The organism is Ruegeria sp. ABV3_008 (assembly GCF_056161185.1).
Genome location: NZ_JBSWYP010000003.1, coordinates 340,104 through 384,732, shown reverse-complemented (window position 1 = coordinate 384,732; position 44,629 = coordinate 340,104). Strand labels below are relative to the sequence as shown.

42 protein-coding genes and 1 tRNA gene (1 of these 43 running past the window's edge) are annotated in these 44,629 nt (G+C 55.4%); 24 read left to right on the top strand and 19 right to left on the bottom strand.

Annotation, left to right across the window (positions count from 1 at the left end; translation table 11 throughout):
• Positions 1 to 292: 292 nt before the first annotated feature.
• Positions 293 to 907 (bottom strand): protein-methionine-sulfoxide reductase heme-binding subunit MsrQ, encoded by a 615-nt coding sequence (gene msrQ / locus ACXAH8_RS08470; RefSeq protein ID WP_475217552.1) that lies wholly within the window; start codon positions 905 to 907, stop codon positions 293 to 295.
• Between the two features lie 3 nt (positions 908 to 910).
• Positions 911 to 1,813 (bottom strand): protein-methionine-sulfoxide reductase catalytic subunit MsrP, encoded by a 903-nt coding sequence (gene msrP, locus ACXAH8_RS08465; RefSeq protein ID WP_475217550.1) that lies wholly within the window; start codon positions 1,811 to 1,813, stop codon positions 911 to 913.
• A 198-nt stretch (positions 1,814 to 2,011) separates the two neighbouring features.
• Here msrP and ACXAH8_RS08460 point away from each other — a divergent pair, with 198 nt between their 5' ends.
• The 3 genes from ACXAH8_RS08460 (at position 2,012) to ACXAH8_RS08450 (ending at position 4,495) form a co-directional block, all read left to right on the top strand.
• A complete protein-coding gene (locus ACXAH8_RS08460; RefSeq protein WP_475217548.1) occupies positions 2,012 to 2,971 on the top strand; it encodes a hypothetical protein in 960 nt (319 codons plus the stop codon).
• Positions 2,972 to 3,099: 128 nt separating this feature from the next.
• Entirely contained in the window at positions 3,100 to 3,915 is an 816-nt protein-coding gene (locus tag ACXAH8_RS08455) for a cyclase family protein (RefSeq protein ID WP_475217546.1), read from the top strand.
• A 160-nt stretch (positions 3,916 to 4,075) separates the two neighbouring features.
• Positions 4,076 to 4,495 (top strand): hypothetical protein, encoded by a 420-nt coding sequence (locus ACXAH8_RS08450; protein ID WP_475217544.1) that lies wholly within the window; start codon positions 4,076 to 4,078, stop codon positions 4,493 to 4,495.
• Between the two features lie 114 nt (positions 4,496 to 4,609).
• On the opposite strand, the gene clpB is transcribed toward ACXAH8_RS08450, so the two are convergent.
• Entirely contained in the window at positions 4,610 to 7,228 is a 2,619-nt protein-coding gene (gene clpB, locus ACXAH8_RS08445; protein WP_475217542.1) for an ATP-dependent chaperone ClpB, read from the bottom strand.
• A 192-nt stretch (positions 7,229 to 7,420) separates the two neighbouring features.
• Between clpB and ACXAH8_RS08440 the strand changes: the two genes are divergently transcribed.
• Entirely contained in the window at positions 7,421 to 8,005 is a 585-nt protein-coding gene (locus ACXAH8_RS08440; RefSeq protein ID WP_475217540.1) for an isopropylmalate isomerase, read from the top strand.
• Here ACXAH8_RS08440 and ACXAH8_RS08435 read toward each other — a convergent pair.
• Positions 7,975 to 8,292 (bottom strand): hypothetical protein, encoded by a 318-nt coding sequence (locus ACXAH8_RS08435; RefSeq protein WP_170380118.1) that lies wholly within the window; start codon positions 8,290 to 8,292, stop codon positions 7,975 to 7,977. The genes ACXAH8_RS08440 and ACXAH8_RS08435 overlap by 31 nt on opposite strands.
• Before the next feature lie 139 nt (positions 8,293 to 8,431).
• On the opposite strand from ACXAH8_RS08435, the gene pyrF reads away from it, so the two are divergent.
• Together pyrF and ACXAH8_RS08425 are read left to right on the top strand one after the other, a co-directional pair.
• Entirely contained in the window at positions 8,432 to 9,136 is a 705-nt protein-coding gene (gene pyrF, locus ACXAH8_RS08430) for an orotidine-5'-phosphate decarboxylase (RefSeq protein WP_475217538.1), read from the top strand.
• Positions 9,137 to 9,524: 388 nt separating this feature from the next.
• On the top strand, positions 9,525 to 10,778 hold the full coding sequence (locus tag ACXAH8_RS08425; RefSeq protein WP_475217536.1) for a DNA polymerase IV: 1,254 nt from the start codon (positions 9,525 to 9,527) through the stop codon (positions 10,776 to 10,778).
• A 3-nt stretch (positions 10,779 to 10,781) separates the two neighbouring features.
• Here the strand turns inward: ACXAH8_RS08425 and ACXAH8_RS08420 are convergent, their stop codons facing one another.
• Positions 10,782 to 11,642, bottom strand: a complete 861-nt coding sequence (locus tag ACXAH8_RS08420) for an N-formylglutamate amidohydrolase (protein ID WP_475217534.1) — start codon at positions 11,640 to 11,642, stop codon at positions 10,782 to 10,784.
• 147 nt (positions 11,643 to 11,789) lie between these two features.
• Between ACXAH8_RS08420 and ACXAH8_RS08415 the strand changes: the two genes are divergently transcribed.
• From ACXAH8_RS08415 to ACXAH8_RS08395, 5 genes are all read left to right on the top strand, one after another.
• Positions 11,790 to 11,864, top strand: a tRNA-Val gene (locus ACXAH8_RS08415).
• A 91-nt stretch (positions 11,865 to 11,955) separates the two neighbouring features.
• Positions 11,956 to 12,081: a type B 50S ribosomal protein L36 gene (ykgO, locus tag ACXAH8_RS08410; protein ID WP_008755722.1), complete on the top strand. Its 126-nt coding sequence runs from the start codon at positions 11,956 to 11,958 to the stop codon at positions 12,079 to 12,081.
• Positions 12,082 to 12,283: 202 nt separating this feature from the next.
• Positions 12,284 to 13,300, top strand: coding sequence for a Fe(3+) ABC transporter substrate-binding protein (locus ACXAH8_RS08405; protein WP_475217532.1), 1,017 nt, complete (start codon positions 12,284 to 12,286; stop codon positions 13,298 to 13,300).
• A gap of 119 nt (positions 13,301 to 13,419) precedes the next feature.
• Positions 13,420 to 13,974 carry a helix-turn-helix domain-containing protein gene (locus tag ACXAH8_RS08400; RefSeq protein WP_475217530.1) on the top strand — a complete coding sequence of 185 codons (555 nt, stop codon included), beginning with the start codon at positions 13,420 to 13,422 and terminating at the stop codon, positions 13,972 to 13,974.
• Positions 13,971 to 14,504: an N-acetyltransferase family protein gene (locus ACXAH8_RS08395; protein ID WP_475217528.1), complete on the top strand. Its 534-nt coding sequence runs from the start codon at positions 13,971 to 13,973 to the stop codon at positions 14,502 to 14,504. The genes ACXAH8_RS08400 and ACXAH8_RS08395 overlap by 4 nt, the downstream gene beginning before the upstream one ends.
• A 164-nt stretch (positions 14,505 to 14,668) precedes the next feature.
• On the opposite strand, the gene ACXAH8_RS08390 is transcribed toward ACXAH8_RS08395, so the two are convergent.
• The 3 genes from ACXAH8_RS08390 to ACXAH8_RS08380 form a co-directional block, all read right to left on the bottom strand.
• Positions 14,669 to 15,325 (bottom strand): lipid-binding SYLF domain-containing protein, encoded by a 657-nt coding sequence (locus ACXAH8_RS08390; RefSeq protein WP_475217526.1) that lies wholly within the window; start codon positions 15,323 to 15,325, stop codon positions 14,669 to 14,671.
• 164 nt (positions 15,326 to 15,489) lie between these two features.
• Positions 15,490 to 16,350: a tyrosine-protein phosphatase gene (locus ACXAH8_RS08385; protein WP_475217524.1), complete on the bottom strand. Its 861-nt coding sequence runs from the start codon at positions 16,348 to 16,350 to the stop codon at positions 15,490 to 15,492.
• Positions 16,351 to 16,417: 67 nt separating this feature from the next.
• Positions 16,418 to 18,076, bottom strand: a complete 1,659-nt coding sequence (locus tag ACXAH8_RS08380) for a sulfatase-like hydrolase/transferase (protein WP_475217522.1) — start codon at positions 18,074 to 18,076, stop codon at positions 16,418 to 16,420.
• A gap of 297 nt (positions 18,077 to 18,373) precedes the next feature.
• On the opposite strand from ACXAH8_RS08380, the gene ACXAH8_RS08375 reads away from it, so the two are divergent.
• Complete coding sequence (locus ACXAH8_RS08375) at positions 18,374 to 19,312, top strand: helix-turn-helix domain-containing protein (protein ID WP_475217520.1); 939 nt, start codon at positions 18,374 to 18,376, stop codon at positions 19,310 to 19,312.
• Positions 19,313 to 19,333: 21 nt separating this feature from the next.
• Here ACXAH8_RS08375 and ACXAH8_RS08370 read toward each other — a convergent pair whose 3' ends face one another.
• On the bottom strand, positions 19,334 to 20,104 hold the full coding sequence (locus ACXAH8_RS08370) for a hypothetical protein (RefSeq protein WP_475217519.1): 771 nt from the start codon (positions 20,102 to 20,104) through the stop codon (positions 19,334 to 19,336).
• 74 nt (positions 20,105 to 20,178) lie between these two features.
• Entirely contained in the window at positions 20,179 to 20,694 is a 516-nt protein-coding gene (locus tag ACXAH8_RS08365; RefSeq protein ID WP_475217517.1) for a DUF805 domain-containing protein, read from the bottom strand.
• Positions 20,695 to 21,086: 392 nt separating this feature from the next.
• Between ACXAH8_RS08365 and ACXAH8_RS08360 the strand changes: the two genes are divergently transcribed.
• Complete coding sequence (locus tag ACXAH8_RS08360) at positions 21,087 to 21,386, top strand: hypothetical protein (RefSeq protein ID WP_475217515.1); 300 nt, start codon at positions 21,087 to 21,089, stop codon at positions 21,384 to 21,386.
• A gap of 124 nt (positions 21,387 to 21,510) precedes the next feature.
• On the top strand, positions 21,511 to 23,055 hold the full coding sequence (locus ACXAH8_RS08355; RefSeq protein ID WP_475217513.1) for a ShlB/FhaC/HecB family hemolysin secretion/activation protein: 1,545 nt from the start codon (positions 21,511 to 21,513) through the stop codon (positions 23,053 to 23,055).
• A gap of 179 nt (positions 23,056 to 23,234) precedes the next feature.
• Here ACXAH8_RS08355 and ACXAH8_RS08350 read toward each other — a convergent pair whose 3' ends face one another.
• Positions 23,235 to 23,492 carry a hypothetical protein gene (locus ACXAH8_RS08350; RefSeq protein WP_475217511.1) on the bottom strand — a complete coding sequence of 86 codons (258 nt, stop codon included), beginning with the start codon at positions 23,490 to 23,492 and terminating at the stop codon, positions 23,235 to 23,237.
• A gap of 1,133 nt (positions 23,493 to 24,625) precedes the next feature.
• Here ACXAH8_RS08350 and ACXAH8_RS08345 point away from each other — a divergent pair.
• Positions 24,626 to 24,862, top strand: a complete 237-nt coding sequence (locus ACXAH8_RS08345) for a hypothetical protein (protein WP_475217509.1) — start codon at positions 24,626 to 24,628, stop codon at positions 24,860 to 24,862.
• A 177-nt stretch (positions 24,863 to 25,039) separates the two neighbouring features.
• Here the strand turns inward: ACXAH8_RS08345 and ACXAH8_RS08340 are convergent, their stop codons facing one another.
• Positions 25,040 to 25,744 (bottom strand): helix-turn-helix transcriptional regulator, encoded by a 705-nt coding sequence (locus ACXAH8_RS08340; RefSeq protein WP_475217507.1) that lies wholly within the window; start codon positions 25,742 to 25,744, stop codon positions 25,040 to 25,042.
• Positions 25,745 to 25,850: 106 nt separating this feature from the next.
• Between ACXAH8_RS08340 and ACXAH8_RS08335 the strand changes: the two genes are divergently transcribed.
• The gene (locus ACXAH8_RS08335) at positions 25,851 to 26,288 is read left to right on the top strand and encodes a VOC family protein (RefSeq protein ID WP_475217505.1); all 438 of its coding nucleotides are present in this window, start codon (positions 25,851 to 25,853) and stop codon (positions 26,286 to 26,288) included.
• Between the two features lie 37 nt (positions 26,289 to 26,325).
• On the top strand, positions 26,326 to 26,685 hold the full coding sequence (locus ACXAH8_RS08330) for a VOC family protein (protein WP_475217503.1): 360 nt from the start codon (positions 26,326 to 26,328) through the stop codon (positions 26,683 to 26,685).
• 877 nt (positions 26,686 to 27,562) lie between these two features.
• On the opposite strand, the gene ACXAH8_RS08325 is transcribed toward ACXAH8_RS08330, so the two are convergent.
• The 3 genes from ACXAH8_RS08325 to ACXAH8_RS08315 are packed head-to-tail and all read right to left on the bottom strand — an operon-like array spanning position 27,563 to position 28,747.
• Positions 27,563 to 27,727: a hypothetical protein gene (locus tag ACXAH8_RS08325; RefSeq protein ID WP_475217501.1), complete on the bottom strand. Its 165-nt coding sequence runs from the start codon at positions 27,725 to 27,727 to the stop codon at positions 27,563 to 27,565.
• A 47-nt stretch (positions 27,728 to 27,774) separates the two neighbouring features.
• Positions 27,775 to 28,125, bottom strand: coding sequence for a hypothetical protein (locus tag ACXAH8_RS08320; RefSeq protein ID WP_475217500.1), 351 nt, complete (start codon positions 28,123 to 28,125; stop codon positions 27,775 to 27,777).
• Between the two features lies 1 nt (position 28,126).
• Positions 28,127 to 28,747, bottom strand: coding sequence for a hypothetical protein (locus tag ACXAH8_RS08315; protein ID WP_170550058.1), 621 nt, complete (start codon positions 28,745 to 28,747; stop codon positions 28,127 to 28,129).
• A gap of 606 nt (positions 28,748 to 29,353) precedes the next feature.
• On the opposite strand from ACXAH8_RS08315, the gene ACXAH8_RS08310 reads away from it, so the two are divergent.
• The 5 genes from ACXAH8_RS08310 to ACXAH8_RS08290 all read left to right on the top strand — a co-directional run bounded on the left by ACXAH8_RS08310 (position 29,354) and on the right by ACXAH8_RS08290 (position 38,816).
• Positions 29,354 to 32,953 (top strand): adenylate/guanylate cyclase domain-containing protein, encoded by a 3,600-nt coding sequence (locus tag ACXAH8_RS08310; protein WP_475217497.1) that lies wholly within the window; start codon positions 29,354 to 29,356, stop codon positions 32,951 to 32,953.
• A 27-nt stretch (positions 32,954 to 32,980) separates the two neighbouring features.
• Positions 32,981 to 33,238, top strand: a complete 258-nt coding sequence (locus ACXAH8_RS08305; RefSeq protein ID WP_170376838.1) for a DUF4242 domain-containing protein — start codon at positions 32,981 to 32,983, stop codon at positions 33,236 to 33,238.
• A gap of 116 nt (positions 33,239 to 33,354) precedes the next feature.
• The gene (locus ACXAH8_RS08300) at positions 33,355 to 34,770 is read left to right on the top strand and encodes an FAD-binding oxidoreductase (protein WP_475217494.1); all 1,416 of its coding nucleotides are present in this window, start codon (positions 33,355 to 33,357) and stop codon (positions 34,768 to 34,770) included.
• Between the two features lie 479 nt (positions 34,771 to 35,249).
• On the top strand, positions 35,250 to 35,963 hold the full coding sequence (locus ACXAH8_RS08295; protein WP_475217492.1) for a DUF3299 domain-containing protein: 714 nt from the start codon (positions 35,250 to 35,252) through the stop codon (positions 35,961 to 35,963).
• 108 nt (positions 35,964 to 36,071) lie between these two features.
• On the top strand, positions 36,072 to 38,816 hold the full coding sequence (locus ACXAH8_RS08290; RefSeq protein ID WP_475217491.1) for an AsmA family protein: 2,745 nt from the start codon (positions 36,072 to 36,074) through the stop codon (positions 38,814 to 38,816).
• 11 nt (positions 38,817 to 38,827) lie between these two features.
• Here the strand turns inward: ACXAH8_RS08290 and ACXAH8_RS08285 are convergent, their stop codons facing one another.
• Positions 38,828 to 39,328: a hypothetical protein gene (locus ACXAH8_RS08285; protein ID WP_170764739.1), complete on the bottom strand. Its 501-nt coding sequence runs from the start codon at positions 39,326 to 39,328 to the stop codon at positions 38,828 to 38,830.
• A 232-nt stretch (positions 39,329 to 39,560) separates the two neighbouring features.
• Between ACXAH8_RS08285 and ACXAH8_RS08280 the strand changes: the two genes are divergently transcribed.
• Positions 39,561 to 39,767, top strand: a complete 207-nt coding sequence (locus ACXAH8_RS08280; RefSeq protein WP_475217490.1) for a hypothetical protein — start codon at positions 39,561 to 39,563, stop codon at positions 39,765 to 39,767.
• Between the two features lie 142 nt (positions 39,768 to 39,909).
• Here ACXAH8_RS08280 and ACXAH8_RS08275 read toward each other — a convergent pair whose 3' ends face one another.
• Positions 39,910 to 41,034 (bottom strand): adenylate/guanylate cyclase domain-containing protein, encoded by a 1,125-nt coding sequence (locus ACXAH8_RS08275; RefSeq protein ID WP_475217488.1) that lies wholly within the window; start codon positions 41,032 to 41,034, stop codon positions 39,910 to 39,912.
• Between the two features lie 248 nt (positions 41,035 to 41,282).
• Between ACXAH8_RS08275 and ACXAH8_RS08270 the strand changes: the two genes are divergently transcribed.
• Entirely contained in the window at positions 41,283 to 42,815 is a 1,533-nt protein-coding gene (locus ACXAH8_RS08270; RefSeq protein ID WP_475217487.1) for a phospholipase D family protein, read from the top strand.
• Between the two features lie 488 nt (positions 42,816 to 43,303).
• On the opposite strand, the gene otnC is transcribed toward ACXAH8_RS08270, so the two are convergent.
• Both otnC and otnK read right to left on the bottom strand, forming a co-directional pair.
• Positions 43,304 to 43,945, bottom strand: coding sequence for a 3-oxo-tetronate 4-phosphate decarboxylase (gene otnC, locus ACXAH8_RS08265; protein ID WP_475217486.1), 642 nt, complete (start codon positions 43,943 to 43,945; stop codon positions 43,304 to 43,306).
• A protein-coding gene (otnK, locus tag ACXAH8_RS08260) for a 3-oxo-tetronate kinase (protein ID WP_475217483.1) crosses the window boundary here: on the bottom strand, positions 43,942 to 44,629 show its 3' portion. 590 nt of this gene lie beyond the right edge of the window; only the last 688 of its 1,278 coding nucleotides appear in the window; its start codon lies off the right edge, out of view; the stop codon is at positions 43,942 to 43,944. Before otnK ends, otnC begins: the two co-directional genes overlap by 4 nt.

Below are 44,629 nucleotides of genomic sequence, written 5' to 3'. Positions count from 1 at the left end.
CTAAAACTCAACCTCAGATGCCCCCAGTCTATCCTGAGCGTCCCCGCCGCCTCAGCAGCGCCCCAGCGCCTCAGCAGCGCCGGTGAAGGGGGTTCTAAGGTTTACCCCACAAAGCCGCAAGTGGAAAAAGCAAAAAAGCGAAGAAAAATTCGGATACCCCATTTTGTTACACAAAAACATAAACTTAATGAAGGCGGATACCGCGCAGACAACCCCAATCGCCGCCCCGACTATTCGGAATCGCTGCCACCAGATCATTGTCCACACAGTTACCCACAGACTCGGTCAGAACTTACGCGGAATCGGCCTGCCTCAGCCGAGTCAGCAGGCCTGGTATCGGCAGACGCGCTAGCAGCAGCCCTATGATCGCGGCGAGATAGAGAAGCGGTTCTAGCTGGAAACCCTTCGCCAACATCACATAGTGGATCCCGCCAAGCAGAACGGCCGGATAGACCAGTTTGTGCAGCTTGCGCCAGCGCGGGCCAAGTTTTCGCACCGACCAATTGTTCGATGTCACCGCCAAAGGCAGCAAGAGAATGAACCCTGCCATGCCGACAGTGATATAGGGCCGCTTGAGGATATCAGCCCAAATCTGGCCAAGAAGCTGAACGTCCAGCACCAGCCAGACCAGAAGGTGCAGCGCAACATAGGCAAAAGCCAGCACGCCGATCGCTCGACGGAACTTCATGAGGTTCAAGCCAAGATGCTGGCGCAGAGGGGTCACCGCCAGGCCAAGAATGAGCAACTGAAGGGCCAACTCCCCCAGCTTGTGTTCGAGCGCTGTGATCGGCTCGACCCCAAGCCCCCCTGTGAGCGCAAGATACAGGAACCAAGGGGCCGGAAGGGCCCCAGCCAGATAGACAGCCCAAATGGGGATCTTGCGTATGGCCTGGTTCACCGCCTGCATGGCTCAATAGTATTCCTTGAGGTTCATACCTTCATACAGGCTGGCGACCTCTTGTTCATAGCCGTTGAACATTAGCGTCGGGATACGCTTGGCGAACAGACCGCCGCCGATCTGACGCTCGGACGCCTGAGACCAGCGCGGATGGTCCACATTCGGGTTCACATTACTATAGAAGCCATACTCACGGGGCGCAGACATGTTCCAACTGGTGGGCGGCTCATCCTCGGTCAGAGTGATCTTCACGATCGACTTGATCGACTTGAACCCGTATTTCCACGGCACCACCAAACGCAGCGGAGCACCATTCTGGTTCGGGATCGGGCGGTCATAGATGCGTGTCGCCATTATGGTGAGCGGGTGCATCGCCTCATCCAGTCGCAGACCCTCGCGGTAGGGCCATTCCAGAATCGGGAAGCGCGTGCCGGGCATCTCATCGGGACGGTAGGCGGTTTCAAAGGCTACGTATTTAGCGCCCTCCTGCACACCCGCCATATTCAACAGGTCGGCCAGTTCGAACCCGTTCCACGGAATCACCATCGACCAGGCCTCGACACAGCGGAAGCGGTAGATGCGTTCTTCAGCTGTCATCTCGGACATGATGTCCTTGAAGTCATAAGTGCCGGGGCGATCCACCAGACCGTCGATCTCAATGCTCCAGGGTTCGGTCACAAGTGTATGGGCATATTTGGCCGGGTCGTCCTTGCCGGTGCCGAACTCGTAGAAGTTATTGTAGCTGGTGATCTCTTCCCAGGTGTTCGGCTCCAGCGCTTCTTGCGCTGTAGCGGGGCGGGCCATCGCGGTCAGCCCGACACCTGCCAGCCCGGCCATAACCTGCCGCCGGTTCAGAAACGCCGCCCTTGGGGTGACGTCGGCATGTGTCAAAGTGTTGGTCCAGCGATGCGCCATTTGGGTCTCCGTAATGAATCCGCCTCAGAGTGAGGTAGTCCGCTGATAACACAGAGCCAAGGAAACAGGCGTCACGATTGAGCGAACAGACTGTAACGCAACTGCGTCAGCCCGCGACTAATGCGTTTTGGGCGGCTGGTTCTAACAGTCTCAATTAGGTATGCGGGAATCATCCAATAGTTGATCAGAGTTGATCCCGTGCTCGTATTTCAGGCCTTTCCTTTTTCGCTGTCCGTTTTGTGGCGCTATATCATTGTCTTTCCCGTCCTGCTGGTCGCGCTTATCGTCTACGGGTTGATAGGCGGAATACTGAGCGCGCTAATCGGGTTGCTCATTCCGGGACTGTCGGTTTTGATTTCGTTTTTTGTAGGCGCATCCTCAGGCGTCATCCCGATGCTGGTCGGCAGCCGTTTGGGCCTGCAAGCCTGCGAGGTTTCTCCGAGTAACAGTTACCGCAAGTTTGTCTTTCCAGCGGTTATCTACGGCGCCGTCGAAGCCATTGGGATCAGTGTGGCCGCCGCGCTGATCGCCGCGCTCTCCATCGGTGCCGTCAGCGTAGGGGGCGGCGTTCCCGAGGACCCAGCCGCGTTCTTTGCGACCCTGACACCCGTGCACATCATGATGTTCTCGGGTGTTGTGATCCTGCTTTTTGCGGCGATCTGCGCGCTAAGGGCCGGGTTTCTGGTGCCGATTGCGGCGGCCTCGATCGGGCGGGACCCAAATGGCCGCCCTTATACCCCATTTAACCATTTCGGTGCTTTCTTCCTGCAGCTGTTTGCCGTGGTAGCGATCAGCTTTGTCGGTGCTATCTTTTTCTTTGCGCTGTTTATTGTCGGACTTACTGCAATTTACGGTCCGAGCACCCTGGTCGACGATGTTCAATTAATCGGCGAGATGACGACTGGAGCGGCTCCGTTTTCCGTCACTGCGCCGATGATTGCAACGGTCGTGGCCTATACCCTTCTGGCCAGCTGGGCCTTCAGCTATCAATGCGCCGGCGGGGTTCTGGCCTACCTGCGCCTCAGCGGTGGTGCCGTGCGCAAGGCCCAAAGCACTGAGACATTGATTCAACCCGCACCGCAGCCCACGACCAGCTCAGGCCCCAAAATGAGTTCGGAAGAGCTGCGTGCCCTGCGCAAAAGCCGAGAGTTCCGCTAGGACGCCCAGCGCGCCACAACAGACAGCACCCTTTACACAGAAGGGGTCAGCGCGGCACTCTGCCTGATAGGTGGTACGGTCCGCGACACCGGTCGCCCGACCCTGCCACCCATCAGGGAGGATACCGAATGTGTGATATCTGCGTAGTGAATGCCGTCAAAGACAAGATGCTGTCGCGGCGGAGCTTCTTCAAAGCCGCCGCAGCCACTGGCGTGGCAGCCGCTGCAACGGGCGCGCGTGCTCCGGCGGCATTGGCTGCAGGACATGGCGGGGTCGAAGACATGACCCACACCCTCAGCCCCGAGTTTCCGACATGGGGAGGTGAGCCGGGCGTCTCCGCCGAACAGGCGTTCAACTTTGCGGATCACGGGTTCAACCTGTTCAACCTGTCGATCAACGAACATACCGGCACCCATATCGACGCGCCCCTGCATTTCTCGGCCGACGGAACCTCGGTCGATGAGATCCCGGTGACGGACCTGGTTGCGCCGCTTTGTGTTGTGGATATCGCGGCCCGTGCCGCCGAAGACGCCGATACCCGCGTGACGCCTGATGACCTCAAGGCGTGGATCGCGGCGAACGGAGACATCCCCGACGGCGCCTGCGTCGCCATGCATTCCGGCTGGGGTGGAAAAACGGCGACCGACGCGTTTCGCAATTTCGACGGAGAAGCACAGCACTATCCCGGCTTCCACATAGAGGCCGCCCAGATGCTGATGGAGGAAACCGGAGCGCGATCCATGGCGGTCGACACGCTGTCGCTGGATCACGGCATGTCTGCCGATTTCGCAACGCACTACGCCTGGCTGCCCACCGGCCGGTTCGGGATCGAATGTCTGGCCAATCTCGACCGCGTCCCAGCCGCCGGGGCCACTCTGGTGATAGGAGCGCCCAAACACAAAGGCGGCACCGGAGGCCCGGCGCGGATATTTGCATTGGTGTGATCGAGCAATTCCCTGACCATTGCCTGACCCGGATTTTGGGCAGGCAATGGCAGTACTGCCTTGTCTGATCAATCTCTCGACAGGCAACAGTCTCCTGACCTGACAGTAGTATCAACTGACCATGGAGCCATTGAATTTAATTTGTTGAATAGGTGACAGTATGGCCCGTTTGCCGCGTAAAACAAACTACACGAAACTTGTCTATCAAGCCAACAAGACGAAATCCAAGGTAAAGACAAATCAGATTGAAGCCTATGCCAAATGGCAAAAGAAGCTGGGCAAAAAATCGGTCAAACTAGATGCTCTAGACGACAAGCTACGCAAGTTGCTGAAAAACATCGAGAAGCAAAACAGTGACGATGAAAAAGCGTTGCGCAGCCTTTTGAGGCTTGTCGAAGGCGCGCATAAAGAACTTCAAACCTACAAGCAGGTACCGGTTCCGGGCAAAGTGCCGCCTCCGCCCAAGAACATCACAGCATTGAGTTCGCTGGCCTTAGTGGTGATCGCATACATCACCTATGTGGCCGCTGTAAAATCCTATATGGCCATGAGCGAAGCCTTGTCAAAAAAGGATACTTGATGCGGATGCTAGCGGCCGATTCGAGCTTTCATGCCAGACCCGGTCTATGAGGCGCAGAAACAAGTTCCTGGCAAAAGACCCGCCAGTCCGGCGGGCCTTTCGTTTCTATCATGATCAATGCACTACGGCATCATCCGGGCGAGGCCGGTCGGAGGTGCCCAGCCTGTCGCCGATGATCAGGCCCTCAGCGCCAGCACTAACGGGGACGGTCTCGCCATCCTTGATCTCACCAGCCAGCAGAGCCTCGGCCAACGGGTTCTGCAAGGCGCGCTGGATCACGCGCTTGAGCGGGCGCGCACCGAAGACCGGGTCATAGCCTTCATCGGCAAGCCACTGTTTTGCGCCCTCGTCCAGAACCAGCTCGATCTTGCGAGTGGCCAGACGTTTTTGCAGACGCGTCATCTGGATATCGACGATGCCATCCATATCGGCCCGCTTGAGCCTGTCAAAGATGATCGTCTCGTCCAGTCGGTTTAGGAATTCGGGCCGGAAATGTGCCCGGACCGCATCCATCACATCGCGCCGCGCCTGCGCGCTGTCGGCCCCTTCGGGCAATTGGCTCAGCGCCTGAGAGCCGAGGTTCGACGTCAGGATGATCAGCGTCTGCTTGAAGTCCACGGTGCGACCCTGACCATCGGTCAGCACGCCATCATCCAGAACCTGCAACAGCACGTTGAACACATCCGGGTGCGCTTTTTCGACCTCATCAAACAGCACAACCTGGTAAGGCCTGCGCCGCACGGCTTCGGTCAGCACTCCGCCTTCGTCATAACCGACATAGCCCGGAGGGGCACCGATCAGACGGGCAACCGCGTGTTTCTCCATGAACTCGGACATATCGATGCGAACCATCGCGTTGTCGTCGTCGAAAAGGAAATTCGCTACGGCTTTGGTCAGTTCGGTCTTACCCACGCCAGTCGGGCCAAGGAACAGGAACGAGCCCAGCGGGCGGTTCTCGTCATTCAGACCCGCACGCGCACGGCGCACGGCGTTGGACACGGCGGTCACAGCGGCATCCTGACCAATCACGCGGGAGTGCAGATCGTCTTCCATCCGCAGCAGTTTCTCGCGTTCCCCTTCCAGCATCTTGGCAGTCGGGATACCAGTCCAGCGTTCGACCACGGACGCGATCTGTTCCGGGCGCACCGTTTCCTCGGCCATCATGGCGTTGCTTTCGGCGTTTTCAGCCTCGGTCAGCTTTTTCTCAAGCTCGGGGATGATGCCGTAAGACAACTCACCCGCCTTCGCCAGATTGCCTTCGCGTTTGGCGATCTCCAGGTCAGCCCGTGCCTTGTCGAGCTGTTCCTTCAGGTCACGCGCGCCCGCGAGTTTATCCCGTTCGGCCTGCCACTGAGCCGTCATCTCAGCCGATTGCTCCTGCAGATCGGCCAGATCCTTTTGCAGTGTTTCCAGGCGATCCTTCGAGGCCGCGTCGTCTTCCAGTTTCAGCGCCTCTTCCTCGATCTGCATTTGCAAGATCTGACGATCCAACTGATCGAGTTCTTCCGGCTTGGAGTCCACCTCCATCCGCAACCGCGACGCCGCCTCATCAACAAGGTCGATGGCTTTGTCGGGCAAGAAACGGTCGGTGATATAGCGATGCGAGAGCGTCGCCGCCGACACCAGCGCCGAGTCCGAGATGCGCACGCCGTGGTGCAGCTCGTATTTTTCCTTGATGCCACGCAGGATGCTGATCGTGTCCTCGACGGTCGGTTCGGTGACCATCACGGGCTGGAACCGGCGCGCAAGGGCCGCGTCTTTTTCCACGTACTTGCGATATTCATCCAACGTGGTCGCGCCGATACAATGCAGCTCACCCCGAGCAAGCGCAGGCTTGATCAGGTTGGCGGCATCCATCGCGCCATCGGATTTACCGGCGCCAACCAGTGTGTGCATCTCATCGATGAACAGGATGATCTCACCAGCAGCCTCGGTGACCTCGGTTAGCACCGCCTTGAGGCGTTCTTCGAATTCACCACGATATTTCGCACCAGCAATCAGCGCACCCATATCCAGCGCGAGCAGCTTCTTATCTTTCAGCGATTCCGGCACGTCACCGTTGATGATGCGCAGGGCCATGCCCTCGGCAATCGCGGTTTTACCAACGCCGGGTTCCCCGATCAGAACAGGGTTGTTCTTAGTACGGCGCGACAGAACCTGCATCGAGCGTCGGATTTCCTCATCCCGCCCGATGATCGGATCGATTTTACCCTCTGCCGCAGCCTCGGTCAGATCGCGCGCATATTTCTTGAGCGCGTCATAGCCCTCTTCCGCCGACGCGGTGTCCGCGGTGCGACCCTTACGGATATCATTGATGGCTTCGTTCAGTTTCTGAGCAGAAACGGCCCCGGCCTCCAAAGCGTCCTTGGCTTTGGATTTGACCATGCAGAGCGCCATCAGCACCCGTTCCACGGGCACAAAGCTATCGCCCGCCTTGGTGGCAATCTTCTCGGCCTCGTCGAAAACCTTGGCGGTCTGGCCATCCATGTAAATCTGGCTCGCGTCACCGCTGACCTTCGGGATTTTCCCCATCGCGGCATCCAACGCCTCAACCACGCGGTTCGGCGCTCCGCCCGCACGGGTGATCAGGTTGCTCGCCAGCCCCTGATCATCGTCCATCAACGCCTTAAGTATATGTGTAGGCTCCAGCCTCTGGTGCCCCTCGCGCAGCGCAATAGTCTGCGCTGCCTGCACGAATCCCCGTGCCCGCTCGGTGAACTTGTTCAAGTCCATAGCATTCTCCTTTTCTCAAGCGCCCCGTTTTGATGCGCCCGCTTGGCGGCACGCGTCGATTGAGGCCTCACATTCAATTTGGGTAATGTCAGCGTGTATTCAAGATTGTCTTGGTAGAATAACATGATGCATGCTGGGAACCTGAATGATCTCGGTCAATTGCGAAAAAAACCGTCTTAGGAGCGCGCCTCTATGATCTCAGCCACCGCGCTACGCAGCTGCATTGCAGAACAATGGTCGCCCACCATTGGCGACCCAAGCGTGATCGGTTGGCTCACGGTTACTGCATACGGTTTCGCCGCACTGCTATGCCTGCGCGCAAGGCGCAATTCCCACGTCCGGTGGTTCTGGTTGATCCTCGCGCTGCTGTTGTTTGCTTTGATGATCAACAAACAACTGGATGTGCAATCCGCGCTTACGGCCAGCGCCCGCTGTCTGTCGCAGATGCAAGGCTGGTACGAGGATCGCAAGTCTGTCCAGATCGGCTTTATCATTGTTGTCGTGTTCAGCGGCTTCTGGATCTCGCTTGTCAGCCTCTGGTTCCTTCGTAAACACTTGCGAGAGGTCGGCATCGCCCTGATCGGCTTTGTCACTCTGATCTGCTTTGTGATGATCCGCGCTGCCGGGTTTCACAACTTCGATGCGTTTTTGGGTGCCGAGATCATGTCGATCCGAATGAACTGGCTTTTGGAACTGTCCGGAATCGCCCTGATTGCGGCGAATGCAGCATGGGTGGGCAGACGCCGTCAGCCGCGCGGAATGGAGTATACCGAATAGCCGCCGGTTTGCGCCACCGGCTCTAACGTATATGTCTCGACCAAGGATTGTTCGGCGCTGCTGCCGGTCGGGCATGAGACAAGATCGGCGGTGTGATCCAGAAATTCGACGGTAAAGGCGCTCTCACCTGTAAGCTGGCACCAATCATCCTCGGATCGGTAGCCCCGGACCAGAGGCAGGTTTTCATTGGTCGGCGCTGGCGCCGCCCCTTTGTCGGACGTGCCTGAGGCGGGCTCATCGCAGGCACCCATCATCAGCGCCACTCCCAGCAAGGCAAGCTTTCTCATCTTCTGTCCCTTCATGTGAGCTATTGATCGATTTGAACCACTGTAGCACAGATCACCCTCTTTCGTTCGGGCGGACTTGCATGGACAGTTGCGCTCGAACCCGCTAGGAGGCAGACGTTTGCCAGCAAGGAGACCCAACATGTCCGATGACCGCCTGATCGTAGCCCTTGACGTCCCGAACGCTTTGCAAGGTTTGGCGATGGCCGAACGGTTGGGTGATGCGGTGTCGTTCTACAAGATCGGGCTGGGGATGCTGACGGGCGGCGGTCTGGCTTTGGCCAATGAGCTGAAACAGGACCATGGCAAGCGCATCTTTCTGGACATGAAACTGTTCGACATCGGCAACACGGTGGAAAACGCGGTGCGTGGTCTGGCGCAGTTCGATCTGGATTTCCTGACCGTCCATGGCGACCCGCATGTGGTGCGCGCGGCGAAAGAGGGTGCATCCGGCAAAGACCTTAAAATCCTCGCGGTGACGATCCTGACCTCGCTCAACCGCGATGATTTGGATGCCAGCCTGTTGAAGGCAGGCGATGTGCAGGATCTGGTCGTTGAGCGCGCGGCCAAAGCGCTGGAGGCCGGGGCCGATGGCGTGATCGCCAGCCCGCAAGAGGCCGCGCTGATCCGCGCCCTGCCCCAGGCCGAGGGCCGGTTGATCGTGACACCGGGCGTGCGCCCTGCCGGGGCTGCTTTGGGGGACCAGAAACGCGTCGCAACGCCTGCCAGTGCGATCGCAGATGGGGCGGATCATATTGTTGTCGGGCGTCCGATCTATCAGGCGGAGGACCCGAAAGCCGCAGCCGAGGCCGTTCTGGCCGAGTTAAAATCATTGACACGGCACTGATCGTGGTCGGGCATTCAACGCCTCGGACCCTCGAAACGGCAGTGATTTCTTTACCTTAGGTCAATAGGGGGAACGTTCCCCAGATTTCCCCCTGTGCCCGAAAACACACAAACCCGGCACAAGTTTTAGGGAACAACGCGGCCACCTATCTAAATATAGCGTTTTGAGCGATTCTGGTGCGGAGTTACTCCCCAACGAACTACCTCTTCCTGTGGTTCGTTACCTTCCCCCCGCCCCAAGCGGGGGGTTTTCTTGACAGTCCAACTCTCTGCTCAAACCGCCAGATTCCTGAAGACTGTCGCAGCCTCTGTTGCGTTCACATGAAAGCCGATAGACACTACAGCTTCGAACCCCCGGAGCCACCCTTTTCGGGTCGGGAAAAGTAGCCATGCCCACGATCTGCCGCGAATGCCTGACCAGTTTCCCGGACGCGCCGCGCTGCCCGTCCTGCGGTAGCCCGCGGCTGAAATCGCACCCCGAGCTGTTTGATCTTTCGATTGCGCATATGGATTGCGACGCGTTCTATGCCTCGGTTGAAAAGCGCGACAATCCTGAATTGGCGGACAAGGCAGTGATTGTGGGCGGCGGGCGACGTGGGGTCGTTTCAACCGCTTGCTACGTGGCGCGTATCCGGGGCGTGCGCTCGGCCATGCCGATATTCAAGGCGCTACAACTGTGTCCGGACGCTGTGGTGATCAAACCGCGCATGTCGGTCTACGCCGAGGTATCCCGTCAGATCCGTGCGATGATGGATGAACTGACGCCCAAGGTCGAACCCCTGTCGCTGGATGAGGCTTTCCTCGATCTGTCCGGCACCGAACGTCTGCATGGCGCGCCGCCTGCGGTGATGCTGGCACGCTTGGTCAAGCGCATGAAGGATGAACTGGGGCTGACCGGCTCCATCGGGTTAAGCCACAACAAGTTTCTGGCCAAGGTCGCCTCGGACCTGGACAAGCCGCGGGGGTTTTCCGTGATCGGGACGGCGGAGACGGCTGACTTCCTGCACAACAAACCCGTCAGACTGATCTGGGGTATCGGCCCGGCAGCACAGGAATCGCTGGAGCGCGCGGGGATCCGTACCTTCTCGGACCTGCTGCGCTGGGATCAGGAAGCGCTGACCGCGCGGTTCGGATCGATGGGGTATCGCCTGTGGCATCTGGCACGCGGTCAGGACAAGCGCCGGGTATCGGCCCATGAACCGATGAAGTCGATCAGCAACGAAACCACGTTTTTCGAAGACACCTCCAACCTCGAAATTCTGGACGGACATCTGTGGCGCATGGCGCTGAAGGTCTCGGACCGGGCCAAGGCCAAGGATCTGGCGGGCCGCGTGGTGACGCTTAAGCTGAAAAAGGCCAATCACAAGATCATCACCCGCCGCGTTTCGCTGCGCGATGCGACTCAGATCGCGGATCGCATCTACAGAACCGCGCGCGGGCTGTTTGATCAGGTGGGAGATCAGGGTCCCTATCGTCTGTTGGGATGCGGGCTGTCCGATCTGTGCCCGGCGGATCAGGCAGATATCTCTGGCGACTTGCTGGACCCTAACGCGACACGCAGGTCTCAGGCCGAGCGCGCCACAGATGAGATTCGCAAACGGTTCGGAAGTGATGCAATCGTGAAAGGCCGCGCGCTGCGGTGACGCCTATTCCGCCGCCAGCCGCTGCGGTTCGGAACCGATCTCGGCAATCTCGGCGATCACTTGCCGCAGTATCTTGGAGAACGCCATGAAATTAGTATTGGGCGAGATCGTATCTTCGTTCATGTAGATCGAGCGGTCGATCTCAACCTGAATCGCGTGTTGCTGACGACCGGGGCGGCCGTAGGTTTGGGTCACATAGGCCCCGGCAAAGGGTGCATTCCGCGCGACGACCAATCCGGCCGAGGTAAAGGCAGCCTCAATTCGGTCCACGATCTCGGTGGATGCCGATGCACCGAAACGATCGCCCAGCACGATCTCGGGGCGTGTGTTGCGCGCGGTGCTGGCCATGGCCACCGCCTCATGTGGCATCGAATGGCAATCGACCAGAATCGCCTGCCCGAATTTCGCATGTGACTCCGCCAGCAAGGCCTTGAGGCGGCTGTGATAGGGGCGCCAATAGGTGTCGATGCGCAGGCGCGCCTCATCCATGGTCAGTTTGCCACGATAAATCGCCCGCCCATTTGCCACCACGCGGGGAATCACCCCCAGCCCCGAGGCCACGCGCGGATTGTGCCCTTGCCGTTTGGCCCCCTGAATTAAGGCCGGGTCCAGCTCATCCGCGCTGCGGTTAAGGTCCAGATAAGCCCGTGGCATCGCCGCCTTGATCAACGGCGCCCCAAAATCCGAGGCCGAGGCAAAGAGCTGATCCACAAAGGCATCTTCCGAGGATCGAATCACATCAGACCCCAAAACCGAGCGCTTCAGAAACGCCTCTGGATAGTCACGGCCACTATGCGGCGATGAAAAAACAACGCATGAACTGCGGTTTTCGGGCATATCCAGAAAATAGGAAGGGTTCTTCATGGTCTCTCCGTGTTCAGGATTAACATAGACTGGAAAATAGTTCTTCCAAACCCCTTGAACCCCTTTGCGACTCCTTTTATAGACCCCGCTACCGGCGCGGGTATCCGCGCCCCATTTCGTTATGGGGCAGGACACGCAAAGGGACGTGGGCGGTTAGCTCAGCGGTAGAGCACTTCGTTGACATCGAAGGGGTCACAAGTTCGATCCTTGTACCGCCCACCATCTATTCACTGCTTCGGCTTGCCGGGGCACCCGACAAACCCAGGCGCTGGCCACGTCTTTGATGAAGGCGCCGCAGATTGGAGACAGACCCATGAAGGTCAAGAACTCGCTCCGCTCGCTCAAGAACCGGCACCGTGATTGCCGTATTGTGCGTCGCAAAGGCCGCGTCTACGTGATCAACAAGACGCAGCGCAAGTTCAAAGCTCGCCAGGGCTAAGAACTGCACATATCTCTTCGAAAGAACCGCGCCTTTGGGTGCGGTTTTTTTGTGCCTGCTGGCTTTGATCGGCGTCGTTACCCAAAGCGCCCGGGATTTCGCACAATTTTTGTCGGGTTTTACTTGCAAACCAAATCCAATCCGTTAATTGAGTGTTTAACTCGGGTTTACCCCGGTGGACTACTTAATGTTGGGAGCAATCATGTTTAAATCCACGACCTGTATCGCGGCTGGCCTTGCAGCCATGGTCGCCACGTCCGCAGCAGCAGAAGGCGAGCTGAACATCTATTCGTCGCGCCACTATGACACCGACGAACGCCTCTATTCGGATTTCGAGGATGCAACCGGCATCACCATCAACCGAATCGAAGGCAAGGCAGACGAGCTGATCGCGCGCATGGAAGCCGAGGGCGTGAACTCCCCTGCTGATATTCTGCTGACCGTCGACACCTCGCGGCTTGCGCGCGCGAAGAACGCGGGCGTACTGCAGACAATTGACAGCGCCGTATTGGAAGAGCGTATTCCGTCGAACCTTCAGGACAGCGACAACCAGTGGTTCGGTTTCTCGCAGCGGGCGCGCATCATTTTCTACAACAAGAACGCAGTCTCCGAGCCGCCGCGGACCTATGCTGATCTGGCAGACCCCAAATACAAGGGCCAGCTGTGCATCCGCTCGAGCACCAATGTCTACAACCAGACCCTGCTGGCCTCGATCATCGAAAACGCCGGATCCGAAGCCGCCAAAACCTGGGCCGAAGGCGTAGTGGCCAACATGGCGCGTGACCCGCAAGGCGGTGACACCGACCAGCTGCGCGGTGTCGTCTCGGGTGAGTGTGATCTTGCCGTGTCCAACACCTACTACTTTTCCCGCGCGATCCGGAAAGACGTCGATGGCGTCTCGGCCGAGCGTGACGTGATCGGCTGGGTTTTCCCGGATCAGGACGGCAATGGCGCGCATGTGAACCTGTCGGGTGGGGGTGTAGCCGCAAATGCGCCCCACAAGGACAATGCCATCAAGTTCCTGGAATACCTGGCAAGCGATCAGGCGCAGCAGTACTTCTCGGCCGGCAACGACGAATACCCAACGGTTAAGGGCGTCGCCGTTTCCGAGTCCGTGGCCGAACTGGGCGATTTCAAAGCAGACGATGTTGATCTGTCTGCCGTCGCCAAGAATCTGCCCGAAGCGCAGAAAACCTTTAACGAGGTTGGCTGGAAGTAAGACACCTACACACTTAGGAAGTATAAAGGGCGCGGTAAATTCCGCGCTCTTTTTCTTTTGCAATATTATATTTCAACGCTAATATTCTCACATACGGAAACTATTCTCATAATTGATCAATGCTGGATTCTCTCGCAAACCGCCTTGCCATCCGCCTGAAGGAGCTGCGCCAAAGCCGTGGCTGGTCATTGGATCAGCTGGCGGACAACAGCGGCGTCAGCCGGGCAACCCTGTCGCGTATGGAAAAGGCTGGGGTCAGCCCGACGGCAGAAACACTCGGCCGACTTTGCGCCGCGTATGGTCTGCCCATGTCGCGTTTGCTGATGATGGTCGAGGACAGTTTCGACCCCAAGGTCCCGTTTGAACGGCAACCCGAATGGAGCGATCCGGAAACAGGCTTCACGCGCCGATCCGTCTCGCCCCCTTCAACCGGATTGAGCGGTGAGGTGCTGGAATGCCACCTGCCGCCGGATACGGTGGTTCGGTACGAAACGCCTCCGAAACCGGGGCAGGAACACCACCTTATCGTTCTGGATGGAAGCCTGACGCTCACCGTGGACGGCGCGGCACACGCGCTCGGTGGTGGAGACTGCCTGCGATACCATCTGTCCGGCCCGACACAATTTGAAACCGGCGCCACCCGAGGCGCGCGCTACATGCTGGTGCTGATATGATCACACGACTGACCGATGCCACCTTCGACGCGGCGCTAAAGGACTTGACCGACATCCTGCATAGTTGCGTGCATGCGGGCGCGAGTATCGGGTTCATCTTGCCGTTCCACCACGCAGACGCCCAGCGCTATTGGGAGACTCGCGTTCGCCCTGAATTGCGTGCAGGGGCGTTGGGCCTGTTTGTTGCAGAAAGCGAAGGGCGTATCCGTGGGACGGTGCAATTGATTCCGGCCTCCATGCCCAATCAACCGCACCGCGCCGATGTCGCCAAGCTTTTGGTCCATCCCGATGCGCGACGCCAGGGTCTGGGGCGCAGCTTGATGAACGCGCTCTTCGCTCGCTCATCTGAGCTGGGTAGAACAATGCTGGTGCTCGATACACGCAGCACCGACCCATCGCGGATTCTCTACCAAGATCTTGGCTTTCAAACAGCAGGAGAGATTCCGAACTACTGCCGCAACCCGTTCGAACCCACACTGGAGGCGACAACCTTCATGTTCAAAGACCTCAACCAAGCGCCAAAGCCATAGACCGGAGACGCACTTTGAGTTGATCTGTCCAGGTCGTCAGGTTTTCGGACGGAAAGCAGGCGACTCTCGCGACGGATCAAACGGGACTATTTGAACAGAGGCCATGGGTGCCTCGTATCAAGAAATGAGCGAACCGTGCTTGTGTGACGCAGTCACCCAGCAGTTCACTTTTCGATCTTGGTGATCTTAGTACCCTGAAGGCCTGCGCCTGCCATAAGCCCTTCTTGCCCAAAGATGATTGGCACGATGTCGCCCTGCAGATCGTTTGTTCCCATCGATGCCGACCAGCCTTCATCACCGCCAACGAGCGTGGGGCCACTGCCGACCTCCCACCCATCGTTGTTCTTCATATAGGCAAGGGCGTCGGAGTTGAGGAAAAACAGCGCGTAGGAGAAATGCTGAATACCAGCCTGAAAACCATAGGACGCACCGGCAATATTGTAGTACCCGGTCGTGACGCCGTTTTCACGCATCGCACCTTCTCCAAACTGACCTCCAACCATCAGGCCGCCTTTGGTGATCCTGGGGAAAACCAAGACAGCGACTGCTTTGTTGGACAGATCTGCCGCCTCAGGGGAAGTCGCGAGAAGTTGCGCCAGTGCTGCATCTACACTGGCGTCGATCTCAGACGCAGTCGCCCCGTCCGTCGCATGCAGTACGGTCTCGCCTGCCGATTCAGCGACATCCCCAACCTTTTTGGCCGCATCAGAAACCCCTTCTGTCACTTTGTCCAAAAAGTTCTGTGCGTTGGCAGTTGAACTGTTTGAAAGGTGGAAAAAACCCACCATCGCGATGCAAGCCAAAGGCATAAAGCGCAGCATTTCTTCCTCCTCTGGGTTTTGTTTTGCAGAACCGTACCTGAGACCCTTTGTGGTGGAAACCCATTGGCTGGCATCTGGTACGAACGCTTGCTTCGCACGGTTTTGGTGTCCGAAACCGCCAGCGTTCGACCGATTGTTTTCACAAGTGAATTTTTGCGGCTGGCTCAGTTCAGATACCGGTTGCGTAGGGTGTCAAAATCCGCGTCCGTCAGCCCGAGGCCCTCACGCAGGTAGTCATCGACCGAGCCATAGCTTGCCTCAACGCTCTTGTAGAACTCATCAAGATAGGCCTCTCGCACCCCCAACGATGGCCAGACTGCTTCCGGCGTCATATTTGTCCCTTCGGCCGCATTGACCTCGGCTGCGATCTGCTGGGCCTTGTTGTCCGCGTCCTTGAGCGTATTGCTCATCATGAAATCCGATTGGATCTCGTCTTTGGAAACACCAAGCGCTGTCAGTACGAGCGCGGTCGCGACACCGGTACGATCCTTGCCGCCCGAACAATGATACAGAACCGCCTTACCCTCGGGCTGGTCCAGCAACACGTCGAACAGATCTCGATACTCTTCGGTGTAGTTAGTTGCGATATAGCCAAAGGCCCCTAAGAACAAACCATCTGTTTCTGCTTCGGTTGCCGTGCCCGCCCTGATGCTGGCACGCATATCATCAATCATCTGGCTTTCATTCTCCATCACTGGGAAGTGATGGCGCGCGGGACCCTCTCCTTCGGGCCATTGCGCGGGATGCGCCGTTGCCTCGGACGTTGTTCGCAAATCAACGATTGCGCTGACACCCATATCGTCCAGGCGCTGCATGCTGGTTGCGCTGATCTGGTCGATCTCACCGGATCTGATGAGCTGCCCTGCGCGTACGGTGCGACCGTCCTGTGTTTCCAGGCCACCCAGGTCGCGTGTATTCAAGACACCCTCTAGCGGGATGGCACGATCCTCGGTCGCGAGAACTGGATGAAAGTTACCGGCGACAAACAGCAGGGTCGCAGCACCGATAGATCTGAATAGTCTCATGTCTCTCTCCATTGCCGTGTCGAGCGGGACTGTGGTCGACGCGCCCCGAAAGGCGCGCCATTGAAGGCTATTCTTGCCAGCTCATGAACACCTCGCGGGCCTCTTGGCTTTCAGGCCGCAGGTTTTCGATGCCGCCATAGGGGATATCTTTGCCGATCTCAGAGTTTGGATACTTGGCGATCATTTTCTGATGGCGCTTGATCATATCCTGGAACGAGGCACCGGCCCAAAGAGAGTATCCAACCAGCGGGTGTTCTTCGCGGGGGTCGCGATAGACGTTATAGGTCGGCGCTGCGGCCCCGGGGGCGCCGGGCGCGGGTAGATGCATCTTGAATTCCTGCTTGACAACCGAACGCAGAACCGGCCCCTCGTACACGTACACGTAGTCGCGGCGGCCATTGCCCTCACCCACAAGAAGCAGGGCGGTCTGGTCGATACCGTCAATCACCCGGTCGCGCGGGATGAAATCCGTTGCACCTGCGATGCGGGCCATCGTCGTGTAGATATCCGAGACGTGAAAGATGTCACCGGCAGCACTGTCAGCTTCAATCACTCCGGGCCAGCGAATGAAGGCATCTGTGCGGACGCCGCCCTCAAGATGCTGGGTCTTGCCGCCGCGATAGATCAACTGGTTCAGGCCCGACGTCCCCTCGTAATGATACATCAACCCGTTATCCGCCATGATCATGACGATGGTGTTGTCGGCCTCGCCGGTCTCATCCAGTTTGGCCAGCACCTCTCCGATCCAGCCGTCGAGCAGTTGCAGCTTGTCGGCATGGAAGCCGCCGTTCCGCGACAGCGCCTGATCCGGGTAGGCGAAGTTCAGCGGGTAAAGCGGCCAGTATTGCAGAAAGAACGGCTCATCCTGCGCGGCGACTTGTTCAAGCTGCTCCAGTGCCTGCGCCTGATAGCGTTCGTTCATCTGTTCGTACTTGGCCTGCGTCCATTCTTCGCCCGCTTCCATATCAACTTCGCGCGCGGTGCCGCCTGCCTGTGCCTCGACACCGGTGACCAGACCGTAGGGCTTGAACCGTTCATCCAGCAGAAACTGGTTGTTCTGCCCCGAGGAGTGATATCCCAGCATGTTGTTGGCCTCCATGGCCTCGCGGGTCATCAGGCTGAGTTGAACCTGCTGGTGCAGCGGAAAAACCGCGTAGTCAAAGCCCTGATTGTGCGGATAGGCTTCTTCGATATCGCCCTGATGCCACTTCCCTACATGCGACGTGTTGTAACCGGCCTGTTTCAGGATCTCCGGCAGGGTAACCTCGCTCGCGGGCAGTCCCTCGCCGACCAAGGCAACCTTAACCTCTTCCACTCCGGCCCGGATCGGGTGCCGACCGGTCAGCATCGCCGTGCGTGTTGGCGTGCAGGAGGGCTCCGTATACATGCGCATCAGCGACATGCCTTCACTGGCGAAGTCGTTGATATTGGGGGTCTCGATGCCCATCACATAGTTCATCTTGCGCTCGCCCATCTGGCCGAAGCTGATGTCGTCAATAAGAATATACAGAAAGTTCGGAGGCTTGCCGTCATTGGCCTCGCGGATCTCGGCCAACCTGGCCTCAATCTCAGCATCCTGCGCGTCCCATTGATCCCCGAACTGGGCCCGCAGGAATTCGAACTCACCATCATGAACGATCGCCTCTTGCTGCGCGCTTGCAGGCATGACGCCCAGCATGGCAAACAAACAAGCTGCGACACTGGTCTTACCTAAGGCTTTAGTCACTCTCGGACCTCCTTTTGACACTCGTAGATTCCAACGCCTGAACGATCAGTTCGTGGCATTTTGCGGAAAGGGATTGATTTGATCGTTTTGCCAGCTCTGAAAGCTGGCAATGTTCCGAAGGCGTCAGGAACGTCACCACACGTTCGGATCGGGCATCCGCCTTCGGTAACCGAGGGCGGCCCATTACCGTATCGCTTGAAGACTCCGGCTTCACTTGACATTCCACCCATCGAATTCGTTACATTACCGGTAAACTGTCAGGATCTGGGGGTGGACCACATCAAGAATTCGCCAAATATGCCAAACGCTGCGCCGTCCGGTTGGGGCGGAGCGTCGCCGGCGATGGCCCTGTCTCTTGATCATCCAAACAGAATCGGAGAGCTCACGCCTTGGGAGATCGACTTTCGGCAGCTCGATCCCGGTCGGTTGTCCACAGCGATAACCGTGCGTTCAGGACAGGCTGTCTCCGCCCTCAACATCGCGATGAACCAGCGCGTCCACCAGCGTGGTGTTTCGCCGGACGGATGGAAGACATTTGGCATCCCCACGCGCGGCTCAATCGAAAAATGGCAGGCCGAAGACGTCACGGACAGCGCCTTTCTGGTCTTCGGTGATCGGGATGGTTTTGATGGCATCACGACCGCAGGATTTTCAGGAAGCGTTGTTTCGTTTGAAACCGAAAAGCTGGAAAAGCTGGCCGAAACCTGCGGGTTTCATCTAGAGCGCAACGAACCGGAAGCCCGTAAATTGGGCACCAAAGCGGGGTCGGCCAGCATGGCGCGACTGCAGGGAGCCGTCGTCCGATTGCTGAACGACGCGACTGCCAACTGGTCTCAGGACACTGAAGAGGCGCTGATGCTTGAGGCCCTCAAGATCCTGACCGATACGGGCGCGCATTTTGACAAAAGCCAAGCCGAAACCAGACGGCGCGCCCTGAGCCGCGCAATTGATCTGATGCTCGCTAATCTGGAGGACCCGATCTCGATTGAGGAAATCTGCCGGGAATGCGCAGCCTCATGGCGCACATTGGACCGCGGCTTCAAGGAACAGTTCGGCCTTGGTCCAAAGGCGTACTATATGCGGCTCCGGCTAAACCGGGTTCGCGAGGACCTGCTGAACAGATCCTTCGATGGCTCAATAGCGGATGCAGCCAACCGCCGCGGGTTTTGGCATATGGGTCAGTTTGCGAAAGACTACCGACTGTTCTTCGGCGAGCTGCCTTCGGACACAAAATAAGGGGTTGGCTGGAGGGTGGCATCAATTGTATTGATCATACCTGTAGTCCCCGTATTCCAGCCAGTTTGCCGAGCCTTCGCTAAAAATCAGAAACTCGGATCTGTCTTCCCCAAGCAGGGCAACGACAAATCCGGCGGGCGGCTCATAGTTTCCGAAGTAACTGTAGGCCGTCATGGCTCTGATCGACTCGCCGTCGACCGTTACTCGCGCGTCCCATTCTCCCTCCGGGTTGTCCAAAATTACGGGTTCGATGACTTGCTCTACCGCTCCGCCACCACAATAGACGATGCCTTCTGGGGGTTCGTAGGAGGCCCCCTGGCTAGCACCTGAATCGCAGACTGAACGAAGGGACTGAATTGCCGCGCTGGAACCTTTCAAGTCAAAGATTCCGTAGCTGACATCTTGATCAATCATAGACAGATTAACGGATGCATTGGCCGCAAGCTGGTCCAGTACGAAACCATAATCCTGCTGGCTATTGAAACTAACCTCGACAGGATAATTGTCGACGATCTGCACAGCAGCGTTTTCTGCGCCAACCTGAAATGCCCCGACTTCGGTGGTGCCGTTCTTCAAAAATCGAATGGAGAGCCCCTGCTTGTCCACAATGTCCTGGCTGTCCTCAAATCCAGCCGGAGCAAAGCGGATACGATTACACTGAAGTTCCAGCGTCATGTTACCGGTCTGAACAAAAGCATTGGGGTTGGGCCCGGAATTGAACGACCACTCCGCTGATGCTGTGGTCGCCATAGCCACCAGTAGCATTCCAATGGAAATCGTTTTGAAACTCATTTTCTCTCTCCATGGTGTTGTGGTTCGTATTGTCATTCAGCCAGAGTTTCCGGCCCGCTACCCAGGCAACAAGGTTAGGAAACAGGTGGGCCGTATTCGTTTGCGCCTTCTTGGGAAGGTCGCGTCAGCCACCAGATCATCAGGATGGACAGAACCAATTGAAGAATTGAGACAACAACAATACCGGTCACACCCAGAACGGCCGCAGGTCCTCGCAATGAATCGGGGTTTTCGGTCCCTTGCTCCAATACCGAAAAGAACGCCACCCCACCCAGCATAACAAAAAGAGTTGTAATGCTGAGCGCCATCGGCAGCAGCAAGTACCAGCCAGGTCGCCCTGTATCATGTAGCCTCCGCCAACCGGCGGCCAGCATAGGTATGAGAACCGCCAGTTGGAAAACAGAGGACAGAACCCGTGATCCCTGCCCTGTTTCGGGGTTGGTCCCGAAAAAGATGGTGTCCAGCACAGCTAAAGCCGCACTCACGAGAACCACAAACAAGAAGAACCACCAGTATTCTGAGCGTATAGCCCGACCGGAGAACTGGAAGTATTTCGAGAAACACGTTTTAACGGCTTCACTAAATCCCATTTTCAATCCTTTCTTAGTTTCTGTACGGCCTCAGAACGCCTCGCGGACCCAAAAGCACGCCTTCGCCCTTCTGGGTTTTCCCGCCTTCCTTTTTTGTTTGAACGCCAAAAACCTATCTTTCAAAAAGGTAGCGAAATTTACGCGCGGAAAAAATGTTGATTTATGAAAAATAGGATTCAAACATGCGAATTCGACTAAGCTTTATTTGACTCCCGTTGTTGTCGGCCCCGGCAATCAACTCAATATCGATCTCCCGACCAATCCGTTGGCGACTAATCTTCGGGAAAGGTGGGCACCGGATCGAGCTGTGCTCAATTGGCTGAATAGAAGCGGGCGCTTCAAAAAGGAGCGTCCAGTTTCATCAATTTCGAAGGACCCAGATGGAGAAGAAAATGACCAAAAAGACAGCGATGATTGCAGGCACAACTTTGTTCGCATTGCTTGCGGCATGTGACGAAACGAGTACGTCGAACACGTCCGCCGAACCCACACCCGCTCAGCAGGCATGTTTGCGAGATGTGGCCAAAACAACGAACAATTCGCAAGTCGTTGTACTCTCATCCGCGTTTAGCGAAGCTGGAACACAAGTCACCGTCGGCGTTGGTGAGGATCGTGCTCCTTGGAATTGTATTGCTTACACGGATGGTGCGACAGCTGGTATCGAGTTCCTGGGCGACGAAGGCGCATTGTAATCTGTTCGCTGTGTATCTCGAAAGCACCAGTCTCGATCAAATTTGAACACCGGTAAGCTCAGACATTCAAACCTCGTAATAGGATTGGGTTTTATCATGCTCAATCATGCTAAGGTTGTGGAAAATGCCCGTATCAAACTCGGTTGTATTTGCGATCATCTGCACTTTTGTGGCTATTGTATCGGTCCCAAAATACAGTATGGCCCAAACTTGGGACATCGCATCACAGCACTCTGTCAGTGGAGTAACGGTGTATGATACGGATGAGCTGTTAACGTTTGCAGGTCAGTTGGCCTTTGATCGGTCGGGGCGCATCACAGCAGCGGATGTCGCATCAACGATCACGCAGATCTACCGAGAAGACGGTTACTTCTTGGCTGAGGCCTGGCCCGGTCCCGATGGGCAGAGCATAATTGTTGATGAAGGGCGTATTCAAACCATCGAAATTGAGGGTGTAGATACACGCACGTTCCAAACCTTGGAAAAGATTTTTCGCCCCCTCACCACCGCATATCCAATAACTCTCAAACGATTTGAGCGGGCGGTTATGCTGGCCGAGGACATACCCGACTTGGACGTGTCGACCGAACTTGATTACCCGGATCAAGCTGGTGCTCGGCTGAGGGTATTGGGAGAGCCCCTGCGCAAACAAGCCGGCAGTGCGACACTCGACAACCCTCCGCGTGAGCTTGGAGAAGCGCTCAGCTTCTATATCGTACAAGAATTTTATTCGACGCTGACCGTCGGGGATTTGCTTCGATTTGAGGGGTCAGGCAACTACAATTGGGACAAAGACGACGAACACTCTTTGTGGGGCGCTGTTACCTATCGCACGCCTCTGAACAGCAATGGTCTGTACGGTGAGATTTTCTACGGAAGCATAAACGCAAAACGTGACCTCTCGGGTGATTTTGCAAGAACAGATGTTGATGGCGAGAACTTCACCGTCGCGTTGGGATATCCCGTGATCCGCGATGTGGCCCGCTATGGGTACCTTCTGCTGGATTATCGCATTTCCGAAGCGGACTCAGTCAGTGGTGGCGTTCCACTATCCAGTGACGCAAGTGTCGTTGGCCTGACATATCTCTACGGCCAAAACTATCCAAAAGGACAAGCTCTGGAAGCGGGGATAACCTTATCTTTTGGTGACAATGACAACGACACGACAGACGCGAATTTTGACGACGGAGACTCTTCGTTCTGGCATCTGCGGGGCGGCATTGGATACGAAAGCCCGCTAACGAGCTTGTCCCCCAATACTGCTTGGCGCACTGAGATTTGGGGGCAGTACACAACCGATCGGCTGCCCTCGGTCGAGGAGTACTTCCTTGGTGATCGCTATGCTTTGCGTGGATATCGGTTTGACGAAGTGGATGGTGATTCCGGGATTTCCGCGATTTTCGAAGTGTCTCACTCCTATTTTCCAAGTTCTCAAAGCATTCATCGCTTGACGCCCTTTGTCTTTTTTGACGTGGGCTACATCTCGAACAATGACCCTGCGAGTTTTGAAGTTGATAATGCTACACTGGCCTCGACAGGTCTGGGTTTGGACATTGAGTTTAAGCAAAACCTATTCCTGTCCGGATATGTCGGTGTCCCTTTGAGAGACGGTCCGTTGACTGACTCTGGCGATCCTGGCGCGTATCTTGCTCTGACAACAAGTTGGTGAGGATGTTATGAAACGGAACCACATTGTTTTACTTACCGCAGCTTGTTTGGTCGCAGAACTGGCCGCGACGCAGGTCGTCGCACAGGGACATCATTACGGGTGGTGCCGTGGCGTGGGGAATCCGCACCGGTCGAGCCAAGGATGTGGGCAGGCCGGTGGGCAAGGGGTAGGCAATCAAATTACCGGCCCAACGCAACCGGTGGCAAATCAATTGCCGCCTCAGGGAACACAGCAAACACCCACGTCCGTTGCTGTGCCGGTCCTTGCGCCGGGCGCGGTCCCGAACGCAATTCCCGGTCGGGTTCCGATCGCAACGCCAATAGCAGTTCCGGGTCAAGTTCCAACGCCGATCGTAGCACCAACCCTAGCTCCGCCCTTAGTGCCAAATCCGACACCAAACCGGGTTCCGACAGCCGTTCCCAATCAGGTTCCGCCATTGGCTACTGTACCGCCGCAAGTTCCGACTGCGACTCCTAATCAAGTTCCGATAGCTGTCCCTGGTCAGGTTCCACCTCAACCCAATGTGCCGCCCCTTGTGCCAACAGCGACACCCAACCAAATACCGGTCGCCGTTCCCGGTCAGATCCCGCCTCAGCCTACCGGTCAAACTGCTGTGCCACCGCTTGTCCCAACCGCGACTCCTAATCAGGTTCCCATTGCGGTTCCTGGCCAGGTTCCACAGTTGACGCCAAGACCCACGGCAACTCATGTAGCCGTCCCAGGACATCAGAATCCACAAGGCGTCGTGACAATCATGCGCCCAAGGCCGAGGCCAACAACCGGTACTGCTCAGCAACCTGGCGCAACACAAGTGACCCACCACTTAACCCACCAGAGCAATTCAAAGAAACACGATCACGTCGCAGCAACACCCGGACGGCATGACCCGCACGATCTACCGAGATTCCGCAACGCGGCAGCCAAGGAAAACTGGGAATGCGTTGCCAGCGGATTTGGACAGCGCCAGTATGATGCTGGTCGAGGCGTATTGCTGAACAACGGGGCGTTGCGGCATCTCGGAAACGTGGACGCCATGGCACGAGATGTACCAGCACGGCACCCAAAACACTCGGGCTGTATTATATCGGTCAAACGAAAGCAGCGGTGACGCGGTTTGGTGGGTTTTAGTGCGCGTGTAGCACTTGGTACACCTTTAAGGTCATGTAGGTGCGCGCACAACGCTGCGCCCCTGAGACTGATTGGATTCTGAAAACAAAGGAGTCCGCGCTTTTGCCCGGAGATACGGAAACTGAGATTCCAGGGAATTCGTTTCCGGCCATCGCCTTGGCGCATCCGTTCTCAGCGTCACTATCAACGGGCACATTTGGATGATCTGCGGCGACCATCACATTGGTCACGCCACGACAGCCACGCTGACGGATCACGCGATCAAACTGCCCATGCACAGCAAAGTCATCCGCGACGACACGCTGAACCGTTCCTGTAGTGCTTGGGTACCGGAACGCATTGTATGCATCACACTGTCCAGATCCCTCGGGAATTGCCGCGACCGGGCTTTTGCGCTGTTGTGAAAAAGCGGGCAAGCGACCGGGACTGAATGAACAGGCCCGTGACCGCAATCGTCCTCTCTGGCGTGCGTCGTGCACCAGATCATGGCCCATCGGTTGTGCAGGCGGTCTTTCAGGAGAATACCCTCAAAACGCTCTGGCTCAAAGAGCTTGGTCAGATGCGCGAGCGGGTCGCCCCGGTACGCCAATGGATTGCGGTTACCAAATGCTCCGAATTTGGCGCTGACCAGCTTCCCTTATTTGCAAAGCAATTCGGCATGTTCTCCCTCTCCCGCTAACCGAAGCGCAAGAAACCGCTCTGACACGTGATCACGGCATCCATGTTGTTAAAGACGGTCGCGTGAAAGTTGCTCTGATTGGGAGCGGATGACATCACGAATCTGATCGGAGCGGTTTTTGAACCAGCGCTCCGCTGCGCTGCAGATTTCCAAAGCGGTCCTTCGGCAAACGCCGCCCTATGCCCCTTCCTCATATCGCTTACGTTCTGCATCCGTTGCATCACGCCACTCCGCGCGGAGTAGGTCCATTCGCCGGGGAATACTGTCTTCGAGGACCTCCGCCTCGATGATCCGCTCTGTCCGAAAGTAACGAAAACCTTCTCGCATCTCGCACCATGCGGCGATGATGCGGCTGGTGTCTCGGTAACCCAACAGTATGGGCCATATCACACGACGGGTCTTTTGGCCTGAGTGGTCTGAATATTTCAAAGCTATTTTTTTAGAACACCGAATGGCCAGACGAATGGCCGCCGCGCCGAGCACTTCATCCGGCTGAGCGACGGGCGCGACGCTGACGGCTGGCTGAAGAAACGACGTCCGGTACTTGTCAGGAGCGACAGCTTCTAGCTTAGTGATCAACTTCTCAGCCGCCAGCGCAAGCTCGGGTTCGCCTCGGGTTTGGACCCACAGCACACCAAGCGTAACGGCCTCGATCTCATCCGGGGTCAGCATTAGCGGTGGCATATGAAAGCCGGGCTCCAACACATAGCCGACACCGGCCTCGCCATTTATTGGCACGCCCTGCCCCATCAGCGCAGCAATATCGCGATACACCGTGCGCTTGGTCACGCCCAGTTCTTCACCAATAGACTGGGCTGAGATCGGGCCTTTGGCCCGCCTCAGAATCTCGATGACTTCAAATAGCCTGTCGCCGCGCCTCATGTGATCTCCTTTCTATGAGACAGATCATACTGACACCATGCTGACAACACGCTGTCAGCATAGGCGCGGTACAAGCAGGAAAGGCTTCAACCAAGGAGATCAGAATATGAGACGTTTCATTGCCTTAACCCTCGCCGCTGTTCTGCCAACAACACTCGCAGCGGAGTCTTCCGAGCGGCGGGGAACTGCGACGATCATGGCCATGGGCGCCTATGTGCCGACCGACAACATGGAGGAATCGGCAGCCTTCTACCGCGCCCTGTTCGACAGTGAACCGACAATCGGGCTACCTGAATTCGTAGCGTTCGACGTGGCTGGTGGCTGGTTCGCGATCGTGTCACGGGATAAGTACGCACCGGGTGCCGAGGCAGGTTCGGGCGCGGTTCCCTACCTGCAATCCGCCGATCTGGAAGTCTTACACGCCCGTGCCATTGCCGCCGGCGTGACCGCGCCAAAGATCATCGAAGAGCCGGGCATTCACCTGCTCAAGATCACCGATCCGAACGGTCAACTGATCGAGTTCTTCAGACTGACCCATCAGTGACGCCCTTAACACTCCGCACTATCTCAACGGACATCGCATGATGCAAATGAACTACTTCGTCGTCGGCACCAACGACATGGCAGCCGCAGCGCACTTTTATGACCACCTTTTTTGTCAAACGGGTATGGAGCGTGTCTCGCCCACTGACAGAATGACATACTGGCTCGGACCTGACTTTGCCTTTGCAGTCGCCATCCCGTTCGACGAAAACCCTGCCACCAATGGAAACGGAACCATGGTCGGCTTCAGTGTCGGGTCGACTGAAGAGGTCGAAAGGCTGTACGCATTGGCCATCGAGCTTGGCGGCACCAGCGAAGGCGAACCGAACCAACGTGGGCCGCGTTTCTCGGCCTACGTCAGGGATCTGGACAGCAACAAGATTTGCCTCTCCGCCTGAGCGCAGGTCGCAAGCGCAGTTTCCGATCGAAAGGAGAAGGTTTTTAAGCCCGTTCTTTTGGGCGCGAATGAGCGGACCGGTAAGCTTGTCCTCGATGCTGCGCTCGCAAAGGATTTAGTCGTCACAGCGAACAATCGTTCTTCAGACAAGGCACCCGATCTCAAAAAAGCTGCACGTGGATGTCGGAGAACCCTTTGACCCTGTGTTCCTCGCAACAGTGTTTCGCGACCATGACGCCGTTACTTCGACCTTGGACGCTCGGCTGCCTTCGCAAGGCGCGATGTCGGTGTACCACCGATCTGCAGCTATGATCGTCAAAGCTGCGTCTCGGGTTAGCCGTTTGACCCGTAAGGCCAGACTAGGTTTAGAATTAAGATTGCCACAAATAGGGTGACAAGCTTATGCACTGTTGCTTTTCGTTTCGGCATGTTCGCAAAAAGTGGCGTCTGTTCGAGGCCCCAGAGGACAGCAAAGCAGATTGCTACGGTGACAATCATATGTGGTATATCAAGGCTCACAGCGTTCCTTTCAAATAACTGAAATGATGTCTATTGGCGTCGTTTTGTGCGACGGCAAAGCAACGTTAGGATTACAAGATTGAGCGCCGGAGCCAGACTCGCAAGCCACGGGCGCCAAGTCTCCGGAAAACCATCTGTCAAAAGAACCCATGGCAATCCTATGGGCAGCAGGAAGATACCGGACAAAGGGTCTCGCTGCTGACCAAAAAGCCCGAAGGTGCCGACCAGAAGCAGCGCAAGTGCAATGAGGTACAAGACCCCAACGGTTCGAACAACCCAACGACAGGCATTTGCCGATCCTGACACTGCTTAATCTCTTCGGTATGTGTAAGTGAGATTCACCGCGTGCCGCTGTCAGATTAGTTGCACGCCGGATAGTTCGCGCGATCCGCTTCCGACACGTCCACGGGGCATTCGGTGTTCCGGTTTGCTTCGGAAATATCCGCTTCCGTGGTGAAGGATTTCTCTTCTACACATCCTGCCAAAACGACGAGCAGTGTTGCGGCTGCAAGCATGTATTTCATGGAACTCCCTTTCAATCAGACAAAGTGTCCAGCCACGACCCAAAGCGTTAGCAATCTGCGGCGGGCAGCATAGTGACATCCGAATAACGGCCATCGGCAGTCGTGATGCGTGCGCAGGCACCCGTGCTGCGGTTAAACCAGAAGGCAGTTAGACCGTCTGTCCGGATCAACTCATAGCCGAGGTTTTGTATGCCCATCTCGGCCTGACCGGCCCGCGCACCTTCAAATGCGGAAAGGTCGGCGGAGCTTCCTACGGACGGTTGGTCAGTTGAAGGTGCCGTGGGGCTTGAAGTCTCCACGCAACCCGCCACTGCGCAGAGTGTCGCAAATGCACAAACCAGCATAAACGATTTCTTATTGGATTCTCCAATTTGATGCGGAAACTCTTCCGTATTCATGTCATTCGATGCCAAAGATCACGTTGTAGGACTGTGCACCGTTCGAAGTGTTGTAGACTTCGATCACGTGATCTCCCGACTGCCAGAGCTGCCCACGATACTCTTGCGCCGCGCCCGTTTCATCGAGCAGCACAGACCCGTCCGGATTATAGATCACATAGGTCATTCCGGGTCCGTTCGCGGCGAGACGGAAATAAAGGAACTGACCGTCGCGCGCACCCAGGATATACCGCCGGCTCTCTTGTGGCAGGAGAGAGCCGGTCAGCTCCGCACCGGAAGTGCCACTTGCGAACTGGACGCGCTCCGTGCTTGGCGCGCCTGTGCCAGAAGAGCCCGCCATCGCACCACCGCCGTCATCTGCGGCTTGTGCAACGCTCAATTCGGCAACCTGACCATCGTTTGAGACAAGGCATCGCCAGATTGTTTCGCCTCTATCTTGCAACATGACAAGCGAGTTTGCTTCGGAAAACTCGGTGGAGAGCACCGTGCCACCTTGTCCATCTGGCCCACCGACTTCGCGCAATTGGTCGATACAGCCGTCAATTGCTTCCTGCCCAACATCCGCGGCGGCCGCGAGCGTTGGCAAAGCAAAAATACATACAGTCAAAAACGTCAATCGCATTATACTAAGACTCCCAATGGAACCACGGAGAACTCTTAAATGCTAAAGCAATGCAAACTGTCGCACGCAATAAAAATGTAAACACCGCTCCGGGCTCAAAGCAGCCGACCAAGTCAAAAGTCACTCAGCAAATTTTGCGATTGTTCGTTGGTGTTGTGGGCGTCAAAAACGATCGTTTTTGGCACGCTTGACGAGAGTAGACGTTCTTGCGCAGTGCAGCACCCGGCAAAGTGGGCTCGCAACGGACTTCAGAGGCAGCGCAGCATCTGTAGTGGTGTGCCGGGTTGGTTCATCTTGGGCGGCGCAAAGCTGCCCTAAGTAGCTGAGTCTGTATGCCGCGTCGCGGCCCATCAAAGGAGACGCTCACTACGCTAATGTAGCCTAGCGCTGCGCGCAATCACACATCGCGGACAAAGCTCTCTTCAGAGACAAATCATCAAATACGTGCAGCAAATTAGCAAGTTGCGCAATTCTGGCATGCTTGGGCACGAACCGACTTAGTCGGTTGATCTGAAGGTAAAGGTAAACTGTAGCTTTTCATTGGAGGTCATCCGAATTTTAGTACGTATTCTTGATTAGTGATGCGTATCCCAGCATGATCCAAAGATGTCGGTCGAAATTGGAAAGTGGTTGAAAGATCTCGAACTGAGTCAGTACGCAGATGTTTTTGCGGCAAATGATATCGATGCGCGTGTTTTGCCACTTCTGTCAGACGACGACTTAAAAGAGCTCGGGGTGAGCCTTGGCCACCGCAAGATAATCCTCGCCGCAGTGCAAGAGCTAAGCGGCCAGCAACGTGCGACCTCGTCCCCACAAGCATATCGTGAACACCCGCCGGAAAACGCAAATGCGGCCATCTCAAACCATTCACAAAGTGACGATCCGCTCAAAACCAAGCATAGTGAGCCAGCCACTGCTGAGAAGCGCCACGTAACCGTTTTGTTCGCCGATCTGGTCGGCTCAACGGAACTCACCAATCGTTTCGACCCCGAAGATATGCGGGAGTTGCTACAGAACTACCAAGACGCCGTTGCGGGCGCCGTAAGTCGATATGGTGGCTATGTTGCAAAATACTTGGGCGACGGTCTTCTCGTGTTTTTTGGCTGGCCGAGGGCCTACGAAGATCACGCAATTCGGGCGATCAAAGCCGGTCTTGAGGCCGTTCATCGCGTCAGCGAACTCAAAACCCCGGACGGAGAGCGCTTGTCAGTAAGGCTGGGCATTGCGAGTGGTGATGTCGTTGTCGGCGATAATATCGGTGAAAACACATATGAAGAAGGCGCCATGACGGGCCCAGTTGTCAATCTTGCGGCGCGAATTCAAGAATTTGCGGAACCAAACTCGGTCGTGTTGTCGGCAGAGGAAACTGAGACCGCTTTGCATCGGATTTTTGAATACAAATCTCTTGGTAAGAAAGAGTTAAAGGGTTTTGCTGAGCCTCGGAATCTGCTGAAAGTGGTGTCGGAACGCAGTGCGGAAAGCCGGTTCCGAGCCGCACATCGCGATGAAGTCGACAGTGTTATGATCGGCCGGGACTACGAAAAGGGTATTCTGCTGCAATCATGGCGACGTGCCCAGAATGGTCATGGAGAGGTTGTGTTGCTGTCCGGTGAAGCCGGGATTGGGAAATCGCGACTTACAGAGGAATTTCTCGCAGATATCACCGCGAACGACCAGGCAGATATCATAAGGCTGAATTGCTCTCCTTATCTCAGCAGTAGCCCCTTTCATCCCGTTGCCCAACGGATATCCCAGGACGCGGGTGTCGAACCGGACTTCGACGACAATCTGATCCTTGAACATGTCAGGAAGATGCTGGAAAGACGGCCGGGACTGGACTGGGAACAAGTTCTACCTGTCTTCGCAGCTTTGGTTGCACCTCGTAGTGCGCAGGCCCAAAAGGTGCTCGAGATGTCGCCGCAGGAGCAGCGCGACATCACAATCCAAACTTTGATTCACACAGTGCAGGTGCGATCAGACGTGTGCCCCGTTGTTCTGTGTGTAGAAGATGCGCATTGGATCGATCCTTCCACACAAGCTTTGTTGGAGCGTTTTAAGTCGATATCCAGCGACCTTCCTCTGATGATCTTGATTACCCACAGGCCTGGGTGGGAATTGGCGCGCGACGACGGGGACACACACGTTCAGTCTCTTGTACTGCGCCGGTTCGATTCTGCGCATGTTTCACACCTTGTCGAAAACATCACAGGAAGAAAACCGGACGATGCACTGATTGCTAAAATCATTGAAAAGACCGACGGTGTACCTTTGTTCGTGGAGGAATTGACGCGAACGATTGTGGAGGCGGGTGAGCAAGGGCAAATCAATATACCCTCGTCTTTGAAAGGCGCGTTGATGGCGCGTCTTGATGCGGTTTCGCCTAAGGCAAAACAGGTCGCGCTTACAGGCTCTGTTATTGGCAGAGAGTTTGAGCCGAGCATTTTGAATGCGGCGATGCGTGTTGCAGATTCTGATATCAACACTTGTCTCGAAGAACTTTCGCGAACAGGCATAATCTTCGAAAGCGGTCACAATCGCGGGCATTTTGTATTCCGTCATGCCCTTATTCGCGATACTGCCTATCAGTCCATGCTGAGCTCAACTCGAAAACAACAGCATGCGGATGTGGCGCGTGCGTTGATACAGACAAGGTCCGCCGAGATCGAGCGTCGTCCCGAACTGGTCGCCCGCCACCTTTCAGAAGCCGAGGATTGGAGGGCTGCGTTCGAAAAATGGCAAATTGCGACAGAAATGGCGTTGGCGCGTTCTGCCAGCCAGGAGGCGATGACGAACGCCAGAGAAACGCTGCAAGCTGCTGAAAAACTTAGCTCAGACTCCAAAACAGAATTAATCAAAGGCAAGATCCTTGTTGGCCGCAGCCACGACAGCCTGGGTCAATTGCCTGAAGGGATTGCAGTTCTGAAAGACGCCTCCAACGCGGCGCGGGCGGTGCACGATGTGGAGTTGGCCGCCGACGCGGCCAACCATTTCGCCGACTCATGCATGATGTCCAGCGAAAGGCATAATGAAGCAATCGATCTCTGCGAAAATGCACTTAAAGATTTGCCCGATGATGAGGAAGTCCGTCGGTGCAGATTGATGAGCCAACTTGCGCGCGCCCACATGTTCGTCGGTCAGTTTCCCGAGGGTGCGCGTTTCGGCCAGCAGTCCATGGAGCTGGCCGCAAAACTCGGAGACTATAAATCCCAGTTCTCGGTAATGATGATGCATTTTGGGGCCCCATTCGTTGCGCGTAAGGGAAGAGAAGCCCGCCATTGGCGTGAAAATCTAGAGGCGATGCACGGTGTGGCCGAGCATCTTGGAAGTATCGACCAAGGGCGGGACCGTACTCTGAGCTTGTTTGTAGGCGCCGAGATGGCCGACCGTGAGTTAATGGAACATTCTTTGGGTTTGCTGACCGAGATTTCGGAAAAGGACAATCATCTGCAACTCTATTGGGTTCAGAAACACGCACGCGCCATGGTTGCAATTATGGACGGCGATTTTGAGCAAGCCGAGGAACACGCCACCGAGGCGGTTAAAATTGGCCGAAAGACCCATGGCGAACATGTTGAGGGCGTCTTTGGTGTTCAGATGTTCACCATCCGCCGCGAGCAAAACCGACTGCACGAAGTTGCGCCTGTGATTAAGAAACTGATGACAGACAGCCCCGAAGACATTTCATGGAAGCCCGGTTTTGGTCTTATCGCTGCAGAACTTGGATACAAAGAACCCGCCGAACGAATACTGAATGAAATGGCTGCCAATGGCTTCGATCTTCCACCCGACGCCATGTATTCAACGACATTGTCCTATCTGGCTGACATATGTGTCGCTATTGAGCATCAGGAACACGCCAAGACACTCTATGAAATGCTTGCTCCTTATGAAGACCTAACGATCACCGCTGGGGCCACTACAGTATGCACTGGCGCAGCTGCGCGACGCCTCGGAAGTCTGAGTACGGTTCTGAAGGACTGGGAGACCGCTGAGAAGAGGTTTGAGAAGGCCATAGAAATTGACACGCGCATGAAATGCCCACCTTGGGTCGCGCACAGCAAGGCGGCATATGCAACTGCACTAAGGCGACGCGGGCGCCCGAATGATGTGGAACAGGCGTTTCAACTGGAAGGGGAAGCGTTGGCAATTTCACAGAAATTGAGTATGGTTTCCCTTAGGTCAAAGCTCGAAGGAGTAGCGAGTTAAGGTAATTAATCTGTTTTGGGGGACTTTATGCCAAGGTACATAATTGAAAGAAATTTTGCCGAGCAACTCAACGTCACAGACGATGACAAAATTCACATCAAAGAGATCAATGACGAAGTCGGCGTCGAGTGGATTTTTTCGTTTCTTAGTGCAGACAAACGCAAAACGTATTGCTTGTACGAAGCCCCGGATGAGGAAAGCCTGAGAAAGGCGGCCGAACGCCTGAACATTCCCGCCGATGTCATAACGCCTGTGGATCGGATTGATCCGGCAATTTTCGCCTGATCAGCATCGTATTTTCCTAGTTCAATGAAATGTCATCGCGAGACAACGCGACGGAAATATCAATTACTTGAGGCAACCCTGCAAGAAGCCCGACCTGACAATAGGGAGGCCAATGCATGTTTGACCTAAAAACACTTGATGGTAGTACGGCAACTGTAAACCAAGGCGCTTTAGACGCTCTTGATTTATCGCTTCGCGGCGGAGTCTACCACAAGGGCACTGCGGAATACGAAGATGCTAGGACCACGTGGAATAGCATGTTCGAACGTTACCCCGGTTTCGTGATCCGCGCCTTGGGTGCAAGCGATGTGCAGAAGGCCGTGAACTTCGTACGCGACAATGGCCTCATAATGTCCATTCGGTCAGGTGGGCACCAGATAGCAGGACATGCAGTCGCAGATAAAACGGTCATGCTCGATCTGTCCCAGATGCGTTCGGTTCACGTCGACCCTTCAAGCAAGACTGCTCGGGTTGCGCCGGGAGCACTGCTAGGAGATGTGGATCGCGAAACTCAGGCACATGCACTTGCCGTTCCCGTTGGCATCAATTCGACTACGGGCATCGCAGGTCTCACGCTTGGCGGCGGCTTTGGATGGACTACTCGAAAATTCGGTATGACGATCGACAATTTGCTCTCAGCGGAAGTCGTGACCGCAGACGGAGCCATTGTTACCGCTTCTCCCACAAGTCACCCGGAACTTTTCTGGGCCATTCGAGGAGGGGGTGGAAACTTTGGTGTGGTGACTTCTTTCGAGTTTCAACTGCATGAGCTAGGACCCGACGTCCTTTCCGGCCTCATTGTTCATCCGATAGAAAAGGCGCCAGAGCTATTGGCCGAATTCGCCACCATTGCAGACAATTCCCCGGAGGAACTGACCGTCTGGAGCGTGATGCGGAAAGCGCCTCCTCTACCCTTTCTGCCAGCTGAGTGGCATGGACGAGAGGTGTTGATCTTTGCTGCCTGCTATAGCGGGTCCATGGACGAAGGTGAACAAGCTATGGCGGCACTACGCGCGCTTGGCGAACCAATTGCCGACGTGATCTCTCCGCACAAGTTTGTAGACTGGCAGGCCGCTTTTGACCCGCTTTTGACGCCAGGTGCTAGGAACTATTGGAAGAGCCATGATTTAGATGAAATTTCTTCGGACGCGATCTCAAGTTTACTGAAAGCGATTGCAAATCTTCCTGACCCGGCGTGCGAAGTTTTTATTGCCCATGTGGGCGGAGCTATGGCGCGCGTCGAGCCCGGTTCAACGGCCTATCCCCAGAGATCTGCTCACTTCATCATGAATGTTCACACGCGTTGGGAGGATCCCGGCAAGGATGCCGAGTGTATTGATTGGGCGCGAGAGCTTTACGACCAGATGCAACCGCACGCGAGCGGAAGTGCGTATGTCAACTTCATGCCAGAAGACGAAGCAGACCACATGGCCGGGGCATACGGCGACAACGGTGACAAGCTGTCTAGGATCAAGGGTACATATGACCCGGCCAATTTGTTCAGGCTAAACCACAATATCTTGCCCGCGTGATGGAATTCAAAACTGCGTAAACTGGTCTAGATTGATGTTGAGCGCCTTGCTTTAACCTCACGTGGCTTTTCTCGTCGACGAATTGTCAGGTCAAGTGAAACCTCCAGACGACCATAGCATTAGCGACCCTACGCCTACCTGATTGTGGATTCCGTCAATACAGTCACAAAATTAATGGTATGTTAGCGTTACTTCCCAACTAGATTTGCAGTTTGACTACCGAAATTCAGCCCCTAGAGAAGGATGCAAGGCGACTAGAGACTACGTCAGATTGGTTCACCAATCATCTTGCCGAGCATCAAGACCACTATTGAGTATAGTCTTGCTACAAGCTCAGAAACCTCGATCATCATTGGTACCGAGATGGTCAGGCCCGCCCTTTCTCCAAATTCCCATAATCCGACGACGACATTCCAGACCATTTTCGGAAGGCCCTAGAAAAAGCGGTGGAGTCTGCGTAACCAATAGCCGCGTGCTTTTTGGCTTTGCCGGTTCATTCACGGGTCACACGTGTAGAGTGGTCAGACCTGATCGATGAATCCGCTCAAGACTACGAAGATCCTTTCGTTAAATTGACTGACAAACAGCTTAACGCGCTTCGTAAATTGGTCCGGTTGCGCGCACGGCAAGAAAAAGGCGGAGCCACACCAGAACAGCTGGACCAGATTCAAGTGGATATCGAGGCGATCGAAGCAACCCTTGCTGAGGAAGGCATTGATGCGAACTGGCTGATTTCCCAACGCTGGGTTGTAATGGAAAGACGTGAGAAGGCGGGCACGGCCGCCAATGTCGACATCGATGGCGTGACCGTTTCATTGGGCGGATTTGTGATCCCGGCACCCCGCGACGAAGATGGCTCCCAAATGGCGTATATCGTGCCGGAACGTGGAATGTGCAGCCACGTACCGCCTCCGCCTCCGAACCAGATGGTGCGTTTGCGCCTTAGTGATTCCTGGAGGCCCTCGACGGTTTACGAGCCCATCGTTGTAACCGGTCAAATCAGGATCGACCCGACGCAGAAAGAAATGCTGGTTGTTGATGGTCCCGTCCTCATGAAGGCTGCGTTTACTTTAGAGGTCGATGACGTTCAGATTTTTGGACCAACCAAGACTTCCGAAGAGGCTACGACCAATAGGGCAAGTGTACTGATGGGAAGAAAAAAAGCGACTGGCGGGGCTATCAAAGACGAATAGTGACACGGCCCAACTGACCCGAATAAGGTTCAGAAAGGGCATTCAGTTTAGTGGGCCGAATATCTGCTTGTGAGAGACTGAACGGCGAAGGCGGCGATAGGGGAGCGCATGAGGGTTTGGCTTTTTAGGATAATTGGGCTTGTCGCACTTCTCGCTTTCGCAGCAGTCGCGTTTGTTTGGTTGTTGTTTGCTGCTCCGATGTTCTCGGACATGCGGCGCGACCTTGTGGAAAGAGTTCTTTCGGAACAAATTGGTCGGCCACTTCTTGTCAATGATGATGTAAGCGTCGCGCTTGGCCGCACGAGTTACATTTACGTCGGTGGTGTGGTCATCCCGAGCCTGACAATGCCGGAGGCAGCTCTTGTTGAATTGAACCTACTGCAACTGGAGCTGGATATTGCCGCTTTGGCCAACAGGCGCCTGCACTTTGACAATCTCGTCGTGGAAGGCCTCCAAGCAAATCTTCTGACCGCCGAAGACGGCACAACAAGCTGGCGAACAGACAGGCCAACACGCAGGCCAACTTCAGAGGAAACTGTATCAGCGGATGATCAAAAAGACGTCGCGAGCGCTGATGGTACCGATAAGACCGACTCGGAAAGCAGTGGAATCCTGAACTTCCTGAGCGACAAGAACGTCAGTTTCAAGTCAATCGGGTTAAACATTGACGACAAGGTCTCGGGCTTTTCATTTGTATTTGACCTTCAGTCACTCGCGCTCGAACAAGTAGACAATGGACAAAGAACAAAGGTCTCTGGTTCCGGCTCCGTCAACGGTCAGGTTTTCGAAATCGAAGGCGACTACCCACACGCCGCACCGTTTACGACACGCGCCAGTTTTGGCGAAATGACCGTAAGCTACGATGGCGAGCCCTTCTCGGCAGACGAAGGGGGCGGTTATCGGGCAGTCTTGGAAATGGACACAGGTGAGTTCGGTGATTTTCTGGACGTCATCGGGCTGGAACGCGTTCTGGAAGGCAATGGTCAGCTGCAAGCAGAACTCGTGTCTCAGGACGCTCTGAAGATCGAGGCGTTTACAACAACTGTAAGCTTGGAGGATGGGCAAAAACTCGAAGCTGAGGGTTCAATAGATGACCTCTACACCGCTCAGGGCGTTGATCTGATCTTCAACGCGCGGCTTCATCCCGAAGGACAGCCTCCGCCAGCAGCAAAAAGTATCCAGGAACTTAAATTCACCGGCTTTGAAATGCATATGGTCGGATCCCTGGCTTCCTTCGAATTTGAGAAGTTGCTGTTCCAAACCAATGCATTTGACCAAGGGCTGGACGTAATCGGCCCAGCCTCAATCGAAAGTATTCGCCGCATGCCAGACGGACGGCTTGCCATGCTGGGCATTGCGCTACAAGCTGGTCCAATTGAACAGCCTGTCCTGAAAGCCGAAGGTGAAATCCTCGATCTGCTTCAGCTTCAGGACGTGACTTTCGATGGGGAGCTAAACGGGCCCGCCAAGTTGATTTTGCCCAACCTCGATGAAGACTACGTTGACCAGTTCGGCGGCATCAAAGCCGATTTCAACATATCCAACGCGGGTGGGCCGGTTTCACTCAACAGGTTTAACGCGACCACTTACGGCACCGATCTCTGGGCGCTCGATCTCGCACTATCTGTCAACGAGCTAAAAGGGCTTTCCGGTCTCGATTTCGACGTGGAACTGGACATCGACGACAGCGCCAAGTTTCTGACCGCAGTGAATCTGCAGCCTGTCGAGATCGGATCGCTAGCTATCGATGCGGAAACCTCCAAACAGGGCGAGGACTTTGATGCCGCAATCCAGTTCGAAGCAGGGTCCTCGCATCTTCTTGCGGCTTTGGACACAAAATTTCCCGAGGGTGCTACTGTTGTTCGGGGCGACATCACGAGCGAAAGGCTCGATCTCAACGACCTGAAGAACCTGACTGCCGTGCTGGACCAACTGAAAAGCTTGGTAGGCGAGACCGCAAAGGAACCTGAAGCCGAAGTTCAACCTTTGGTTTTACCGAAGGAGACAGACGTCCAGCCCTTGGTGTTGCCAAAGGAAAAAGGGAAACCTGCCGATCTTCTGGATGTACAACGCGTGCTTCGAGAAGCGGACGTCGAGGTACAGATCGAATTCAAAGAGATTTCAGGCCAGCAAGGAGTAACGTCTGTTTCAAGCCAATTGTCTGCCAAAGACGGAACCGTGGATTTCGGGCCTCTTCAGATGGCTTATGGTGGCGGAAACTTCAGCCTGCGGGCAGTCATGGATCTGATTGACTCTCCTGATTGGCTTTCATTGTCGGGATCGACCTCGGGATGGGAATTCGGCGAAATCTTAGATGAGTTGGGCATTGGTATTGAGGCCTATGGGCGTTTGAGCGGTGAGTTCAACGTTTCTGGCAGTACCGCCTCGGGCAAGGCCTTCGTCAATTCGATGCGTGGCAATGCGTCGTTGTCGATGTCGCAAGGTTACATTAGTACCAGCCTACTAGAGTTGGCCGGGCTAGGTATTTTCCCCTGGCTCTTTTCAGAAGAGTTCCGACAAGGCTATACCGACATCACTTGCGTAGTCGCCCCGGTTGATATCCAGGCCGGGCGTGTCAGTTCAAACTCCATCGTCATCGAAACAGGATCGGTTCAATTGGTGGCCAGGGGGCAAGTGGACTGGCTGAACGATAGCATCGCATTAAGAGCGGAGCCTCGTCGCGTCGGCAAACCCCTATCCCGGAGCGCTTGGCCATTTGATGTAACGGGTCAGCTTTCGTCGCCAAAGTTCAAGCTGGATGTGGGTGGGTCTAGAAGCAAGGCTCCAGAGGGCGCTGATGCTATGCCTGCCGACAGGCAACCGTGCGTGCCGGACATCAATCAATTGCAGTAGTTGGACGCGACCTAGTTCTTCAGTGGTTCCGGCTGTTCGGCCTGACACGCCAGAACGGCCTCAATGGCTTTTGCGGACCCGCTGAGGTCGAGTTCAACCTCGGCACCACGTTCACCAATAATCGTAACGCTTTGACGTTTTCCAAACTCGGTCACAAACGCCGGGTTGTCGAAAAAGGCGTAGCCACCGGGAACTCCATTCTTGTAGACACCAACCGCTTCGCCTTCGAATTTTGCATCACCAAAGTCGAACTTTACGATGCCGGTCGCGCCGTCCTCGATCTGCACCCAGGCCGGGTTGTAGGCGGCAAAAAAACCGCCAGCCTGATTGGGCGCCGCGCCAATTTCAACGGTCATTTCGTCTTCAAAGGGCTTCCAAGCAAGACAGCCATTGCCCTTTTCGGGATCAATCAGGATTGTCCAGTCACCGGATTCACCCCACCGTTCCATACCAGCGGCCAACACCGCGCCAGTGGAGATCAATGCCATTGCTGTCAGCGCCAACCTTTTCATTTAATACTCCACAAATGTTCCGCTAATCCTTCGATGCAATCAGATTATCGCGCGGGGTCAATCAAATACAACCATTCGATTTCTGGAATGTTGAACCATCTCTAATGCGCCTTTGCCCTGTAAAAGAATTCATCTTCAACCGCCGCCATGGAAAAAATGACGCTCAACTCCCCTAGAATTTGCCAGAGTTATTCAAGGCCTCTTTCGGGCCGATCTGTTCCTGAAAATCCCAATGTTCGACGATCTTTCCACTCTTGATCCGGGACAAGTAAAAAACGGCCCAGTCGCGCTCGTCTCGCTCTACATGGCTAAAAGCGACCACGAAATTTCCTTGACCGAGTGGTCGGTGAACTTTGACGTATTGCACGGATTTTCTGCCACTTGTCACTTCTCCAAGATGCTTGGAAAAAGCTTCCAATCCATCGGCTACGCCCGTTGAGTGTAGCGTTTAGCGATCCGTAGGATTGCCGCCGCGCGTTCAGTGCTGCCGTTCTCTGAAAAGTACGTAAAGGCCGCTAGCAGCCCAAGGCAGACCTTGAAAACACGAAAATCCATTGGATTCCCATAAAGATAGAGCATCATTATGCTTGGTGGGAGAGGCTGACGACACGAAAAATCTGCACAGGATTACCGATGCCTTTCAGTTCCCGTTCTCCCATTTCTTCAGTCTCCACACGTTCTTCTATGTCTAATAGAGCCCGTTGGTTCAAAAGGATCTGCCCGTCGGTGGCAAAGTCGCAAAGCCTGGATGCGGTGTTCACGACCCCACCTATTGCCGTGTAGTCGGCGCGACCATGAAACCCGATAAGCCCAAGCGTCGCGTAACCACTACTGATCCCAATACCCAAACCCATCGCGTGTCCGAGTTTCTGCCAGGGTGCTCGGATTCCTTCGAAAGCTTCACTTATTGCCTTAGCCAGCCGCACGGCTTGCAGAACGGGCTGATCGCAGGGAACCGGGTCATTGAAGAAGACCATCAATCCGTCTCCGGCTCGGTATCCAATTGTTCCCTTGTGTTTGGCAACTAAATGACCAACCTCATCGTGGAAATGCTGCAGAAGGGTAATGACATCTTCCGGCTCAATCGCCTCGGAAATCGCTGTGAAATTCCGGATGTCGCAAAAAAGGCAAGCAATGTATTGACGATGAGTATTCAAAAGCTCGTCAGCGTTTTCTTCGACGACAAGCTCCGCAACTTGAGGCGCAAGGAATTGTTTGAGGCGCCCCAGCCTGTCAATCTCGCCTTCCTGGCGCTTTACCTTCTCAGTCAGTCTTTCGTTCAACGCTTCTATTTCATGTGTCTGGTTGCGAACCGTGTGGTTCAAAGCATCGAGTATAAAGTTCTGGTTTAGCAAAGCCGCGATCACCAAAAGCACATAGGCAAGCGCTTCTACGCGTTCATCATAGCCGAAGTACAGAGTGACAATCAGGATGATAGCAGCAATCCCACCGAGGACGAGTGGGAGCTCCTTGGCATGTCGTTTCCGGTCTCTCCATAAGAAACTAACCGCCAACAATGCAAACACCCACATGAGCACCGCTTGCGCATGTGGATTTATAGAAAGCGCTTCATAGCCAACCAAATAGGTCAGCAAAATCCCGGAATAGCACGTGGCCAAGGAAGCCAGAGCAGCCAAGACAGCTCCGATCCCGATTGGCATCGAAATTTTGAACTCCTCTGTTGCCACGCCGATACCATCGGACACAGCATGCCGCGAAGGCTCCGCAGCGGAGTTATTTCTGTGTTCGGGATCAGGCATGGTCCTCGTTCGCACTTGGTCGCTGGTAGAGTACGTTTGATTTGAGATTGCGTCAAAATCACATGCCAGCATGCGAAAGCTAAGGGTTTCACCAAAACAACAACGCCCGGCGAAACAGTCTCATGCTTCACAGAACAGACTTGCAATCACCCGTCTCGGCGTAGTCACCTAATTTTAGGGGATGGAGGAAACTGATGACACAATGGAAGTTGGTGGTCTGTATCTTGTGCACGCTGACCCTTGTTGCTTGCGCCCCCAAAACTCGCACATATGAAAAGACGGTATCGGCTTCGCTGCCGGCAGACTCGCGCACAGCTCTCAGTCGGGCGGCCAATCGGCTTGGCGATCCCAAAGACGGTCGGTCGGGCGTCAAGCTGATCAGTGACGGCGAAGAAGCTCTTGTCTCAAGGCTATTGCTCGCTGCGGCGGCCGAGAGAACGATAGACGCGCAATACTACCTTCTACACGACGACCCAACGGGCCACCTATTCGCCGCCAGTCTTTTGCAGGCAGCCGATCGGGGTGTTCGTGTCCGATTGTTGCTGGATGACATGGATACGTCCAGCTATGACGCGATGACCGCCGCGTTGGACAATCACGAAAACATTGAGATCCGGCTGTTCAATCCATTCTGGCGGGAACAAAGCCTTCTGATCGCAGGTTTGACTGATTTCAAACGCATCAATCGCAGAATGCACAACAAATCCATGACCGCAGACAATGTGTTCACGATTGTGGGTGGGAGGAACATCGGCGCCGAGTACTTTCTCGCGCGAGAAGAAATGAACTACGCTGATCTGGATGTGCTGGCCGCAGGCCCCGTTGTACGCCAAGTGTCGCAAAGCTTTGACTCATACTGGAACAGCGAATTCGCCGTTCCAGCTCGGGTAGTCGTTGGAGAACCCCAGGAATTTGACCTTGTTGATGCGCGAGTCAGGTTGAACGAACTGGTCGAGGAAGCGAAGCAGACTCAGTATGGCGCGGCCCTCAGAAAGTCAGCGCAAGAGAACTTCGCAGATGGAGCCCTATCACTGGATTGGCTGCCTGCAAAGCTTTACGCTGATCCGCCATCAAAAGCCGCCGGTCTCGAGAACTCAGGTCCCGTTCTGGCATCTCAGTTGCTTCCATACTTTGAGAATGCCAGCAGTGAGGTGAACATCGTCTCCGCCTATTTCGTGCCGCGTAACAACGGTGTGAAATGGCTGACCGAATTGGAAAGCCGCGGCGTCGACGTAAAGGTTGTAACCAATTCACTTGCCTCTAACGACGTCGCACCCGTCTACGCGCACTATGCCAAGAAACGCCGTGCACTTCTACGCGGTGGAGTAGAGCTCTATGAGCTGCGACCGGACGCCTATCAGGTCCAACGCCGCGGTATTAACTGGGCTCAATCTAGGTCAGGCCTACATTCCAAGGCATTTGCAGTCGATGACCGATACTTGTTCGTAGGATCGTTCAACTGGGATCCGCGATCTGTCAACATCAACACCGAGATGGGAATTCTGATTGACTCACCAGTATTGGCGACACAGACCATGGGTGCCTTGGACGACGCGCTACCCGCATACACATATAACGTGACGCTCGAGAAAGCTGGTCAGCTTAAATGGACGACAAGAGGCGATGATGGCAACGTTCTTGAGTACCAATCCGAGCCGACAGGATCGGCCTGGGATCACATAGTTGCCGGATTTTTAAGTATTTTACCAATTGGGTCTCAGCTGTAGGTTTTTGGCAAATACCCGACGCTACCAGAGAACTCCGGCCTGCAAAAACGGCTGGATTGGGTTCAAAACGTCCGTTTCTCTTTTCCAGCCGGTCGTTTGGTTCATCCGCCCACCAGAATTTGCATAGTCAGCTTGCCGCGCACCGCAGACCTTCGCGAGAATCCGAGCAAAAAGGCCGCATGGCACCTAAGGTTCCTTAGAGAGGCCCTTTGCGAGATTAAGTGCAGCAAAGGCCATAACCGCTACGACTACGCCAAAAACCAATTGAATTCATCGCTAAGGCAGACAATCGGGCAGCGCAGAACTATGTGCAAACTACCCAAACTTATGGGGTGCGCGTAGTGTTATGCGCAAACCTAAGCATCATGTAAGCGCGCTCATAACGGTGCGTTCCTGCAATTGATTGCATTCATTAAACTCAAGCTTGCTTGCGAATAACTTTTCACGATTTTCCCAATTGTTTGCACACTCCTCCTATCGGCGTCCGATTACATCCTTCCGAAAGTCTCTTTGAGTTCTGTGACTTGTTCAGCATCCAATAGGCGGGTTGGCAGGCCTCGCAAAGCCACGAGCAGCTTGGCCGTTTCTTCCAGCTCTTCTGCTGCACAGACAGCAGAGAAGAGGTCCTTTCCCGACACGACCGGGCCATGATTAGCCAGCAGAACAGCACTACATTCGCCGCCCAGTTCGCGGATCAAATCACCGGTTTTCGGGTCACCCGGCTTAACGTATGGAACCAGTTTGACCGTGCCAACGCGCATCACCACGTATGGTGTTAGCGGTGGAATACAGTCGTGTGGATCGGTGTCTTCCAAACACGACAGTGCAGTGGCCCAAGTTGAATGCAGATGCACCACGGCGCCCGCTTCTGGCCGCGTCTCGTAGAAGGCTTGGTGCAGAAAGACTTCCTTTGTCGGCTTATCGCCCGAGACGTGGCTGCCATCCAAACTAATCTTGGCGATGCGCTCGGGGTCGATATCGCCCAAGGTGGAGTTGGTTGGTGTCATGAGAATCCCGTCATGTAAACGCGCGGAGACATTGCCCGCAGTGCCAACGGAAAAGCCACGCACAAACAGCGAGGCGCACAGCTCTGACATCTGCTGTCGCAGTGCCTGTTCTTCAGAACTCATTTGCCTGCCTCCATCATTTTCAGCGCTTTCGAGAAGAAATCTGGAGCGCCAAAGTTTCCAGACTTCAAAGCCAGTGCAATGGGTTCAGAATTTCCAACGCTCAAGACTGGCACGCCGGGATCAATCTCTGGCCCAATTGACATGGCCGGTGACCCCAGTGCCTGTGATACAGCCTTGGCGACAGCTCCAGACGTCTCTCCTCCTGCCACCACAAGGCGCTTGTACCCCGTTTCGGCAAGTTGTCGTGCTGTATCTGCAAAGAGATTGTCCAGCTTTTCCGCCACAGCTTCCTGACCGAATTTGTTTTGGATCGCGAGTACATCATTCGGGCTTCCCGATGAATACGCGAGCGGCGCCTGCCTAGGATGTGTTTCAAAGAATTCCAGAAGCGTTTGCGTGGTCACATCGCCGGACATGACACCTGGCACATCAATGGCGAACGTAGGATTGGATTCCGCATGAACATCGATCTGCGCGCGTGTCGCACCTGAGCAAGACCCTGCAAGGATTGCTGCCGGCCCAGCGATACCAGTGAAAACACTGCCAGCACTTTTGGATGAAGTCCATCTCAAGAAGTTTTTGGGTAACCCCAGTGCAATCCCCGATCCCCCAGTAATGAGCTTGGCATCCTTTAGAGCCTCGCCCCAAGCCAACAAATCTTCGTCCGAAATCGCATCACCGATC

Bases quoted from the DNA above. Each gene is read 5' to 3' on its own strand.
- clpB (WP_475217542.1), bottom strand. From the start codon at position 7,228: ATGGACTTGAACAAGTTCACCGAGCGGGCACGGGGATTCGTGCAGGCA.
- ACXAH8_RS08400 (WP_475217530.1), top strand. From the start codon at position 13,420: ATGCTGGATTCTCTCGCAAACCGCCTTGCCATCCGCCTGAAGGAGCTG.
- ACXAH8_RS08435 (WP_170380118.1), bottom strand. From the start codon at position 8,292: ATGAGAAAGCTTGCCTTGCTGGGAGTGGCGCTGATGATGGGTGCCTGC.
- ACXAH8_RS08305 (WP_170376838.1), top strand. From the start codon at position 32,981: ATGCCAAGGTACATAATTGAAAGAAATTTTGCCGAGCAACTCAACGTC.
- ACXAH8_RS08450 (WP_475217544.1), top strand. From the start codon at position 4,076: ATGGCCCGTTTGCCGCGTAAAACAAACTACACGAAACTTGTCTATCAA.
- ACXAH8_RS08280 (WP_475217490.1), top strand. From the start codon at position 39,561: ATGTTCGACGATCTTTCCACTCTTGATCCGGGACAAGTAAAAAACGGC.
- ACXAH8_RS08370 (WP_475217519.1), bottom strand. From the start codon at position 20,104: ATGAGTTTCAAAACGATTTCCATTGGAATGCTACTGGTGGCTATGGCG.
- ACXAH8_RS08395 (WP_475217528.1), top strand. From the start codon at position 13,971: ATGATCACACGACTGACCGATGCCACCTTCGACGCGGCGCTAAAGGAC.
- ACXAH8_RS08390 (WP_475217526.1), bottom strand. From the start codon at position 15,325: ATGCTGCGCTTTATGCCTTTGGCTTGCATCGCGATGGTGGGTTTTTTC.
- msrQ (WP_475217552.1), bottom strand. From the start codon at position 907: ATGCAGGCGGTGAACCAGGCCATACGCAAGATCCCCATTTGGGCTGTC.
- ACXAH8_RS08325 (WP_475217501.1), bottom strand. From the start codon at position 27,727: ATGAAATACATGCTTGCAGCCGCAACACTGCTCGTCGTTTTGGCAGGA.
- ACXAH8_RS08385 (WP_475217524.1), bottom strand. From the start codon at position 16,350: ATGAGACTATTCAGATCTATCGGTGCTGCGACCCTGCTGTTTGTCGCC.
- ACXAH8_RS08420 (WP_475217534.1), bottom strand. From the start codon at position 11,642: ATGAAGAACCCTTCCTATTTTCTGGATATGCCCGAAAACCGCAGTTCA.
- ACXAH8_RS08285 (WP_170764739.1), bottom strand. From the start codon at position 39,328: ATGAAAAGGTTGGCGCTGACAGCAATGGCATTGATCTCCACTGGCGCG.
- ACXAH8_RS08375 (WP_475217520.1), top strand. From the start codon at position 18,374: ATGCCAAACGCTGCGCCGTCCGGTTGGGGCGGAGCGTCGCCGGCGATG.
- ACXAH8_RS08330 (WP_475217503.1), top strand. From the start codon at position 26,326: ATGATGCAAATGAACTACTTCGTCGTCGGCACCAACGACATGGCAGCC.
- ACXAH8_RS08440 (WP_475217540.1), top strand. From the start codon at position 7,421: ATGATCTCAGCCACCGCGCTACGCAGCTGCATTGCAGAACAATGGTCG.
- ACXAH8_RS08405 (WP_475217532.1), top strand. From the start codon at position 12,284: ATGTTTAAATCCACGACCTGTATCGCGGCTGGCCTTGCAGCCATGGTC.
- ACXAH8_RS08270 (WP_475217487.1), top strand. From the start codon at position 41,283: ATGACACAATGGAAGTTGGTGGTCTGTATCTTGTGCACGCTGACCCTT.
- ACXAH8_RS08315 (WP_170550058.1), bottom strand. From the start codon at position 28,747: ATGCGATTGACGTTTTTGACTGTATGTATTTTTGCTTTGCCAACGCTC.
- ACXAH8_RS08300 (WP_475217494.1), top strand. From the start codon at position 33,355: ATGTTTGACCTAAAAACACTTGATGGTAGTACGGCAACTGTAAACCAA.
- ACXAH8_RS08335 (WP_475217505.1), top strand. From the start codon at position 25,851: ATGAGACGTTTCATTGCCTTAACCCTCGCCGCTGTTCTGCCAACAACA.
- otnC (WP_475217486.1), bottom strand. From the start codon at position 43,945: ATGAGTTCTGAAGAACAGGCACTGCGACAGCAGATGTCAGAGCTGTGC.
- ACXAH8_RS08310 (WP_475217497.1), top strand. From the start codon at position 29,354: ATGTCGGTCGAAATTGGAAAGTGGTTGAAAGATCTCGAACTGAGTCAG.
- ACXAH8_RS08360 (WP_475217515.1), top strand. From the start codon at position 21,087: ATGACCAAAAAGACAGCGATGATTGCAGGCACAACTTTGTTCGCATTG.
- ACXAH8_RS08320 (WP_475217500.1), bottom strand. From the start codon at position 28,125: ATGAATACGGAAGAGTTTCCGCATCAAATTGGAGAATCCAATAAGAAA.
- pyrF (WP_475217538.1), top strand. From the start codon at position 8,432: ATGTCCGATGACCGCCTGATCGTAGCCCTTGACGTCCCGAACGCTTTG.
- ACXAH8_RS08340 (WP_475217507.1), bottom strand. From the start codon at position 25,744: ATGAGGCGCGGCGACAGGCTATTTGAAGTCATCGAGATTCTGAGGCGG.
- ACXAH8_RS08355 (WP_475217513.1), top strand. From the start codon at position 21,511: ATGCCCGTATCAAACTCGGTTGTATTTGCGATCATCTGCACTTTTGTG.
- ACXAH8_RS08365 (WP_475217517.1), bottom strand. From the start codon at position 20,694: ATGGGATTTAGTGAAGCCGTTAAAACGTGTTTCTCGAAATACTTCCAG.
- ykgO (WP_008755722.1), top strand. From the start codon at position 11,956: ATGAAGGTCAAGAACTCGCTCCGCTCGCTCAAGAACCGGCACCGTGAT.
- msrP (WP_475217550.1), bottom strand. From the start codon at position 1,813: ATGGCGCATCGCTGGACCAACACTTTGACACATGCCGACGTCACCCCA.
- ACXAH8_RS08425 (WP_475217536.1), top strand. From the start codon at position 9,525: ATGCCCACGATCTGCCGCGAATGCCTGACCAGTTTCCCGGACGCGCCG.
- ACXAH8_RS08350 (WP_475217511.1), bottom strand. From the start codon at position 23,492: ATGGCGGAACCTGATTGGGAACGGCTGTCGGAACCCGGTTTGGTGTCG.
- ACXAH8_RS08455 (WP_475217546.1), top strand. From the start codon at position 3,100: ATGTGTGATATCTGCGTAGTGAATGCCGTCAAAGACAAGATGCTGTCG.
- ACXAH8_RS08290 (WP_475217491.1), top strand. From the start codon at position 36,072: ATGAGGGTTTGGCTTTTTAGGATAATTGGGCTTGTCGCACTTCTCGCT.